Source organism: Sporosarcina sp. P7 (genome assembly GCF_002743425.1).
Classification (GTDB): domain Bacteria; phylum Bacillota; class Bacilli; order Bacillales_A; family Planococcaceae; genus Sporosarcina.
Window position 1 is genome coordinate 115343 of sequence record NZ_PDZF01000005.1, and the last position, 57671, is coordinate 173013.

54 protein-coding genes, 1 tRNA gene, 1 pseudogene and 1 other annotated feature (2 of these 57 running past the window's edge) are annotated in these 57671 nt (G+C 40.9%); of the genes and pseudogenes, 49 read left to right on the forward strand and 7 right to left on the reverse strand.

Going from position 1 to position 57671, the window contains the following annotated elements; all coding sequences use genetic code 11:
• Both CSV60_RS07000 and CSV60_RS07005 read left to right on the forward strand, forming a co-directional pair.
• Nucleotides 1-755, forward strand: partial view of a polysaccharide deacetylase family protein gene (locus tag CSV60_RS07000; RefSeq protein ID WP_099636463.1) — the 3' portion only. 622 nt of this gene lie to the left of the window's left edge; the window shows 755 of its 1377 coding nt (coding positions 623-1377); the start codon falls outside the window, past its left edge; the stop codon is at nucleotides 753-755.
• A 192-nt stretch (nucleotides 756-947) separates the two neighbouring features.
• On the forward strand, nucleotides 948-1763 hold the full coding sequence (locus tag CSV60_RS07005; protein WP_099636464.1) for a DUF368 domain-containing protein: 816 nt from the start codon (nucleotides 948-950) through the stop codon (nucleotides 1761-1763).
• A gap of 48 nt (nucleotides 1764-1811) precedes the next feature.
• Here the strand turns inward: CSV60_RS07005 and CSV60_RS07010 are convergent, their stop codons facing one another.
• Nucleotides 1812-3236 (reverse strand): catalase, encoded by a 1425-nt coding sequence (locus tag CSV60_RS07010; RefSeq protein ID WP_233189568.1) that lies wholly within the window; start codon nucleotides 3234-3236, stop codon nucleotides 1812-1814.
• A 335-nt stretch (nucleotides 3237-3571) separates the two neighbouring features.
• On the opposite strand from CSV60_RS07010, the gene CSV60_RS07015 reads away from it, so the two are divergent.
• The 5 genes from CSV60_RS07015 to cydC all read left to right on the forward strand — a co-directional run bounded on the left by CSV60_RS07015 (nucleotide 3572) and on the right by cydC (nucleotide 10313).
• Nucleotides 3572-4066, forward strand: coding sequence for a hypothetical protein (locus CSV60_RS07015; RefSeq protein WP_099636466.1), 495 nt, complete (start codon nucleotides 3572-3574; stop codon nucleotides 4064-4066).
• 395 nt (nucleotides 4067-4461) lie between these two features.
• Nucleotides 4462-5865 carry a cytochrome ubiquinol oxidase subunit I gene (locus tag CSV60_RS07020; protein WP_099630005.1) on the forward strand — a complete coding sequence of 468 codons (1404 nt, stop codon included), beginning with the start codon at nucleotides 4462-4464 and terminating at the stop codon, nucleotides 5863-5865.
• A complete protein-coding gene (gene cydB / locus CSV60_RS07025; protein WP_099629694.1) occupies nucleotides 5852-6868 on the forward strand; it encodes a cytochrome d ubiquinol oxidase subunit II in 1017 nt (338 codons plus the stop codon). The genes CSV60_RS07020 and cydB overlap by 14 nt, the downstream gene beginning before the upstream one ends.
• Nucleotides 6868-8589, forward strand: a complete 1722-nt coding sequence (cydD, locus tag CSV60_RS07030) for a thiol reductant ABC exporter subunit CydD (protein ID WP_099636467.1) — start codon at nucleotides 6868-6870, stop codon at nucleotides 8587-8589. Before cydB ends, cydD begins: the two co-directional genes overlap by 1 nt.
• Nucleotides 8586-10313 (forward strand): thiol reductant ABC exporter subunit CydC, encoded by a 1728-nt coding sequence (gene cydC / locus CSV60_RS07035; RefSeq protein ID WP_099636468.1) that lies wholly within the window; start codon nucleotides 8586-8588, stop codon nucleotides 10311-10313. Before cydD ends, cydC begins: the two co-directional genes overlap by 4 nt.
• A gap of 127 nt (nucleotides 10314-10440) precedes the next feature.
• Here the strand turns inward: cydC and CSV60_RS07040 are convergent, their stop codons facing one another.
• Both CSV60_RS07040 and asd read right to left on the reverse strand, forming a co-directional pair.
• Nucleotides 10441-10929: a DedA family protein gene (locus CSV60_RS07040; RefSeq protein ID WP_099636469.1), complete on the reverse strand. Its 489-nt coding sequence runs from the start codon at nucleotides 10927-10929 to the stop codon at nucleotides 10441-10443.
• Nucleotides 10930-10946: 17 nt separating this feature from the next.
• Nucleotides 10947-11726: an archaetidylserine decarboxylase gene (gene asd, locus CSV60_RS07045; protein WP_099636470.1), complete on the reverse strand. Its 780-nt coding sequence runs from the start codon at nucleotides 11724-11726 to the stop codon at nucleotides 10947-10949.
• A gap of 56 nt (nucleotides 11727-11782) precedes the next feature.
• Between asd and pssA the strand changes: the two genes are divergently transcribed.
• From pssA to recQ, 3 genes are all read left to right on the forward strand, one after another.
• Nucleotides 11783-12316: a CDP-diacylglycerol--serine O-phosphatidyltransferase gene (pssA, locus tag CSV60_RS07050; protein ID WP_099636471.1), complete on the forward strand. Its 534-nt coding sequence runs from the start codon at nucleotides 11783-11785 to the stop codon at nucleotides 12314-12316.
• 107 nt (nucleotides 12317-12423) lie between these two features.
• On the forward strand, nucleotides 12424-12843 hold the full coding sequence (locus CSV60_RS07055; RefSeq protein ID WP_099629700.1) for a hemerythrin domain-containing protein: 420 nt from the start codon (nucleotides 12424-12426) through the stop codon (nucleotides 12841-12843).
• A gap of 9 nt (nucleotides 12844-12852) precedes the next feature.
• Nucleotides 12853-14643 carry a DNA helicase RecQ gene (gene recQ, locus CSV60_RS07060; RefSeq protein WP_099629701.1) on the forward strand — a complete coding sequence of 597 codons (1791 nt, stop codon included), beginning with the start codon at nucleotides 12853-12855 and terminating at the stop codon, nucleotides 14641-14643.
• 185 nt (nucleotides 14644-14828) lie between these two features.
• Here the strand turns inward: recQ and CSV60_RS07065 are convergent, their stop codons facing one another.
• Complete coding sequence (locus tag CSV60_RS07065; RefSeq protein ID WP_099629702.1) at nucleotides 14829-15980, reverse strand: MFS transporter; 1152 nt, start codon at nucleotides 15978-15980, stop codon at nucleotides 14829-14831.
• A 151-nt stretch (nucleotides 15981-16131) separates the two neighbouring features.
• Between CSV60_RS07065 and CSV60_RS07070 the strand changes: the two genes are divergently transcribed.
• The 5 genes from CSV60_RS07070 (at nucleotide 16132) to CSV60_RS07090 (ending at nucleotide 21780) form a co-directional block, all read left to right on the forward strand.
• Entirely contained in the window at nucleotides 16132-17124 is a 993-nt protein-coding gene (locus tag CSV60_RS07070) for a diaminopimelate dehydrogenase (protein ID WP_199173099.1), read from the forward strand.
• A 48-nt stretch (nucleotides 17125-17172) separates the two neighbouring features.
• Nucleotides 17173-18258, forward strand: coding sequence for a M42 family metallopeptidase (locus tag CSV60_RS07075; protein WP_099629704.1), 1086 nt, complete (start codon nucleotides 17173-17175; stop codon nucleotides 18256-18258).
• A 146-nt stretch (nucleotides 18259-18404) separates the two neighbouring features.
• Entirely contained in the window at nucleotides 18405-19370 is a 966-nt protein-coding gene (gene argF / locus CSV60_RS07080; protein WP_233189561.1) for an ornithine carbamoyltransferase, read from the forward strand.
• Between the two features lie 105 nt (nucleotides 19371-19475).
• A complete protein-coding gene (locus CSV60_RS07085) occupies nucleotides 19476-19934 on the forward strand; it encodes a small multi-drug export protein (protein WP_099629706.1) in 459 nt (152 codons plus the stop codon).
• 223 nt (nucleotides 19935-20157) lie between these two features.
• The gene (locus tag CSV60_RS07090) at nucleotides 20158-21780 is read left to right on the forward strand and encodes a long-chain fatty acid--CoA ligase (RefSeq protein ID WP_099636472.1); all 1623 of its coding nucleotides are present in this window, start codon (nucleotides 20158-20160) and stop codon (nucleotides 21778-21780) included.
• Nucleotides 21781-22030: 250 nt separating this feature from the next.
• On the opposite strand, the gene sspI is transcribed toward CSV60_RS07090, so the two are convergent.
• On the reverse strand, nucleotides 22031-22246 hold the full coding sequence (gene sspI / locus CSV60_RS07095; protein WP_099629708.1) for a small acid-soluble spore protein SspI: 216 nt from the start codon (nucleotides 22244-22246) through the stop codon (nucleotides 22031-22033).
• 82 nt (nucleotides 22247-22328) lie between these two features.
• On the opposite strand from sspI, the gene CSV60_RS07100 reads away from it, so the two are divergent.
• The 3 genes from CSV60_RS07100 to pheT all read left to right on the forward strand — a co-directional run bounded on the left by CSV60_RS07100 (nucleotide 22329) and on the right by pheT (nucleotide 26923).
• Nucleotides 22329-23099: a TrmH family RNA methyltransferase gene (locus tag CSV60_RS07100; RefSeq protein WP_099629709.1), complete on the forward strand. Its 771-nt coding sequence runs from the start codon at nucleotides 22329-22331 to the stop codon at nucleotides 23097-23099.
• Between the two features lie 53 nt (nucleotides 23100-23152).
• Nucleotides 23153-23387, forward strand: a binding site (T-box leader).
• Nucleotides 23388-23461: 74 nt separating this feature from the next.
• A complete protein-coding gene (gene pheS, locus CSV60_RS07105; protein ID WP_099629710.1) occupies nucleotides 23462-24499 on the forward strand; it encodes a phenylalanine--tRNA ligase subunit alpha in 1038 nt (345 codons plus the stop codon).
• Nucleotides 24500-24511: 12 nt separating this feature from the next.
• The gene (gene pheT / locus CSV60_RS07110; RefSeq protein WP_099636473.1) at nucleotides 24512-26923 is read left to right on the forward strand and encodes a phenylalanine--tRNA ligase subunit beta; all 2412 of its coding nucleotides are present in this window, start codon (nucleotides 24512-24514) and stop codon (nucleotides 26921-26923) included.
• Between the two features lie 63 nt (nucleotides 26924-26986).
• Here the strand turns inward: pheT and rnhC are convergent, their stop codons facing one another.
• Nucleotides 26987-27907 carry a ribonuclease HIII gene (gene rnhC / locus CSV60_RS07115; RefSeq protein ID WP_099629712.1) on the reverse strand — a complete coding sequence of 307 codons (921 nt, stop codon included), beginning with the start codon at nucleotides 27905-27907 and terminating at the stop codon, nucleotides 26987-26989.
• Between the two features lie 173 nt (nucleotides 27908-28080).
• Between rnhC and zapA the strand changes: the two genes are divergently transcribed.
• From zapA to CSV60_RS07280, 31 genes and pseudogenes are all read left to right on the forward strand, one after another.
• Entirely contained in the window at nucleotides 28081-28341 is a 261-nt protein-coding gene (zapA, locus tag CSV60_RS07120; protein WP_099629713.1) for a cell division protein ZapA, read from the forward strand.
• Between the two features lie 10 nt (nucleotides 28342-28351).
• Nucleotides 28352-28891, forward strand: coding sequence for a CvpA family protein (locus CSV60_RS07125; RefSeq protein ID WP_099636474.1), 540 nt, complete (start codon nucleotides 28352-28354; stop codon nucleotides 28889-28891).
• 85 nt (nucleotides 28892-28976) lie between these two features.
• Nucleotides 28977-30683, forward strand: a complete 1707-nt coding sequence (gene polX, locus CSV60_RS07130; protein WP_099636475.1) for a DNA polymerase/3'-5' exonuclease PolX — start codon at nucleotides 28977-28979, stop codon at nucleotides 30681-30683.
• A gap of 16 nt (nucleotides 30684-30699) precedes the next feature.
• Nucleotides 30700-33057, forward strand: a complete 2358-nt coding sequence (locus tag CSV60_RS07135; protein WP_099636476.1) for an endonuclease MutS2 — start codon at nucleotides 30700-30702, stop codon at nucleotides 33055-33057.
• Between the two features lie 63 nt (nucleotides 33058-33120).
• Entirely contained in the window at nucleotides 33121-33534 is a 414-nt protein-coding gene (locus tag CSV60_RS07140) for a DUF350 domain-containing protein (RefSeq protein ID WP_099629717.1), read from the forward strand.
• A gap of 407 nt (nucleotides 33535-33941) precedes the next feature.
• Nucleotides 33942-35645: a long-chain-fatty-acid--CoA ligase gene (locus CSV60_RS07145; protein WP_099636477.1), complete on the forward strand. Its 1704-nt coding sequence runs from the start codon at nucleotides 33942-33944 to the stop codon at nucleotides 35643-35645.
• A gap of 89 nt (nucleotides 35646-35734) precedes the next feature.
• The gene (locus CSV60_RS07150; RefSeq protein ID WP_099636478.1) at nucleotides 35735-36319 is read left to right on the forward strand and encodes a fatty acid metabolism transcriptional regulator FadR; all 585 of its coding nucleotides are present in this window, start codon (nucleotides 35735-35737) and stop codon (nucleotides 36317-36319) included.
• Nucleotides 36320-36345: 26 nt separating this feature from the next.
• A complete protein-coding gene (locus CSV60_RS07155; protein WP_099636479.1) occupies nucleotides 36346-37119 on the forward strand; it encodes an enoyl-CoA hydratase in 774 nt (257 codons plus the stop codon).
• Between the two features lie 23 nt (nucleotides 37120-37142).
• Complete coding sequence (locus CSV60_RS07160) at nucleotides 37143-37916, forward strand: electron transfer flavoprotein subunit beta/FixA family protein (protein WP_099636480.1); 774 nt, start codon at nucleotides 37143-37145, stop codon at nucleotides 37914-37916.
• Nucleotides 37917-37952: 36 nt separating this feature from the next.
• Entirely contained in the window at nucleotides 37953-38927 is a 975-nt protein-coding gene (locus tag CSV60_RS07165; RefSeq protein WP_099636481.1) for an electron transfer flavoprotein subunit alpha/FixB family protein, read from the forward strand.
• Between the two features lie 85 nt (nucleotides 38928-39012).
• Nucleotides 39013-39327 (forward strand): thioredoxin, encoded by a 315-nt coding sequence (trxA, locus tag CSV60_RS07170; protein WP_099629723.1) that lies wholly within the window; start codon nucleotides 39013-39015, stop codon nucleotides 39325-39327.
• A gap of 51 nt (nucleotides 39328-39378) precedes the next feature.
• Nucleotides 39379-41178, forward strand: a complete 1800-nt coding sequence (uvrC, locus tag CSV60_RS07175; protein ID WP_099629724.1) for an excinuclease ABC subunit UvrC — start codon at nucleotides 39379-39381, stop codon at nucleotides 41176-41178.
• Nucleotides 41179-41595: 417 nt separating this feature from the next.
• On the forward strand, nucleotides 41596-42204 hold the full coding sequence (locus CSV60_RS07180; RefSeq protein WP_099629725.1) for a succinate dehydrogenase cytochrome b558 subunit: 609 nt from the start codon (nucleotides 41596-41598) through the stop codon (nucleotides 42202-42204).
• 49 nt (nucleotides 42205-42253) lie between these two features.
• Entirely contained in the window at nucleotides 42254-44008 is a 1755-nt protein-coding gene (sdhA, locus tag CSV60_RS07185; RefSeq protein WP_099629726.1) for a succinate dehydrogenase flavoprotein subunit, read from the forward strand.
• Nucleotides 44009-44013: 5 nt separating this feature from the next.
• Nucleotides 44014-44799, forward strand: coding sequence for a succinate dehydrogenase iron-sulfur subunit (gene sdhB, locus CSV60_RS07190; RefSeq protein ID WP_085131141.1), 786 nt, complete (start codon nucleotides 44014-44016; stop codon nucleotides 44797-44799).
• Nucleotides 44800-45049: 250 nt separating this feature from the next.
• Complete coding sequence (locus tag CSV60_RS07195; protein ID WP_099636482.1) at nucleotides 45050-45499, forward strand: acyl-CoA thioesterase; 450 nt, start codon at nucleotides 45050-45052, stop codon at nucleotides 45497-45499.
• Nucleotides 45500-45574: 75 nt separating this feature from the next.
• Nucleotides 45575-45787 (forward strand): helix-turn-helix domain-containing protein, encoded by a 213-nt coding sequence (locus CSV60_RS07200; RefSeq protein ID WP_085428963.1) that lies wholly within the window; start codon nucleotides 45575-45577, stop codon nucleotides 45785-45787.
• 192 nt (nucleotides 45788-45979) lie between these two features.
• The gene (locus CSV60_RS07205; RefSeq protein WP_099630006.1) at nucleotides 45980-46387 is read left to right on the forward strand and encodes a MarR family winged helix-turn-helix transcriptional regulator; all 408 of its coding nucleotides are present in this window, start codon (nucleotides 45980-45982) and stop codon (nucleotides 46385-46387) included.
• 9 nt (nucleotides 46388-46396) lie between these two features.
• Nucleotides 46397-47185, forward strand: coding sequence for a glutamate racemase (gene racE, locus CSV60_RS07210; RefSeq protein WP_099629728.1), 789 nt, complete (start codon nucleotides 46397-46399; stop codon nucleotides 47183-47185).
• A 129-nt stretch (nucleotides 47186-47314) separates the two neighbouring features.
• Nucleotides 47315-48073: a ribonuclease PH gene (gene rph, locus CSV60_RS07215; RefSeq protein ID WP_099629729.1), complete on the forward strand. Its 759-nt coding sequence runs from the start codon at nucleotides 47315-47317 to the stop codon at nucleotides 48071-48073.
• On the forward strand, nucleotides 48070-48684 hold the full coding sequence (locus CSV60_RS07220) for an XTP/dITP diphosphatase (RefSeq protein ID WP_099629730.1): 615 nt from the start codon (nucleotides 48070-48072) through the stop codon (nucleotides 48682-48684). The genes rph and CSV60_RS07220 overlap by 4 nt, the downstream gene beginning before the upstream one ends.
• Nucleotides 48681-49172 (forward strand): metallophosphoesterase, encoded by a 492-nt coding sequence (locus CSV60_RS07225; RefSeq protein WP_099636483.1) that lies wholly within the window; start codon nucleotides 48681-48683, stop codon nucleotides 49170-49172. The genes CSV60_RS07220 and CSV60_RS07225 overlap by 4 nt, the downstream gene beginning before the upstream one ends.
• 73 nt (nucleotides 49173-49245) lie before the next feature.
• Nucleotides 49246-49319, forward strand: a tRNA-Arg gene (locus CSV60_RS07230).
• 167 nt (nucleotides 49320-49486) lie between these two features.
• On the forward strand, nucleotides 49487-49729 hold the full coding sequence (locus tag CSV60_RS07235) for a hypothetical protein (RefSeq protein ID WP_199173100.1): 243 nt from the start codon (nucleotides 49487-49489) through the stop codon (nucleotides 49727-49729).
• A gap of 144 nt (nucleotides 49730-49873) precedes the next feature.
• On the forward strand, nucleotides 49874-51301 hold the full coding sequence (locus tag CSV60_RS07240; RefSeq protein WP_099636484.1) for a bifunctional metallophosphatase/5'-nucleotidase: 1428 nt from the start codon (nucleotides 49874-49876) through the stop codon (nucleotides 51299-51301).
• A 274-nt stretch (nucleotides 51302-51575) separates the two neighbouring features.
• Nucleotides 51576-52235 carry a hypothetical protein gene (locus CSV60_RS07245; RefSeq protein ID WP_099629733.1) on the forward strand — a complete coding sequence of 220 codons (660 nt, stop codon included), beginning with the start codon at nucleotides 51576-51578 and terminating at the stop codon, nucleotides 52233-52235.
• Nucleotides 52222-52980 (forward strand): cytochrome c biogenesis CcdA family protein, encoded by a 759-nt coding sequence (locus tag CSV60_RS07250; RefSeq protein ID WP_099629734.1) that lies wholly within the window; start codon nucleotides 52222-52224, stop codon nucleotides 52978-52980. Before CSV60_RS07245 ends, CSV60_RS07250 begins: the two co-directional genes overlap by 14 nt.
• Nucleotides 52981-52998: 18 nt before the next feature.
• Nucleotides 52999-53571: a TlpA disulfide reductase family protein gene (locus CSV60_RS07255; protein WP_099629735.1), complete on the forward strand. Its 573-nt coding sequence runs from the start codon at nucleotides 52999-53001 to the stop codon at nucleotides 53569-53571.
• 39 nt (nucleotides 53572-53610) lie between these two features.
• Nucleotides 53611-54297, forward strand: coding sequence for a response regulator transcription factor (locus tag CSV60_RS07260; protein ID WP_099629736.1), 687 nt, complete (start codon nucleotides 53611-53613; stop codon nucleotides 54295-54297).
• Nucleotides 54281-55369 carry a sensor histidine kinase gene (locus CSV60_RS07265; RefSeq protein WP_233189562.1) on the forward strand — a complete coding sequence of 363 codons (1089 nt, stop codon included), beginning with the start codon at nucleotides 54281-54283 and terminating at the stop codon, nucleotides 55367-55369. Before CSV60_RS07260 ends, CSV60_RS07265 begins: the two co-directional genes overlap by 17 nt.
• Nucleotides 55370-56392: 1023 nt before the next feature.
• Nucleotides 56393-57104, forward strand: a pseudogene (locus CSV60_RS07280) (HAD-IC family P-type ATPase); the annotation flags it as partial.
• Between the two features lie 65 nt (nucleotides 57105-57169).
• On the opposite strand, the gene CSV60_RS07285 reads toward CSV60_RS07280, so the two are convergent.
• Nucleotides 57170-57671 (reverse strand): IS3 family transposase gene (locus CSV60_RS07285; RefSeq protein WP_233189563.1) (it continues 829 nt past the right edge of the window). Within the gene, nucleotides 57170-57671 belong to an annotated coding region that runs on past the window's edge; the region does not span the whole gene.

A 57671-nucleotide genomic window follows, 5' to 3' on the forward strand; every position in this document is an offset into this window, starting at 1 on the left:
AAAGTGTATGGCAACCTACTGAACCTATGTGGGTAAACTATCGCAACTATGCCTTAACAGATGATTCATTATTTCTATACTTTGGGACAGGTGAATTTACAAAAAGGCAAGCTGGACCGGCAACTGTGGAAATCCCACTACGAAAATTGAATCCATTCCTAGCAAAGGAATTTCAAGTTGCAACTGATGACACTAAAAAGGAAAAGACTATTGCTTTGACGTTTGATGATGGTCCCGATCCAGTTTATACACTAAGAATTTTGGAGACACTTAAGAAATATAACGCAAAAGCTACCTTTTTTATGCTCGGCAACAGAGTTCATTCATATCCTTCAATTGCTAAGAAAGTGGCAGAAGCTGGGCATGAGATAGGTAACCACTCATGGAATCATCCTACCTTGACGGAGCTTACTGACGTGGCACTTCAAAGTGAAGTGAAAGGGACTTCCGATATCATTGAAGCGATCATCGGACACCCAGCAACTGTTTTCAGACCTCCATATGGTGCTGTAGATGATCGCGTACGGGAAAGCACGAAATTACCTGTCGTTTTATGGAATGTGGATACATTGGACTGGGATCATCATGACCCCGAACTGATATTAGAACATGTTGCACAAGATGCGCGTGCAGGCAGTATAATTTTAATGCATGATATTCATGAATCAACTGCAGATGGTCTGGATGCGGTACTTGAAAATCTGCAGTCTCAAGGCTATAAATTCGTGACAGTATCTGAAATGGATAATTATTAATGAGAAGTTGTTCCATTGTTTTTGTCTAACAATGGAACAACTTTTGTTTTGTACAGTCCTATTGATAGACAGAAATTTATATTCTGTCCAAATAGCTGTAACATATAGGGAAAATAAATAATGGTGAACTGTAATTAGTGCAGCACAGCATGATATACTATACGGAATGAAATCATTGGAGGAACAACGAGCATGGAATGGAGAAATTTATACCGCGGTTTTTTGATGGGCATCAGTGATCTGGTTCCCGGAGTAAGTGGCGGAACGATTGCATTTATATTAGGCATCTACGATCAGTTGCTTATTTCAATAAGTGGTTTTTTTAGTAAGGACTGGAAGAAGCATATTGGTTTCCTCATTCCGCTTGGTATCGGAATGGGTGCGACGATCATTCTATTCAGTAAAGTTATTTCATATTTACTAAAGCATTATCACGAACCTACTCAATACTTATTTTTAGGGTTAATTGTTGGTGTCATTCCATTTGTTTCAAAGCAAGCGGGACTGAGAACGAACTTTAAATTCCGTCATATTGTTTTGATGGTAATAGTGGCAGCGGCATTAGCTTCTACCGCTTTTATGAACCCTATTGATCCTATATCTATTACCCATCTAACAGTGAAAAATACCATCATTCTTTTCTTATCGGGATGGGCAGGTAGTATGGCGATGCTGTTGCCAGGTATTAGTGGGTCTTTCATTTTACTGTTACTAGGCGTTTATGCGACAGTCATTACGGCTATTTCAGACTTTAATATACCGATTATTATCGCGACAGGTTGTGGTATCGTCGTTGGGTTTATAATCAGCAGTAAACTAATACGCTACCTGCTTTCTAATTTCCATACCGGAATGTTTGCCGTAATTATAGGATTAATCATCGGGTCGGTCTTTGTGATTTATCCAGGCATGCCTGAAAGTGGTACGCCATTTGTCATGAGTGTTATTGCGGTTGTTCTTGGCCTTTTGATTGCTAATATATTAAATGGCGTAGGCGATAAAGCGTAGAATGCAAAAGCCGCTTGGGGAATTCCTCAAGCGGCTTTTCATATGGTTTTATTCTTCTACTATCGTTGTTGTATTTTCTATATCTACATCTGCCATGGGAATATCCAATGCTTTCGCTACACCTTCACCGTATTTCGGATCTGCCAGGTAGCAGTGACGGATATGCTTGATTTTGATCTCTCTCGGTGCGTCACCCATATTTCGTGCAGTATTCTCAAACAGACGCTGCTGCTCTTCTAGATTTAAAATATTAAATAGCTTTCCAGGCTGTGTGAAGTAGTCATCGTCATCTTCACGGAAGTCCCAGTGGTCTGCGTCGCCATGAATTTTTAGTGGCGGCTCTTTAAAGTCTGGCTGCTCTTGCCATTCACCATAGCTGTTTGGTTCATAGTGAAGAGTAGAACCTTTATTACCATCAACGCGCATTGCCCCATCACGGTGGAAGCTGTGGAACGGACATTTTGGTGCGTTGACGGGAATCTGATGATGATTGACACCTAAACGGTAACGTTGCGCATCGCCATAAGAGAACAGACGGGCTTGCAACATTTTATCAGGTGAGAACCCAATGCCTGGAACGACCGCGGCTGGTGTAAACGCGGCTTGCTCTACTTCAGCAAAGTAGTTTTCAGGGTTGCGGTTCAATTCGAATTCACCGACTTCAATTAAAGGGAAGTCCTTTTTATACCAAACTTTTGTTAAATCGAATGGATTATACGGCATTTCCATTGCTTCTTCTTCTGTCATAACTTGAATGTACATTTTCCACTTAGGGAAATTGCCATTGTCAATGTTACTCAGCAAATCGCGTTGAGAACTTTCACGATCCGTTGCAACAGTCGCTGCAGCTTCTTCATCTGTCATATTTTGGATACCTTGCTGGGAACGGAAATGGAACTTAACCCAGTGACGTTCATTGTTTTCATTGATCATACTGAATGTATGGCTACTAAATCCATGCATTTCGCGGTATGAACGGGGAATACCTCGGTCGCTCATTAAGATCGTGATCTGGTGTAGTGCTTCAGGAAGTCCAGTCCAGAAATCCCAGTTGTTTGTTGCGCTGCGCATGTTTGTACGTGGATCACGTTTGACTGCGTGATTCAAGTCTGGGAATTGCAAAGGATCGCGGAAGAAGAATACAGGTGTATTATTTCCGACCATATCCCAGTTTCCTTCTTCAGTATAGAACTTCAAAGAAAAACCGCGGATGTCGCGCTCTGCATCGGCTGCACCACGTTCGCCTGCAACTGTCGAGAAGCGTGCGAACATCTCCGTCTGTTTACCAATCTCGGAAAATAACTTTGCTTTCGTATACTTTGTAATATCATGCGTTACAGTGAAGGTGCCGTATGCTCCAGATCCTTTTGCATGCATACGACGCTCAGGAATAACTTCGCGATCAAAATGTGCTAATTTTTCAAGTAACCATACATCTTGTAATAGAACGGGACCTCTTGGACCAGCGGACATAGAGTTTTGATTATCAACTACTGGTGCTCCCGCAGCCGTTGTCAATTTTCTTTTTTGAGAATTATTATCATTATTAGTCAAAATACATTCCTCCTCAGTTGTTGGTTTGCAAACTATGAATATAATTGTATCAAAGCCTAATATTAAAAGAAAGGTTTATTTATAATTATTATAAACTAATAATCATTATTAATAGGTACAGGTTATTATGTACTGTATATTCATCATAATTTGTTGCCAACTATTTGTCTAGAAATACGATTTAGATTAAGTATTATAGTAGAATGATGTATAATAATGATAGAAAAAGTTTCACGTAGAAAGGATATCAATATATGTGCACTATGAAAAAGTGGTTTATTTATGCTATAGTACTAAGCTGTTTATCAATAGTGTTAGTCGCATGCAGCACGAAAGAACAAAGCGCAACGCCAGAAAAAACACCTGAACCTTCTCCTGTCATTCTAGAACAAGAGGAAGTGATTGTGGCGGCTGTTGAAGATGAAGAGTTATATCAGAATGTCGTAAGTCAGCTGGAGCAGGCAGGTTTCACTGTAGGCGAACCCGATGAAGCTGCGATTGATATGTTCAGAGCGGAAAGTGGCATGATCGTAACGATCAATGGGGATGCTTTACTTCCATTGCATCTCTATAAACTAGATCCATCTGACAAACGACTTGAAATAGTTGAAGAGACAGGAAATCTTCCTGTCTATATCGGCAGTAAGACAGAGCAGTTGGCCGTGATCAACGTAGATCACTTCATTATATATCTTCATAAAGGACATCCTGAGTATGATGAGGTTATGAAAGTACTAAATAACATTTAATTAAAACGACTTGCTTCCTAAAGGGGGAGTAGGTCGTTTTTTATATTCGAAGACTGCCATATTGTGTGAGGAGATATGGGTTTTCCAAAAGATCATAGTAACGGCTTAACCGCTCTATACAGTTATTTCCCCAATAATGAACTTCAATTGCAAGAAAGCCCCCTTGCAACAGAAACCCTAGTCTACTATTAGTAAATCTAGTTAGAAATACCACTGAAACCCAGTCATACCGCACTCTTTTACGCGTTGTTACAAAGCCGCCATAACTTATAGACAATTTGGTCATAAGTTTGCAGATTTGTAACAGGAATATCGTACATAGTTCACGAACTATTTTTTGTTCTGCGTTATTCTAGGTAATAGAACCACAGTTCGAAAGGAGATTAACAAAAATGATGGAAGAAGTCTTATTAGCGAGAATTCAATTCGCATCTACTACATTGTTCCATTTTATTTTCGTCCCTTTGTCCATCGGCCTGGCGCTGATTATCGCGATCATGCAAACGATGTATCTAGTGAAGAAAGATGAAATTTACTTAAAAATGACGAAGTTCTGGAGTGTTTTCTTTCTAATTAACTTCGCGATTGGTGTAGTGACCGGAATCATTCAAGAGTTTCAATTTGGAATGAACTGGTCCGCCTATTCTAGATTTGTTGGAGATATTTTTGGTGCTCCACTTGCTGTAGAAGCTCTATTGGCATTTTTCTTAGAATCTACATTTATTGGAATTTGGATTTTCGGTTGGAATAAACTCCCGAAGAAATTACATTTAGCTTGTATTTGGTTAGTTTCTATCGGAACGGTCATGTCTGCATTCTGGATATTGGCAGCCAACTCGTTCATGCAAAATCCAACAGGCTATGTATTACAAAATGGCCGTGCGGAAATGAATGATGTGGTAGCTTTGCTGACCAATGAAAAGTTATGGGTCGCGTTCCCGCATACGATTTTCGGAAGTTTCGCTACGGGTGCTTTCTTTGTAGTTGGTGTCAGCGCGTGGTATTTGATCAAGAAACGTCATGTCGACTTCTTTAAAAAGTCTTTGGCGATTTCACTGGTCATCGGTATGTTATCAGGACTTGGAATTGCATTTACGGGTCACTCACAAGCTCAGTACTTGATGCATGCACAACCAATGAAGATGGCTGCTGCAGAAGCGCTATGGGAAGATAGTGGTGATCCGGCCGCATGGACATTATTCGCAAAGATTGATGTGGAAAATCGAGAGACAACTAAACGTATTGATATACCTTATATGTTGAGTTATTTAACATACAGTGAGTTTAAAGGGAAAGTGCAAGGTATGAACGCACTTGAACAACAAATGATTGATAAGCATGGGGAAGGGGAATATCTTCCACCTGTCAAAACGACATTCTGGAGCTTCCGTATAATGGTTGTCACAGGTGGTACATTACTTGGATTAGGCGCACTTGGTTTGTTGCTGATGTTCCGAAAGAAAATTGTAGAATCCGTTTGGTTCCTACGACTTCTAGTAGTGGGGATCTTCCTACCGTTTATTGGGAATTCATTTGGTTGGATTATGTCTGAAATGGGACGACAACCTTGGGTAGTAAACGGTTTAATGAAAACGGTTGACGGGATTTCACCCAATGTCTCAGCAGGCCAGATTCTGTTTTCACTTATTTCCTTTTCCACAATCTATACGATCCTCGGAATCATCATGGTCATATTGTTCGTGAAGTTCATCCAGCGAGGTCCGGATGAACAACCGGAAGAGGATGTATCGGCAACAGATCCGTTTGAAACAGGAGGTGCAGGACATGCCATTAAGTGATATTTGGTTTATATTAATCGCTGTCTTATTCATAGGATTTATCTTCCTAGAAGGATTCGATTTCGGTGTGGGAATGAGTACAAAGTTCCTGGCGCGTAATGATTTGGAAAAACGGGTCGTCATGAATACAATCGGACCCGTTTGGGATGCTAATGAAGTATGGCTAATTACTGCGGGTGGTGCGATGTTTGCTGCATTCCCACACTGGTATGCAACCGCTTTTAGTGGATTCTATTTACCATTTGTCGTCTTATTGCTAGCCTTCATCATACGAGGGGTGGCATTCGAGTTTCGTAATAAAGTTGATTCGAAAGCTTGGGTCAAGACGTGGGACTGGGCGGTATTCATCGGTAGTATTTTACCGCCTTTCCTATTTGGGGTATTCTTCACGAGTTTAATTCGTGGATTACCAATTGATGGGGACATGAACATGTATGCGGGCTTTACCGATTTCGTAAATGTCTACACAGTGATTGGCGGCGTGACGTTTGTTTTGTTATCGTATCTGCATGGATTGCTGTTCATCGGTTTGAAAACGGTAGGCGATTTACGTGAGCGGGCAAATACAGCAGCGCGTAAAGTGTATGCATTAACGGGTGTGTTTCTAGTACTGTTTATGATCTTCACGCATTTGGAGACAGATGCTCTTACAGATCATGGGGCTATTCTAATCCCGCTGTATAGTCTGGCCATCGTATTATACGGATTACTGTTCTTCTTCTTGAAAACGAAACGAGAAGGACTAAGTTTTACGATGACTGGTTTAGTATTGATCATTATCATGGCAAGCTTTTTCATCGCGCTATTCCCGAATGTGATGATCAGTTCACTGGATCCTGCATTTAATATGTCGATTGCAGATGCGGCTTCAGGAGACTATTCATTGAAAATCATGACGATCGTAGCGTTTACTATGGTGCCAATCGTTTTGGCGTATACAATTTGGAGTTATTATGTGTTCCGTAAACGGTTGACAGGTGATAAGGAGCATCTAGAATACTAATGGATAAATACTTGCTTCAATACAAAGGAAGTAAACAAGTGATGGCATGGATTGCACTACTTACTGTAGTTCAGTCCATCGCCATTGTGGTTCAAGCGATTTATTTAGCAAAAGCCATCACACAATTGTTCCAAGGTGCAGACTGGAGTGAAGCGCTTCGGTCATTTGTGATTTTTGTCGTAGCCAACAGTTTACGTCATGTGATTCAATGGGCAAAAGAGCGTATTTCGTATCGATTTGCAGATAGGACAGCAAAGGATTATGAGCAAAAATTATTGAAGAAAATCTTTGATCTTGGCCCTCAAGTAGTTGGGAAATATGGTTCGGGACATTTGGTGACACTCGGTTTGGAAGGTGTCCCGAAGTTCAGAAAGTATTTAGAATTGCTTATACCACGGACATTAGCGATGGCTATAGTTCCGTTCGTCATTGTAGTCTATATCTTTACCCTCGATATTATGTCCGCTGTGACGCTCATTATAGTGTTACCAATTCTTATCATATTTCTGATTCTTATCGGACTCGTTTCTAAGAAGAAAATTGATGAACAGATGGATACGTACCGTTTACTATCTCGGCACTTTGTCGATTCATTACGGGGAATTGTAACACTGAAATACTTGGGGCGTAGCCGAGCGCATGAGCAATCCATTGCTATAGTCAGTAACAAGTATCGTATTGCAACGAATCGATCTTTGCGCTATGCGTTTCTGTCTTCGTTTTCATTGGATTTCTTTGCCAGTCTTTCGGTTGCGGTAGTGGCGGTTGAACTTGGACTTCGATTGATTAATGGACAGATTCTTCTTGAACCGTCACTTATTATTTTGATTCTAGCGCCAGAATTTTTCTCGCCTGTTAGAGAATTAGGAAATGACTTTCACGCGACAGCCGACGGCAAAGACGCAAGCTTACAAATCCACAGTATCTTGGAAGAGAAAACGGTTCTGCCACCAGTCATAGATTCGCCGATTGCTACTTGGAATGATGAGTCGAAGTTGGAATTACGCAATGTCGAAGTCAAAATCGATGAACAGATTATTTTTGAAGGTTTAGATTTGGAGTTAAAAGGGTTCACAAAAGTAGGCGTCATTGGCCATTCAGGTGCAGGGAAATCGACACTAGTTGATGTCTTGTCAGGTTTCACGCTACCTACTGACGGAAGTTGCGTACTGGACGGACAAGAATTGCCGCACCTAGCCACATTGGAGTGGCAAAAACAAATTGCCTATATTCCACAACATCCTACGATTTTTCCGGATACTGTAATCGGAAATATTCGCTTTTATGAACCGGATGCTACATTGCAGGAAGTACAAGACGCCGCGGAGCGTGTAGGTCTAGATCGATTGATCGCAACATTTCCTGCGGGTTATGAAGAACGGATCGGAGCGGGCGGGAGAGTGCTGAGCGGTGGGGAAGAGCAGCGGATTGCGCTAGCTCGTTCGTTACTACAACGTCGTCAAATTTTATTATTCGATGAGCCGACCGCGCATTTAGATATTGAAACAGAGCATGAATTAAAGCAAATGATTTTACCGCTTCTTGAAGATAAACTCGTAGTGTTTGCTACCCATCGGATTCATTGGATGAAGGAAATGGATACCATCGTAGTCCTTGAAAACGGTAAAGTGGTAGAATCGGGCGCCCATGAACAATTAATAAAACAAGACGGAGCTTACTGTCATTTAATTGAAGCGCGTGGAAGGGGGTATGCTATATGAACTTGTACCGACAACATATACTTCCTTACGCCCGTAAATATAATAAAACGATACTATCTACTATACTGCTCGGAACACTGACTATTCTTTCAGCTGCGATGTTGACTTTCACATCAGGATATTTAATATCTCGTACATCGGAAAGACCTGAAACGATCTTACTCGTGTATATTCCGATCGTGGCAGTCCGCACATTTGGTATTTCGCGTGCTGCCTTACGATATGTAGAGCGTCTGCTCGGACACAATGCCGTATTGAAAATTATTGCCGATATGCGCGTGCAGTTATATCACGTTCTGGAGCCGCAAGCATTATTTATTCGTTCGCGTTTTCAAACAGGCGATCTACTCGGTGCGCTAGCGGATGATATTGAACATTTACAGGATGTGTATATCCGTACGTTGTTTCCTACCGTCATCGGATTATTCCTATTCAGTTTCTCAGTGATTGTACTAGCTGTCTATGATTGGAAATTCGCGCTTATTATGGCCGTTTTATTAGCGATCGTGACGTTCGTTTATCCTATGCTTTCACTGTATATGATGAAGAAAAATCAGCTACAGTCGAAAAAACTTCACAGTCAATTATATAACACGATGACAGAAGGTATTTTTGGTTTGCGGGATTGGATCATCAGCGGTAGGAAAGAACAATTTCTTGCTTCGTTTAAAGAAGAAAGTCATGCAAGTCATGCTATTGATAAAAAATTAGTCTATTGGCAACAATCGCGTACAATGCAATTGCAAATTTTCTCTAGTTTACTGGTCTTAATCGTTGGTATTTGGGCAGGACAACAAGCGGCAGCCGGTTCGTTGGCACCCACGTATATCGCTGCATTTACATTGGTTACGTTGCCTATTTTAGAAGGGTTGATTCCCGTGTCATTTGCGATTGAACGTTTACCTGCTTATGAGGCTTCATTGCAGAGAGTCGACACTATACATCAGCAAAATACTTTATTGGAACAAATTCCAATGGAGCTAGGTAATGTAGATCAAGTGTCTATAGTCCTCGACAATGTGAGTTATCGTTATGAAAGTCAAAAAGAAAATGCAGTACAAAATATTACACTCACGATTCAACCAGGAGAAAAAGTTGCGGTACTTGGTAAGAGCGGCGCCGGAAAGTCTACTCTAATACAGCTATTACTAGGTACCGTTCAGCCGACAACTGGACACGTACATGTCAATGGACAATCTTCTTCACTCTATGGTGATTCCATATATGAAATCATGAGCGTCTTAAATCAGAAGCCATATCTTTTCGCCACCACAGTTCAAAACAATATAAAACTTGGAGATGCATCCGCTACGTTAGAAGATGTACAGCGGGTGGCTGAACAAGTCGGTTTATACGAGTATTTACAAACACTTCCTGAAGGCCTGAAAACACAAATGGAAGAAACGGGACAACGTTTCTCGGGCGGTGAACGTCAACGAATTGCACTGGCGCGGATTTTATTGAAACAAACGCCTATCGTCATTTTAGATGAGCCTACGGTTAGTTTGGATCCCGTAACAGAACACTCTCTTGTAGAAACGCTTCATCACTCTCTAGAAAATAAAACAGTCATATGGATCACACATCACTTAATGGGCATGGAAAAAATGGATCGTATTATTTTCATGGATAATGGTGAAATCATCATGAATGGGACGCATCAAGAATTATTGGCTACGAATGAAAGATATCGTCAGCTATATGTGCTGGATCAAGGTATATAAAGAATTGCATGAAAAACGACGATATCATTTCTTAGCCGAAATGACATCGTCGTTTTAGTTTCTAAACATAGTGCGGATGTGGCACTACGTCTAGAAACTATGTTTTGTGTTTTCATCTCCCGGTCATTTAGAAAAAAGGTAAATGAATGAAATAGCCGAGTAACAAGCAAACTGTTGTCGAGACAATCACACCGGGTATGGCAAACAATACATAGCGGTGAATACTCATACCACTCATCCCTGAAATATAGCAGATTAAATGGCGCATGCCTGGAACAAAATATCCGAATGTCACCGTCCAGGAGCCGTAGGTCATAAACCATCGCTCAATCTTGTGCATACGATGTGGTGTAAGGAATAAATGTTTTCCAAAACGTTGAATCAACGGTTTACCAAGTTTTCTACCAATCAAGTATGTGAACAGGGATCCGACCATTACACCGGATAGTGTGAAAATTATTGTGAATAGAAATTGGAATGTTCCCGCTGAAGTTAAATAACCAGCGAGTGCTACAAGCAATTCATCGGGCACAGGAAGCCCGAAAATACCAAGGGACAAAAAGAAAAATATCGACAGATAACCATACTGCACTACATATTCTTGAAGATGTTCCATCAGAAAACCTCATCTACTTAATATTGCCACTCTCCGATCCTATCACCAACTTGAACTTCTGTAAAAGGCATTTCTTCTGGTCGGAATGCCTCATGGTGTTCGATAAATAAAATAACAGTGGACCCAAATGCAAAATGACCAAAATTTTGCCCTTTTACACAAGTAGTTTCAGAATTGGCAATGCGGATACTGTTTACATTTAAGGCGCCCACCTTGACGATTGCAATATGTCCGAAATCAGTCGAGAGTTCCGAAATAACTCTATGGTTGGAAGAAAATACATTGTCACGCATGCGAATTCCTAGATCATTAACAGGATACGAGGTAGAACCTAATGCATAGCGATTCACAAGTGTTCCGGAAATAGGATAATGGAAATGATGGTAATGTCTCGGTGAGAGATAGAATAGATAATAATAGCCATTCGTATAGCGCTCGGCTTTTTCCGAATCGCCAAGCAATGCATGTAGACTGTATGTTTTATCTTTTACACTAAATTGTTGGTGTGGATCGATGTTGCCTGAATCGCTTAATACACCGTCGACTGGCGAGATTAAGTTCATTGGATTGCTATCGATCGGTCTTTTGCCCGCCTGTAATGAGCGAGTGAAAAAGTCATTGAGACTAGAATATTGTTCTATTCTGTATTCCGCTTCGTCTACTTGAATATGGTAGAATGATGCAAAGGGCTTAATTAGCGGCTTGCTAATTCGAGAAGTTGTCAATTTTTTTAGTAGCGCCGAACTAACTGGCGAACCTGTTAGTTCTACAAATGATTTAAAAATACGTGTTTTCATCTTTTCTTCCTTTCATTAAAAGCATATACTAAAGAAGTATACGAGGAGGTCGTAACTTGTTTTCATTCAGATATTTTGATTATACTAAACTAAAATCACAATTGGCGAATATCATCACACTTTTTAATTTAAGTTTAGGGATTATAGCGATATTACTTGTGCTTCAAGGCCATGCACATATGAGTCTAATGTTCATATTCTTCGCTGCATTATTTGATCGGTTCGACGGTATGGTAGCTAGGCATTATCATGCAGAGTCGGCATTTGGGAAAGAACTCGATTCACTTAGCGATTTAGTTTCATTTGGTGTAGCACCTGCTATTCTACTCTATGATACAGCGTTGACTGATACGATGTGGATTGGTTTGTCCGCTGTGATTTTTTATATTTTAGCAGGCGCTGTCCGTTTAGCCCGTTATAACGTAGAAGAGTTTGATGGTTCCTATTATGGCCTGCCTATAACAGCAGCGGGTGTTTTACTTACATTAAGTTACTTTGTCGTCCCTTATTTGATTGCACCTTACCTTGTGATTTATATGTGCATACTCGCATGGCTGATGGTCAGTCGTATTCGTATAGCGAAAGTGTAAAAAGTGTCTTACAGAGAATTTTTCTGTAAGGCTCTTTTCATTGTAGGAAGCTATCACTGACCTAGAAATTCTGTTATGCTTAAGAAAAACTAGAAGGAGTGGTCGGCATGTCAGGACCTGCATTAAGACAGCTTCATTCACATAAAGCGATTCATGAAGGTGGACTATCTGGTGCCATAATGAAAACAGATGAATTAATAGAATATGTAGAACAAGGTGAAACGGAAATGGTTCAGCAAGCCTGTGATCATTTACTGGATTATTGGAAGACGCGTGTCATCAGTCATGCAGATGCCGAAGAAGAAGGTTTTTATAAAAAAATAATGGAAGAAAAGCCCGAACTGGAGCGAGATATTATCCAGCTTACACGCGACCATGATTTGATGCGAATTCTCGTTGCAGACATCGAGTCGTTACGTGAGGAAGATCCAACTGTGACGCCTGAAATCCTTCAAAAATTTAATGGCTTGATCGTAGTGAATGAGCTACATAGTCGAGAAGAAGAGCGCTTATTGTTTCAATCATAAAAACTAATAATGAGGGAGGTGGTAGCGATCATTCAAAATCCGTTAGATATATTGGATAAGTATTTTGGTTATTCAGCATTTCGGGAAGGGCAACAACGAGTGATTGAACAAGTATTACAAGGTGATGACTCACTTTGCGTAATGCCGACAGGTGGCGGTAAGTCTGTCTGCTATCAAGTACCGGCATTGGCAATGGAAGGAACGGTTCTTGTCATTTCACCGTTGATCTCCTTGATGAAGGACCAAGTCGATGCATTGCATCAGTTGGGTATACCAGCGGCGTATATTAACAGTACATTATCGTCAGAGGAATATTTTGGCACGATGGATAACGCACTCGAAGGAAAGTATAAGCTGTTGTACGTAGCACCTGAGCGATTGGATTCCGAATCCTTTCTCAATCAATTGCAAAAAATGACGATTCCGCTGATTGCGATCGATGAAGCCCATTGTATTTCGCAATGGGGACATGATTTCCGTCCAAGCTACCGTAATATACACCGAGTTTTTGATTATTTACGTAATCGACCGATTATTCTTGCATTGACTGCAACAGCTACGCCTGAAGTACAGGATGATATATGCCAGCAATTACATATACCTCCTGTTAGCCGTGTTGTAACTGGTTTTGAGCGGAGTAATCTACTATTTTCGGTAGTAAAAGGTCAAAATCGGGATCAATTCGTTAAAGAGTACACACAGAAAAATAAAAATGAATCAGGTATCATTTATGCTGCAACGAGAAAAGCGGTCGAGCAAGTATATTTGTTACTTGAGAAAAGTGGTATTCCGGTTGCTAAATATCATGCAGGATTACCCGACTATGAACGTCAACATCAACAAGATCGTTTCATCATGGAAGACGCACGCGTGATGGTCGCGACGAACGCGTTTGGTATGGGGATTGATAAATCGAATATACGCTACGTCATTCATTATCAAATGCCGAAGAATATGGAAAGTTATTATCAGGAAGCTGGGAGAGCGGGGCGTGACGGGCTCGACAGCGATTGTTATTTGTTATTCTCTTCGCAAGATGTCTTAACGCAACGCTTCCTCATCGAACAATCTCCAGATCCTTCCCGTGTATCAAATGAAATCAAAAAGATGCAAGTGATGGTTGATTACTGCCATACGGAAGGCTGTCTGCAAAAACACATTATCAAGTATTTTGGCGAAGAGGATGTCGAAGAATGTGGTCGTTGCGGTAACTGCACTGACACGCGTGAACAGTTTGATGTAACTGTCGATACACAAAAAGTACTTTCCTGTGTTATTCGTATGGGGCAACGTTTCGGTAAGACGATGGTTGCGCAAGTACTTACAGGATCCAGAAACAAAAAGTTGAAAGAATTGAACTTCGATGAGCTATCGACATATGGATTGATGAAAGGGCGCAATGCTAAAGACGTAGCGGATTTCATTGAATTTTTGATTTCAAAGAATTATTTACAAGTGGAAAGTGGACCCTATCCGACTATTTTCGTCAGCGAAGACGGGAAAGATGTGTTGTTAGGAAAAGTAAAAGTCTGGCGTAAAGGCGAGATGGTAACAACTGTCGTCGCAACAGATGATCCGTTATTCAATGAACTACGGGCGGTGCGCTTAAAACTAGCACAGGAAGCTGGTGTCCCGCCTTTCGTTATTTTCTCGGACAAGACATTACGGGATATGGTAACTAAAATGCCTGCCACTAATGAAGAGTTATTGTCCGTGCAAGGGGTAGGCGAAACGAAGCTTGAACGTTATGGGGAAGTGTTCCTCGAGATTATTAATTCGTTCTCTACACAGCAAGCGTGAAAACAGGAGATGTCCGGAAAGTCGTGTAGCAACGACTTCTTGTGGCATCTCCTTTTCATTCCCAATCACTTATTCATACGCACTACATGTAGGAACTTGAACCATACAAAAAAGGTATGTCCGTTAACGTCTTTTGACCTCGATGGACATACTCTTTTACATATAATTTATTGGGGAATTCGATATTAGTTTGTAGGTTGGATATCTTTTCGCAGACCGATGAATGTAAAAATGGCCGCGATAAGCAAAATTGCACTTGCAAGCATAAAAGCATGATGGAAATCTAAATCTAATATACCGATAGTACCAGACCCCACTACAACGCCAAAGGAGAAGAATGCGTAGAAGAATCCGTACGCTTTCCCTCTTGTTTCAGGTTCTGTGGAATCAATTAGCAACGAGTTGATAGAAGGAAACAGGAATGCGAACCCAGTTCCATAGACAACCATTGCCAACATCATCCACGATAGTTCGTCAACTTGCGATAAGAATAACATACTGCCACTCATCAATAGCAAGCCGATTGCCAATGTGACCATCGGACGGGCGATATCAAAAATACGGTTGATCGGTAAAACAAAAATCAACACAGCAACTAGACCGAACACACTCAACAGCATTCCGGTCATTTTTGCATCAAAGTGAAGGTGTTCTACTTTTAGTGGAAGCACTAATGCCAATACGCCTTGTGAGAACATTAAGAAGAACGCGCCAAGGAATGCCCGGACGATACCAGGGTGGCGGAAAAAAGCTAACGGCTTTACCGCTTTTTGTTTCGCTGACTTCACTTTTCTTACGTATGTAAAGGAACGTAAAAATAGTATAGCGCCAATCGTCAATAGAATCATAAAGGCGCCATTGATGGCCATAATGGTCGCGACGCTTGTCTTAACGGAAACAATTCCACTATATGCAGGTCCGAAAATGGCCGCGAGCCCGACAAATGCACCCGATATTGCAGCATTTCTTCCACGCTTGGAACGTTCGGAGCCATTAGCGAGAAACGTGAAGGCGGCAGGAATGATCAAGCCTTCCGTCAAGCCGTGTAAAAATCGAATGCCAATTAGTGAAACAGAACCAGAAATCAATCCATATGAGAACAACGACAAAGCCGACGTGAACAAACCAAGTAATAGAATATAAAATGGTCCTCTGCGATCTGTCAAAATACCTGAAATGATATTACCGAAAACATTCGCAAACGAGTAAATACCAACAGATAATCCGACGATGAAAGCGGAAACGCCAAGACCTGTAGCAAACGGACTAATGACCGGCAACTGTGAAAATAAATCAAAAAACGAGAAGAACACAATTAGATAGACAAAAAAACGCATAAAAGATCCTCACTTTACAAAGAATTGACCTACTATCTATTTTACCATGAAACATTTCGAATTGAACCGAACTGCTCAAAAGATAAATATTCGCAATCTATCACCCTTAAAGGTAAAATGAGAAACGTAAACAGAAAGAAAAAGGGGATGAATGATCTTGACGAAAGAAATTCGAGTAGGAATCGCTGGTTACGGTAATTTGGGGCGTGGAGTAGAGTCAGCCATTAGTCAAAATAAAGATATGACATTAGTTGGTGTATTCACACGCAGAGAGCCGAAAGACGTACAATTACTCTCGGAGCAAGTAGCGGTCTATAAGCTGGATGAAATTGAATCTTTTAAAGAAGATATTGATGTATTGATTTTATGCGGTGGATCTAAAAATGACTTGCCTGAACAAGGGCCAGCACTTGCGAAACACTTTACAACAGTAGATAGCTTTGACACGCATGCAAAGATTCCCGAGTACTTCGCGGCTGTTGATGAAGCAGCTAATGAAGCAGGGACGACAGCAATCATTTCTGTTGGGTGGGACCCGGGTTTATTTTCAATCAATCGCTTAATGGGAGAATCCATTTTGCCTGAAGGGGAAACCTATACATTCTGGGGTAAAGGATTAAGCCAAGGTCACTCCGATGCAGTGCGCCGTGTTGATGGTGTCAAAGCAGGCGTTCAGTACACTTTACCCGCGGAGGATGCGATCAATCGTGTGCGTAACGGTGAGCATCCTGAGCTTTCAACTAAAGATAAACATACACGTGAATGTTATGTCGTTCTTGAAGAAGGAGCAAGTGAAGATCAAGTTCGTGAAACGATTGTCACCATGCCTGACTACTTTGCAGACTACGATACAATGGTTCATTTTATTACGGAAGAAGAACTTCGTATTGATCATGCAAAGATGCCGCATGGTGGTTTCGTCATTCGAAGCGGCAATACAGGTAAACACACGGATCAAGTCATTGAGTTTTCACTCAAACTAGACAGTAATCCCGAATTTACGTCAAGTGTCTTAGTCGCATATGCGAGAGCAGCTTATAAATTGCAGCAAAAAGGCGAGACTGGGGCGAAGACAGTCTATGACATCGCACCAGGATTGTTATCACCTAAATCACCTGCAGCTATTCGTAAAGAACTGTTGTAAGACCGGAGCCATTACGTTTGGATATAGAATGAGGAGGCAGAATGTTTTATGAAACTAGATGAAACGTTAGAGATGCTAAAAGATTTAACGGATGCACGAGGAATCCCTGGCAATGAGCGCGAAGCGCGTGACGTCATGACGAAACACATCAAACCCTATGCAGATGAAATCGATCATGACGGACTAGGTTCACTGATCGCTAGCAAAGAAGGCGATGCAAACGGACCGAAAATTATGATTGCGGGACACTTGGATGAAGTAGGCTTTATGTTGACGCGAATCGATGACAAAGGCTTCATTTACTTTCAGACAGTAGGTGGATGGTGGTCACAAGTCATGTTGGCACAACGTGTTTCCATCGTTACACGTTCTGGCGAGACGATTACAGGAGTGATTGGTTCAAAGCCGCCACATATTTTGCCTCCCGAAGCTCGTAAGAAACCTGTCGATATTAAGGACATGTTCATTGATGTAGGCGCAGAGTCAAAAGAAGAAGTTCTATCATGGGGCGTTCTTCCGGGCGACATGATTGTGCCGTACTTCGAATTCACGGTCATGAAAAACGAAAATTACTTACTTGCAAAAGCATGGGATAATCGTATTGGCTGCGCCATCGCTATTGAAGTGATGAAGCAGCTAAAAGATGAAAAGCACCCGAATCGTTTGTATAGTGTAGGTGCTATTCAAGAAGAAGTTGGTTTGCGTGGAGCCAAAACAGCGACGAATAAAATTCAACCGGATATCGGTTTCGCAGTAGACGTAGGAATTGCTGGGGATACACCAGGTATTACAGCAAAAGAATCTGTTGGTACAATGGGTGAAGGTCCGCAGATCTTGTTGTATGACGCTTCGATGGTATCCCATAGAGGATTACGCAATTTCGTGGTCGATACAGCAGAAGAGCTGAATATTCCGTATCAATTTGCGACAATGGCCGGTGGTGGAACGGATGGCGGATCAATCCACTTAAGCGGAACAGGAATCCCTACATTGGCTATATGCATTCCGACTCGCTACATCCATAGTCATGCGGCCATGCTTCACCGTAAAGATTTTGAGAATACAGTTAAACTGTTAGTTGAAATTGTTAAACGCCTTGATGCAAATACAGTGAAAAACATCACATTTGAATAATTTATACACTTACACAGCGGTGCCCAAAAAGCATCGCTGTTTTTAATGAAATACTATGAAAATTTATAAAGATTCATTTGACTTCATAAATATACAATTGTATACTAGTTTATACATACTTCAAATGGATGGTAGGGGATCAACAAATGGTAAAAACAAATCAAACAACAACAAGCATAGATAAGGATAGCTTAAAAGGACGCGACTTTTTAACACTACTCGATTATTCCAGTGAGGAAATCGCGTATCTCATACAACTGGCATATGACATGAAGCAAGATACATTGGCTGGTAAAACACCGGACATTTTAGCAGGTAAAACATTAGGTATGATTTTTGAGAAGAACTCTACTCGTACACGTATTTCATTCGAAGTAGGCATGATTCAATTGGGTGGACATGGTCTATTCATGAATGCACGAGATTTACAGATTGGACGTGGAGAATCGGTTTCAGATACAGGTAAAGTATTATCCGAATTTTTAGATGGTGTGATGATTCGTGCAAAATCTCATAAAATGGTCGAGGAATTGGCAGAACATACTTCAGTTCCCGTCATTAACGGTTTAACTGATCTATTTCACCCGTGCCAAGCAATGGCGGATTTACTGACTATCAAGGAAGTAAAAGGTGATTTGAAAGGCTTAAAACTTTCCTATATTGGAGACGGCAACAATGTGGCGCATTCATTAGTGATTGCGGGTGCGCATATGGGTATGCATGTTTCTGTGGCGACACCTAAAGGTTATGAATACCACTCAGGTTTACTTGAAAAAGCGAAGAAAATTGCTGAGTCAAATGGTGGAAGCGTGACGTCGACGTACGATCCGATTGAATCCTCCACAGATGCAGATGCAATTTATACGGATGTTTGGACAAGTATGGGGCAGGAAGAAGAAGCGGCGAAGCGTCTAGTCGATTTCAAAGATTTCCAAATCAATGATCAATTGGTCAGTCATGCGAAAAAAGATTATGTGTTCTTGCATTGTCTACCAGCACACCGTGAAGAAGAGGTATCGACTTCCGTAATCGATGGTTCTAACTCGTATGTATTCCAGCAAGCAGGAAATCGTCTGCATGCACAAAAAGCGATCCTCGCATCTTTATTATAATAAATCATTCAACTGCTTTCCTGTGAATTCGGAAAGCAGTTTTTTTATGTTTTGCACTCTTTCATTTGATATACTGAATGGAATCGAAATGGGGGAGGAAACTAGTTGATTACGTATTTACTTGTATTTCTTGCGGGTGCAACTCCGGGGTTTGAAGTATTAGTGGCGGTTCCTTTGGGGATTTTACGTGGTATGTCTCTGCCGGCTGCTATTGTGATTGGCTTTGCAGGGAATGCTTTAACTATAACGCTTGAAATTTTGGTTTTTCAGAAATTAAAAAACTGGTGGGATAGCAAAAAGAAAACCGATGTAAAACCTCCGTCAAAGCGTACAGCTCGTGCAGAGAAAATTTGGCAGCGCTACGGTGTTCCAGGTCTAGCATTGCTAGGTCCAATTCTGATTGGCTCCCATTTGGCAGCGTTCTTGGCACTTGCTCTAGGCTCTTCCAAATCAAAGACTGCTAGTTGGTTGCTAATTAGCCTTGCTATATGGTCAATCGTATTCGGTGCACTAACCGTTCTTGGTGTGGATGCATTCTTTTGGACGCGTCAAAAATTGGTGTAAACTACATTCTACCGATTTGTGTAGACAGAATAGTCAGTCAATGTATATACTATATTTAGAAAGTAACAGTAGTGAATATTCATAGAGTTAGTTGTTTGCGCGTAGAGTACATCCTAGGAATCATTCCATCTGCGCATCGATTTCATTGAAATGATAGTACATGCTTTGGATCGTGTTAAACGGATCGATAACTTGATTTCTGACGAAAGAGGAGCGGATGAATATGATGCAAACACCATTGATTCTATCTACATTTATCACACGTGCAGAACGTTTTTTTCCAAACAAAATGATTATTTCACGAACTGGTGAACAGAGTATACAGCGTTTTACGTATCGTGAATGGGCAAAGAGAACACGTAAACTGTCAAATGCACTGACACAGTTAGGAATGGAGCATGGAACAAAAGTCGGTACGTTCGCTTGGAACCATCACCGTCATCTAGAAGCGTATTTCGCAGTGCCTTGTACGGGTGCAATCTTGCATATGATTAATATACGACTATCGCCTGAGCATATTATGTATATTATCAATCACGCGGAAGACGAAATTTTGCTAGTGGATGAAGAATTTTTCCCTCATCTTGAAAAAATGGCACCCATGCTGAAGACGGTAAAACATTTTGTAGTCATGGGCGATAGTAAAGATATTCCCGAGACTACGTTAGAAAATGTCCATTCTTACGAAGCGTTAGTGGAAAACGCCTCAGATGAATATGAATACCCGGAAGATTTGGATGAGAATACTCCAGCAGGCTTATGCTATACATCTGCTACTACGGGGCAACCGAAAGGAGTTATTTATACACATCGTGGATTGGTGTTGCATAGCTACGCACTCGGACTGGCGGATTCTATGGCACTGTGTGAACGCGATATTGCAATGTCTGTTGTGCCGATGTTCCATGCTAATGCATGGGGAGTGCCATTTGCCGCAGTTTTCTTTGGGACAACCCAAGTTTTACCGGGGCCAGGATTTAATCCGACAGTCTTACTCGACTTGATTGAAAGTGAAAAAGTGACCATTACGGCCGGTGTTCCGACGATTTGGCTAGCTGTATTAAGAGTGCTTGAGCAAAAACCACGTAATATTTCATCGTTACGTGTCATTGTGTGTGGCGGATCTGCGTCTCCTAAAGGCTTAATTAAGACATTTGAAGAAAAATACAAAATACCATTTGTCATCGGCTATGGCATGACGGAAACCTCACCGCTTGTCAGTTTATCTGTGCTAACTTCTTCTATGGATAATTTGACAATAGATGAGAGAATTGATATTCGGTCTTTGCAAGGCTTGGTCATGCCGGGGCTGGATATTCGTGTAGTCAATGAAGACGGAGAAGTACCGTGGGACGGCCAGACGATGGGTGAGTTGATCGTCAGAGGTCCATGGATTGCAAGTGAATATTATAAAGATGAGCGTACCGAAGAAGCGTTTAAAGATGGTTGGCTGTATACGGGAGATATTGCGGTGATGACAGAGGACGGCTATCTGAAGTTGACGGATCGTACGAAGGATCTGATCAAGAGTGGTGGAGAATGGATTTCTTCTGTTGATTTGGAGAATGCATTGATGTCACATAATGATGTGTATGAGGCTGCAGTGATTGCGGTTCCGCATGAGAAGTGGATGGAGCGTCCGCTAGCTTGTGTAGTGTTGAATGAGAATGTGGCGGAGAGTGACGCGAAAGTGCAAGAGTTGAAGGATTCGCTGAAGGGGCAGTTTGCGAGTTGGTGGATTCCGGATGAGGTTTTGTTTGTCAAGGAGATTCCTAAGACGTCTGTTGGGAAGTTTTTAAAGGCGGCTTTGCGTGATCAGTTGAAGGATCACTATACGAAGAAGTAAAGACACGCGCGTGCACCGTTTCCCTGCGTTCCAGGCGGACGCGTTCGGGAGGGCCCGCGGTTAGCCAACTAGGTCGCATGCTCCCTTTAGTTGTCTAACCTGTCGGGCTGATCCTCCCCGAGTCGCCGCCTTACACTTCGGTCCACTAACATATTTTTCTGAAAGGTGTGACTATAAAAAATATAGTTCAAAAGATAAACCCTTCACACTTTAATCAATGTGAAGGGTTTATCTCTTCTTTACTGGTCTTTTATTGTGCTTGGGCGAATGCTTGAGATAGTTCATTGGTGATTTCTGTTTTTTCTTTTTCATCGGAACGTTTCCATAGTTGCTCGAAAAACACACCTAATCCCGGCAATAAATGTTCTTCGCCTCGTTGGATGGCATCGTCGATCACGCTTCGTACGTCAGTGGAGCTATTGTTTGTCATGTTTGCTGAAATTGCATCGCGTATTTGGAAATTCATATTCTTCAGCCTCCTTTATTCTCATCTTTTCCACAAAAGTCGCTAAATATACGCTGGTTTGATACACTAAAAAGAAAAAAGGATGTTCAGCCTCTTGAATAAACGAATTGAATCAACTCAGAACTCATTAGTGAAACATTGGAAGAAACTGGTTACGACTAGAAAGGAACGAGATCAGACGAAAGAGTTCCTTGTGGAAGGTGTCCATCTTGTCGAAGAAGCCATTAAACAGCCAGATGTAGTTCTTCAATTACTTGTACGCGAGGATATTGAAATTCCGGCACATTGGACAGCGCCAATTATTGAACTGACAGCTGCAGTTGCTAAGGAGATTTCCGAAACAGAGCAGACACAAGGTGTTTTTGCCTATTGTAGACAGCCTCAATATGAAGAAACAGATCAACATCAGTGGAAGCGGGTGTTGTTAATTGATGCTGTACAAGATCCAGGAAATATCGGCACAATGATTCGTACTGCAGACGCGGCGGGTTTGGATGCGGTCATTTTAGGTAAAGGATGTGCAGATCCATTCAATCCGAAAACGGTTCGTTCTGCGCAAGGTTCTCATTTCCATATTCCAGTAGTACGCGAAGAGTTGTCCGTTTGGATCGATCGTTTGAAAAGCCATCATGTCCCGATTATCGGTACAGGTTTGCAGCAAGCTGTTTCCCTCGATGAACTGCAAACACACACCTCATTTGCACTACTTGTAGGAAATGAAGGAAGTGGCGTTGATAGCGAATTACTATCTCAGGCCGATCATGTAGTGAAAATTCCGTTATACGGCCAAGCTGAATCACTGAATGTGGCAGTTGCAACAGGTATCTTGTTGTACACGCTTCGTCAGCCATGACATCTCTATTGAAGGCGTAATCGATTTACGGTATACTAGAAGTCGAATCAAAGAAAATAGCAATGACCGGGAAAAGTAAATGGGTAGATGCGTTATCAGGGATTTCACACCTTGACTGAAAGTGTGAAAAACGATGCTCCATTGAAGTTCACCCCGCGAGCTGCACGCTTGGACCAGACATGTAAAGGCGTGCCGGCATAGGACCGTTATTCCAATTCAAGTGATTTTGCATCGTTTTTTGATGCAAACTAATCAGGGTGGTACCGCGAAATCGACCTCGTCCCTTTTATAGGGGCGAGTTTTTTGTTTTCCGGAAGTTTGGCTAGACAATACTACCGAAATAGAGAGAGGAGCAAGTACACATGAAAGAACAGTTGCATGAACTGAAAGAACAAGTAATACTGAAAATCAAAGAATCCAATACTGTCAAAGATTTGAACGATGTGCGCGTAGCGTATCTAGGTAAAAAAGGACCGATTACTGACCTGTTAAAAGGGATGGGTAAACTGCCTGCTGAAGAACGCCCAAAGATGGGTGCACTCGTCAACGAAATTCGTGAAAGTGTTACAGAAATTCTTGAGGAACGGAAAGAAACCCTTGAACAGCAAGCGATCCAGGAGCAATTGGAAAATGAATCAATTGATGTCACATTACCAGGCCGTCCAGTAGAACTAGGTAATCATCACCCTTTAACACGTGTAGTAGAGGAAATTGAAGACTTTTTCATTAGTATGGGCTATGAAATCGCAGAAGGTCCCGAAGTGGAAAAAGATTATTACAACTTTGAAGCGTTGAATTTGCCAAAAGGTCACCCAGCCCGTGATATGCAAGATTCTTTCTATATTACAGAGGACATTTTATTGCGCACACACACTTCTCCTGTTCAAGCTCGTACGATGGAAGCGAAAGATGGGGCCGCAATCAAAATCATTTGTCCAGGTAAAGTATACCGCCGAGACTCAGATGATGCGACGCATTCTCATCAATTCACACAGATTGAAGGACTTGTTGTAGGTGAAAACATCCGCATGAGCGACTTGAAAGGCACGCTTGATTTATTGGCAAAGAAATTATTTGGTGCTGAGCGTGAAATTCGTTTGCGTCCAAGCTTCTTCCCATTCACTGAGCCTTCAGTTGAAATGGATATTTCTTGTTTTAAGTGTGGTGGAACAGGCTGTAACGTTTGTAAGAAAACAGGCTGGATCGAAATTTTAGGAGCGGGAATGGTTCATCCAAACGTTTTAGAAATGGCCGGCTATAACCCGGAAGAAGTTACAGGATTTGCATTCGGCATGGGCCCGGAAAGAATTGCGATGTTAAAATACGGAGTGGAAGATATTCGTCATTTCTATACAAATGACATTCGGTTTATTTCACAATTCCACCGTTCAGAGGCATAAGGAGGAATATTGATGTTAGTATCAACAAATTGGTTAAGTAATTATGTAGATTGGAACGAACTGTCTGTAGAAGAACTGGCAGAAAAAATTACTCGTGCTGGTATTGAAGTAGACGGCATCATAGATCGTTCATTCGGTATGGATAATATCGTCATTGGATACGTGAATAACTGTGTAAAACATCCTGAAGCGGATAAATTACATATATGTCAAGTCGATGTAGGTGGAGAAATTTCGCAAATTATTTGTGGAGCTCCAAATATCGCAGAGGGGCAACATGTCATTGTCGCACGTCCAGGGGCTATCTTGCCTGGCGGAATGAAAATCAAGAAAGCGAAACTTCGTGGTGAAGAATCCAACGGTATGATTTGTTCACTGCAAGAACTCGGTATAGAAGGAAAATTAGTTCCAAAAGCGTATGCTGAAGGAATCTATGTGTTACCGAATGACGTCCGTGCTGGAGATAGCGCATTGACGCATCTTGGTTTGTACGATCGTATTTTAGAATTTGATTTAACGCCAAACCGTTCTGATGCATTGAGTATGCTTGGTGTTGCGTATGAAGTAGGAGCGATTTTATCTAAAGATATTAAACTGCCGGAAATTTCTTATTCAGCGTCTGCAGAAAAAGCTCAAAGCGTTTTGAAACTTTCCGTAGAAGCAACTGAAGACAATCCCATGTACGTAGCAAAAGTAGTGAAGAACGTGAAAGTTGCGGAATCACCTCAGTGGTTGCAAAACACGTTAATGTCAGCGGGTATTCGACCGCATAATAACGTGGTGGATATCACGAACTATGTATTGATGGAATACGGACAGCCTCTACACGCATTTGACTATGACCGTCTTGAAACGAAAGAGATCGTCGTGCGTCATGCTCGTGAAGGTGAAAAAATGGTGACGCTTGATCAAGTGGAGCGTACATTGAATGACCAGCAACTAGTAATAACGAATGGTAAAGAGCCGGTCGCGCTTGCGGGTGTAATGGGCGGTGCGAATTCAGAAGTGCACGAAGGTACCACAACGGTCGTTATCGAATCCGCTTATTTTGCACCAAGTTCTGTTCGACAAACATCCAAAGAAGTGGGCTTGCGCAGTGATGCAAGCACACGTTTTGAAAAAGGCGTTGACCCGAATCGTGTAGCAGAAGCAGCAGAACGAGCGGCACAAATGATGGCGGAACTTGCAGGTGGAGAAGTTCTTGAAGGATCCGTTACCTTTGACGAACTCGACAAAACACCCCAAAGAATCATTCTTTCGCCGGACTACGTGAATAATCGTCTAGGTATGAAGATTGCTATGGATGAGATGAAAACGATTATGGATCGTTTGCAGATCCCGACGGACTTAATCAATGGCCAACTCGTGATGGATATTCCGACACGACGTCAAGATTTGAAAATCAAAGAAGATATGATTGAAGAAATCGCGCGCCTATATGGTTATGATGAAATACCGAAAACATTACCGATCGTGGAAAGTACACCAGGCGGATTGACACCGTATCAGGCGAAGCGTCGCATTGTTCGCAGATACCTTGAAGCGGCAGGTCTATCGCAAGCTTTGACGTATTCATTGGCTTCACCAAAAGATGCGCAAGCTTTCGCGTTGGAGACCGCTCCTGTGACGAAATTGCTTATGCCGATGAGTGAAGAGCGCAGTATTCTTCGCCAAAGCATCATTCCGCACCTTCTTGATGCAACAACATATAACGTAGCTCGTCGAAATGAGTCGATTGCACTTTACGAAACAGGATCTGTTTTTCTTGGTATCGAAGAGGATGGTTTACCGAAAGAAGTGGAACATGTTGCAGCAGCCTTGACTGGCAAATGGGTTCACCATGCATGGCAAGGCGAAACGAAGAAAGTCGACTTCTTCGTTATGAAGGGAATTGTAGAAGGATTGTTTGAGCAGTTAGGTTTGCATGAACGACTGCAGTTTACAAAAGCGACAGTGGATCAAATGCACCCAGGTCGTACAGCGACAGTATGGTTAGACGATCAGTCAGTGGGTATTATCGGTCAAGTACACCCAACCGTTCAAAAACAACGTGACTTGCAGGAAACGTATGTCATGGAAATGAACTTGCAGGCTATTATGCAAACTGCAATAGAAGAGCTGTTGTATGAAGCTGTTCCACGCTATCCTTCCATCTCCCGTGATATTGCCTTAGTTGTCGATCGAGACACAACTGCAGCGAACTTGGAGAAAATAATCCAGCAAGCAGGCGGTAAATTACTGAAGAAGGTTCAGCTGTTTGATTTATATGAAGGGAAGAACGTAGATGAAGGAACAAAATCCGTGGCGTTCTCTCTGACATACTTCGATCCTGAACGTACGTTGACGGATGAAGACGTCGTTAAGGCGCACAGTAAAGTACTGGATGCGTTAACTGTACAAGCAAACGCACAACTTCGATCATAAAAAATAAGCAGGCTACCTATCAGTTTTCTGACAGGTAGCCTACTTTATTTAACCGCAATCATATTATTTTTTATATGCGAGATTCAATGCCTTTTGTGTATTGGCGAAATGTACTTTCGTGATGCTGTGTAGGAATGGTTCTCCTTTTTTACGGATGATTTGACAAGCTATTTGATCAACTTTGGGTCCAGCCCCTTTAGGTAATGTGACACCAGCTTTTGTACTTAATTGATCCATTGCTTCAAGGAATGCGACTCGTGCCAGTATAGAGGCAATAGCTACTGAGACGTGGAGGTTTTCAGCTTTTGTCGAGAAAAATACTTTGTCTCGAATAATAGAAGATTCATCTTTTAAATAATTATAGTAAACACGTCGTTCCGCGAACTGATCAATAAGAATATGTTCTGGTAAAACAGGATGCATCTGATCCAGTACTTGCTGAAGTGCTTGGTTATGAAGAATAGCTTTGATCTTACCTTGCGACCATCCTCTACTTTGGATTTCATTATATTTGATAGTATCGAGCGTCAGTACGGAGTAAGTTACAACTCGTTTCAAATCTTCCGCGATGTGTTGCATATACGCATCTGTAAGTTGTTTGGAATCTTTTACGCCTAGTTCTTTTACCAATTCAATTTGGTCACTACGAACAAAACAAGCAGCTACAGTAACCGGACCGAAGAAATCGCCTGTACCTGTCTCATCTGAGCCGAGAACGGATAGCGATGCAAAATTTGCAGGTAATGTATCTCCTTTTGCTCCAGATGGTGTCACTTTCGTTACAGTCCCCCAGCGTGCAGCTTCTCTGTCTGCACCTGCACCTTGAAACAACACTTTTCCGGACCGGTAAGCAGTAATGGACGTATCGGCAATCTTAGCTGCAAAAATGACACCTGGTGCATTACGGGTAACTTTATTTGTTTCATAGAAGCGAAGTACTTTCGGTATTTCTTTTTCAGACAGGACAATGACCTGATTACTCATTTATTTATCCACCTCTCGAAGTAGTCTATTCCTTAGTATACCTGAAATTAGAGTCCCTTATGAAAGTTCATGTCTGAATTTCGAACCTCGTGTCAATATGAGGCGTAATTGATTCACAAGTAATTGATTTTCATGGTATGATTATGTGAGGGTTTTTAGGGGGAGGGCATAAAATGGCGGACAATAAAAAAGCAAGAGTGACAGTTGAAATCTACGGACAAACATATACGGTTGTTGGTACGGAACCTTCTTCACATGTGCGTTATGTAGCCTCGCTCGTTGACGAAAAAATGCGCGAAATCAGTAAGCATAATCGACATCTCGACAGTAAAAGGATTGCTGTCCTGACGGCGGTAAATAATGTGCATGAATTTCTAAAATTACAAGAAAGAGTAAAAGAATTAGAAGATGAAGTGAAAAAAATGAAGGGTTGAGGTTCAAAACATGGTAGATTTACTCATTATTTTACTGCTTATAGGGGGCTTAATAGCGGGCTTTAGACGCGGGTTCATCGTACAGCTCATCCATATGTTAGGATTGATTGTATCGGTAATCGTAGCGTATAAGTTTTACAAGCCATTTGCAGAAAAATTAATATTATGGATACCCTATCCCGGGGCGACTGCAGCAGATACGCTGAGCTGGACATTCGAAAATTTGGATATGGATATGACGTTTTATCGGTTGATCGCATTTATTTTAATTTTTGTCGGAATGAAGCTGGTTTTGCAATTAGTTGGTTCCATGTTGGACTTTATAAAGCATATTCCGATTCTAGGTTTCGGTGCGCGTCTCGTTGGCGCAGGACTGGGCTTCATTGAATTCTACGTAATCATCTTTTTTGTATTATCTTTACTTGCGATGCTTCCCGTTGAAGTCATTCAAAACTCAGTAGGTCATTCATTGCTGGCAAAAGCGATATTTGAACATACGCCAATTATTTCCTCGGCAATAAAAAATTGGTGGTTCGTTTATATAGGTTAACGCTCGTAAATAATGTACTGTACATATGAACCAAAAGCTTCCCGAACGCGTGGAAGCTTTTTTAACAGAGTGGGAGGATACGAACTTGAATAAAAAGACTATAATTCGTACGTTTGAAAAAATTGCATTATATATGGAGTTACTTGGAGAAAACCATTTTAAGGTAGCAGCATTCAGGAAAGCCGCTTCAATTCTGGAATTGGACACGAGAAGTCTCGCTGAGATGGATGATATCCTATCGTTGAAAGGAATCGGTAAAGGAACCGGTGCGGTCATAACTGATTTGATGGAAAAAGGAACTTCCGATGTATTAATGGAGCTTGAGGAGAAGGTGCCAAAAGGTTTGATTCCTCTCTTGAATATTCCTGGATTGGGTGGGAAGAAAATAGCCAAACTACGGGAAGCATTGGATATAGATTCGGTTGAATCACTTCAAGCAGCTTGCGAAAGACAAGAGGTAAGCAAAGTTCCGGGATTCGGCAAAAAGACAGAGGAGAACTTATTGCGTGAAATAGAAATACTTGCAAATCGTTCCGGCAAGACCCCAATTTGGCAAGTGGCTAAAATCGTTGATATTGTTCAGGCTGAATTACAGTTGATTGAGGAAATTCAGAAGTATCAAGTGGCTGGGAGTTATCGTAGGCGCGAAGAAGAAAGTTCAGATGTAGACTGGATTCTCGTAACTGACGAACCCCAAATTGTTCGTGAAAAAATATTGGCTGCGTTACCGATCGAAAAAGTGATTGCAGCAGGCGATGCTAAACTGTCAATTACGCTTGATACAGTAAGTCCAATCGATGCGGATTTTCGCTTTGTAACTGAAGAGCAATTTGCGACGGCACTTCATCACTTTACCGGCTCTGCCGCGCATAATATACGGATGCGCCAGTTGGCTAAAAAACGTAAAGAGAAAATCAGTGAATACGGCGTGGAAGATGAAGCAGGACATGTGCAGACGTTTGCTAGTGAAAAAGAATTTTTTGCTCATTTTGATTTGCCATTCATTCCGCCAAGCATTCGCAAGGACGGAACGGAGCTTGATCGTGTAAAGGAGATTTCTACACTTGTCACACCTGAACTAATCCGTTCCGATCTTCATATGCACACCACTTGGTCAGATGGTGGACATTCTATAGAAGAGATGGTGGAGGCTTGCCGTGCAAAAGGCTATTCACATCTGGTCATTACCGATCATTCGCATTATTTAAAAGTAGCAAATGGTTTAACACCTGAGCGTTTATTGAAGCAAATTGAGGAAATTCGTGAAGTGAATGCGTTGTATGATGACATTAAGGTATTCTGTGGAACCGAGATGGATATTCTTCCGGACGGGACATTAGATTTTGATGATGAGATCCTAAAGCAACTGGATTTTGTCATTGCGTCTATTCACTCTAGTTTTAATCAACCGCAGGAGCAGATTATGGAGCGTCTGCATGCTGCATGTAAAAATCCACACGTGCACATGATCGCCCATCCAACAGGTCGTATTATTGGTCAACGTGAAGGATATAATCCGGATATCGAGCAGCTCATCAAGTGGGCGAGTGAATATGGTAAAATTCTTGAAGTGAACGCAAGTCCATATCGTTTAGATTTGCGCACAGCACACGTAATACAAGCAATGGAAGCGGGCGTCAATATTGCAATCAATACAGATGCGCACGCGATAGAACAACTTGATATTATGCCGATTGGCGTGGAATATGCACAAAAAGCTTGGCTTCCTGCTGAGCAGGTAGTTAACACATGGCCGCTTGAAACATTTATTGAGAAAGTGATTCGTAAATGAAAGGGAGTGTAAGACATTGGAAAAACGTGTCTTAAAAACACTTGAATTTGATAAAATTATACAACAAGTAGCGGCACAATGTACGTCCATTGCAGGCCGTGCACATATAGAGCAATTGGTACCTTCAAAAAATCTCGAAGATGTCACTCGGTTACTTGAGGAAACAGATGAAGGGTTGGCACTTTTACGTATCCGAGGGAATGTCCCAATGGGTGGAATCCATGATATTCGATCCCATGCTAAACGCGCACAAATTGGTGGAATGTTAAGCGCAATGGAGCTAGTGGAAATTGCAGATACGATCCGTGCTAGCAGAATTCTTCGTCAGATTTTAGAAGCTGTTGCGACTGAAGGCGAGATCTCTATTCCTCATTTAATCGCGCGTAAAGAAGCGATGCCGATCTTGACAGAGATTGAACATGAAATCAATGCAGCAATCGATGATAATGGTCGAGTGATGGACAGTGCTTCATCCGCGTTACGTTCGACTCGTCAAGGCTTACGAATCCAAGAAAGTCGCGTACGTGAACGTCTTGAAAGTTATACAAGAGGGAAGAACGCGTCGAAAATGCTGTCTGACGCAATCGTTACGATGCGTAATGATCGTTACTGTATTCCTGTTAAAGCAGAATATCGATCCCATTATGGCGGTGTAATTCACGATATGTCATCATCTGGTCAAACACTATTCATCGAGCCAGATGCAGTCGTTCAGGCAAATAACGAGATTCGTGAACTGAAAATTAAAGAGCGGGAAGAAATCGAAAAGATTTTACTTGCCTTATCGGCCAGTGTGCAAGAAATCGCTCATGAGCTATTCACATTAGTGCAGCTATTGGCAGAAGTGGATGTTATTTTAGCGAAAGCTAAGTACGGTACTGCCAATAAATGCACAAAACCAGCAGTTAACGCAGATGGCTATATGCGCCTCTCTAAAGCGCGTCACCCGCTTCTGCCAATTAATGAAGCGGTAGCGAATACGATTGAATTTGGCAACGACATTACAACGATTGTGATCACCGGTCCGAATACAGGTGGTAAGACAGTAACGCTGAAAACAGTGGGACTTTGCACGTTAATGGCACAATCAGGCCTGCCAATACCTGTTCTTGATGGTTCTGAAATTGCCGTCTTTGATTCGATTTATGCGGATATCGGGGATGAGCAATCGATTGAACAGAGTTTGAGTACATTTTCCTCTCATATGGTCAACATCGTGAATATATTAAAGAAGTTCGATGATCGTTCTCTATTGTTATTCGATGAATTAGGCTCAGGGACGGATCCTCAAGAAGGTGCTGCTCTTGCCATATCCATTCTGGATGAAGTGCATGGGACTGGCGCACGTGTGATGGCGACAACTCATTATCCGGAATTAAAAGCGTATAGCTTTAACCGGACGGGTGTAGCGAATGCGAGTGTTGAATTCGACATTGATACGTTGAGTCCGACGTATCGTTTACTAATCGGTGTACCGGGACGAAGTAATGCGTTTGAAATTTCCAAACGATTAGGTTTACAAAGTCATGTAATAGATCGTGCAAAGAGTTTCACAGGAGAAGATCGTGGAGAAGTAGATTCGATGATCGCCTCTCTTGAAACGAGCCGCGTACAATCCGAAAAAGATGCTGAACGTACACATGACGTACTTTTGGAAACAGAGAAGTTGAAAAAAGAATTACACGATAAACTCCAAGAATTCGAGGAGCAAAAAGACCGTTTAACAGAAGCAGCCAAAGAAAAAGCGAAAAAAATTGTGGATCAAGCCAAAACGGAGTCCGAAGCGGTTATTTCAGACTTACGTGCTCTACGGTTGAATGCAGGAGCCAGTGTTAAGGAGCATGAGTTAATTGAAGCTCGTAAACGATTGGAAGACGCTAGGCCTGAAGAAAAGAAAAAGAAAGCTATTAAAGCGCAAGCAGGACCACGTCCGTTACAACAAGGGGACGAAGTAAAAGTACTCGCGTATGGACAAAAAGGGACACTTGTTGAAAAAGTATCAGATAATGAGTGGATTGTTCAAATTGGTATTTTGAAGATGAAATTACCTGAGTCCGGATTGCAATATACGAAGCCTGAAAAAGAAAAGAAACATGTCACAGTGTCAGCAGTAAAAGGCCGTTCTGAGCATGTGAAAATGGAGCTCGATTTACGTGGTGAACGATATGAAGATGCTCTTGCACGCACAGAGAAGTATATTGATGATGCATTATTGTCCAACTACCATCAAGTGAATATTATTCACGGTAAAGGAACGGGAGCACTTCGGCAAGGCGTTCAACAATATTTGAAAAAACATTCACGCGTGAAATCCTATCGCTTTGGTGAGGCAGGCGAAGGCGGGAGCGGCGTTACTGTAGTAGAATTAAAATAAATGAAACCTTTCAGCTGTTTGAATCGTATGACAAGCTATAGAACATAAGGAAGGTGTAGCGTTATGAATCATACGGGTTTTTGGAGTCATCCATTAGTTGAGACGGCCGGGTATTTCAGTGTCGTTACACTGTGCTTGATCGTATCAATGGTGCTATTTGAAATTGTAACAAAATATAAAAACTGGGAAGAGATCCGTAAAGGAAACTTGTCAGTGGCGATGGCGACAGGCGGAAAGATATTTGGTGTCGCAAATATTTTCCGCTATTCTATCGAGCAACACAATAGTCTGCCGCAGATGATGGGCTGGGGCTTATTCGGCTTCCTGCTTCTCGTCTTTGCCTATTTGCTGTTCGAATTCCTGACACCGAAGTTTAAGGTTGACGAGGAGATCCAAGCGGACAACCGCTCCGTCGGCTTCATCTCGCTCTGCATTTCGGTCGGACTGTCATTCGTCATCGGCGCCAGTATTTCATAGGAGACCGCATATTATGGAAAGATTAATTAAAATATTATTAGTAGTCTGTGTACTCTTCGTCCTAATCGGAGTATACTGGCTCGTCACCAACACACCCTGACCTCGGTCTTGGTGTGTTTTTTAGTAGTTGAATTGTAGAAGATCAAAACCAAGCGGAGGATAGTTATGTAGTGTTTACGAAAGGATTGAAGCGTTCCCTCCGAAGCGCAAATCCCCTCCCGTATTCCATGTCCAGCCTCTCCATTTCTTGAAAATGTATAATAGCAATCACACTCACATAGACTAAGAGGCATGTATATAGATAAATAAAGCGCTTTCATATTTATCTTGTAAACTAATTAGTTTATCGATATACTAATGAACAAGGAATATTCAAACAATTATATCACGATAAAGGAGTTGTAAAGATGACGAAAAAACCTTGGCTTTCTGTATATCCAAAAGAAATTCCGACTACTTTAGCATATGAAAATATTCCATTGCAAGACTATCTAACCAGATCCAGTAAAAAATATTCAAATAACACAGCGATGCATTTTATGGGGAAAGACATCACGTTCAAAGAATTTCATGAGTCCGCTCTAAAATTTGCTACCTATTTGCAAAAATTAGGAGTCGTAAAAGGTGATCGCGTAGCCATTATGTTACCAAACTGTCCGCAGGGCGCTATCGCTTACTATGGAATTCTATATGCAGGAGCCATTGTGGTTCAGACAAATCCACTGTATACAGAGCGCGAATTGCACTATCAACTCTCTGATTCGGGTGCAAAAGTGATTATATCACTTGATATTTTGTTCCCTCGTGTCACGAAAGCTATGAACGGAACTGCGCTTGAAAATATTATTATTACGGGGATCAAAGATTATCTCCCGTTCCCAAAAAATCTAGTCTATCCATTCATTCAGAAAAAAGAACATAAGTTAACGGTAAAAGTAGAGCATCGTGGTATGCATCATGTATATACCGAAATCATGAAAACAACAAAACCCGATCCGATTCATGTTGCGTATGAGAACGGTGATATTGCATTATTGCAGTATACCGGAGGAACTACGGGACCGCCAAAAGGTGTAGAATTGACCCATTCCAATTTAATTAGCAATACGGAAATGTGTAGTGCATGGTTATACAAAACGACTGATGGCGAAGAAACGATTATGGGCATTCTACCGTTTTTCCATGTGTATGGTATGACGACTGTTTTGATTTTCGCTGTAATGAAAGGTCATAAAATGGTGTTGATACCTAAATTTGATTTCAAGACCGCGTTGAAAGATATTGACAAACAAAAACCAACCATATTTCCTGGGGCACCCACAATCTATATTGGTCTGTTAAATCATCCCGATTTGGAAAAATATGATCTATCTTCTATAAAAGCTTGTCTCAGTGGATCTGCTGCATTACCGGTTGAAGTGAAAGAAAAATTTGAAGCGGTAACCGGTGGAAAACTTGTGGAAGGATATGGCTTAACAGAGACGTCTCCAGTCGCTATGGCTAACTTTATTTGGGATGGATTGGAAAAGCGTGGCTCGGTTGGTGTTCCGTGGCCTGATACGGATGGATGTGTGCTTGGTCCCGGCTCATCAGAACCATTACCAGTAGGAGAAATAGGGGAGATTGCGGTAAAAGGGCCACAAGTAATGAAAGGTTATTGGAATAGACCTGAAGACACACAGGAATCATTCCGCGATGGATGGTTTTTGACAGGAGATTTAGGGTATATGGATGAGGATGGATACTTCTATGTGGTCGACCGTAAAAAAGATATGATTATCGCAAGCGGATTCAATGTTTACCCACGCGAGGTTGAAGAAGTCCTATATGAACATCCAGCTATTCAAGAATGTATCGTAGCAGGTGTACCGGATCCATATCGTGGTGAAACAGTTAAAGCGTATATTGTTTTAAAAGAAGGATATTCCATAACGGAAACAGAATTAGATACGTATTGCAGAAAACAGCTTGCTGCATTTAAAGTTCCAAAACATTATGATTTCCGCGAAGATCTACCTAAAACAGCAGTAGGTAAAATACTGCGCAGAACATTAGTGGAAGAAGAACGAAAGAAATTAACGGAAGTTCAGAATTCATTAAAAAGTTCGTAACAAAATGCTTGACTATAAACCAAAAGAATATTAACATGAAAATATGAATGAATAGTCATTCATATTTTCTTTTTGGTGGTGAATCATTAATGAAGCGAACTAAACCTAAATATAAACAAATAGTAGACGCTGCGGTAATTGTTATTGCGGAGAACGGTTACCATCAAGCGCAAGTCTCAAAAATAGCTAAAGAAGCGGGAGTGGCGGATGGGACCATTTATTTGTACTTTAAAAATAAAGAAGACATCCTAATATCTGTATTCAGAGAAAAAATGGCGATTTTCGTAGAAAATATCAAAGAAATATTAAAAACAGATCTTCCAATTGCAGAAAAACTGGAATTAGTTGTGGAAAATCACTTCAAAGTATTGCAAGAAGATCCTCATTTAGCGATCGTCACACAATTGGAACTCAGACAGTCAAATAAAGAACTGCGATTCCAAATCAATAATGTGTTGAAAGAATATATGGTTTTGTTGGATGCTTTGCTTGAAGAAGGGGTAGAGAATGGAGAATTATCTCCCAATCTAGACCTTAGACTAGCAAGGCAGATGCTATTTGGCACTATGGACGAAACGATTACCTCTTGGGTGATGAACGAACAGAAGTTTAATTTAGTTAGCCTAGCACCTAAAGTTAGCGATATGCTATTGCATGGCTACGAACAACAGTAAGCATTGTATTAAAGGAGAGATAGTAGATGACATTGATTAACTTGGAAAAAGATGGACATGTCGCATTAGCAAAAATTGATCACCCGCCGGCGAATGCCTTATCTTCAAAATTGATTGAGGAAGTGGATCAGTTGTTAACTAGCGTAGAGCACGACGACGATGTTCGTGTTGTAGTTCTATATGGTGAAGGCCGATTCTTCTCAGCAGGTGCAGATATTAAAGAATTCACAACAATCGACACTGGGGCAGCGTTCTCGAAGCTTTCTAGTAAAGGACAAGAAGTTTTCGAGCGTCTTGAAAATTTCCCTAAACCTGTAATCGCTTCCATTCATGGAGCCGCACTTGGAGGCGGTTTAGAGCTTGCTATGGCCTGCCACATTCGTTTAGTTACGAAGAGTGCAAAACTAGGCTTGCCTGAATTGCAATTAGGTCTCATTCCTGGATTTGCAGGAACGCAACGTTTGCCACGTTTGGTTGGTGTAGCCAAAGCAGCAGAAATGATGTTGACGAGTGATCCGATCTCAGGGGAAGACGCAGTACAGTGGGGACTTGCAAATCATGCATATTCAGAAGAAGAACTTTCAGCTGAAACATTGAAGATTGCGAAGAAGATTTCAGATAAGAGCCCGATTGCAGTGAAACATGCATTACGCATGCTTTCCTACTCAAAAGATCCTTCATTCTATGAAGGTGTGGAAGAAGAAGCTAAGTCATTCGGAGCGGTATTCGTCTCTGAAGATGCAAAAGAAGGTATTCAAGCATTTATTGAAAAGCGTCAACCTACATTTACTGGGAAGTAATTATCAAAAAGGAGGTTCTATTAATGAACATTTATGCATTAGTAAAAAGAACATTTGATACGGAGGAAAAAATTTCAATCTCAAACGGTGCCATTGCTGAAGATGGCGCAGAATTCATCATAAATCCATACGATGAGTACGCAGTGGAAGAAGCTATTAAACTACGTGACGAACACGGTGGAGAGGTAACTGTACTATCAATTGGTAACGAAGATTCCGAGAAACAATTGCGAACTGCATTGGCAATGGGTGCAGATAAAGCAGTACTCATCAATATTGAGGACGATATTGATGATATCGACGAATATACTTCTGCGAGAGTCATTGCGGATTACCTAAAAGATAAAGATGCTGATCTAATTCTGGCAGGTAACGTAGCAATCGATGGCGGTTCAGGACAAGTGGGACCACGTGTTGCAGAATTACTAGGCATTAACTATGTCACGACAATTACTGAATTAAAGATAGACGGAACGAACGCAACAGTTGTACGAGACGTAGAAGGGGATTCAGAAACTATTGAAACATCCTTGCCGATTCTCGTAACAGCACAACAAGGTTTAAACGAACCACGCTATCCTTCATTGCCTGGTATTATGAAAGCCAAGAAAAAACCTCTTGAAGACCTAGAGTTCGATGATCTGGACCTAGAGGAAGATGATGTAGAAGCTAAGACGGAAACAAAAGAAGTCTTTTTACCACCTGCGAAATCAGCGGGGCGTGTACTTGAGGGAGAGCCAGCAGATCAAGCGGCTGAACTTATAAAATTATTGCGTAACGAAGCGAAAGTAATTTAATTCATATAGAGAACCGTAATTAGGAGGGACTACATTATGTCAAAGAAAATGTTGGTTTTAGGTGAAGCACGTGATGGAGAACTACGTAACGTATCATTTGAAACAATTGCAGCGGCAAAGAATATTTCAGGCGGCGGAGAAGTTGTCGCTGTTCTTATAGGGGATCAAGTTCAGTCGCTTGGCGAAGAAATGATTCATTATGGGGCGGACCGTGTGGTAACGGTTGAGCATCCGCATTTGAAGCACTATACACCAGACGGCTTTGGCCAAGCGTTCCTTGCAGTGTATGAAGAAGAATCCCCGGACGGTGTCGTATTTGGACATACAGCCATGGGGAAAGACTTATCACCGAAAATTGCAAGTAAGCTTGGAACGGGATTAATTTCAGATGTTACAAAAATTGAAGGAGAAGGCGATGATGCAGAGTTCATCCGCCCAATCTATTCTGGTAAAGCATTTGAACGAGTGGAAATTAAAGAAGGGTTGCAATTTATCACAATCCGACCGAACAACATCGAGCCATTAGCGCATGATGCAAGCCGCTCAGGTGACGTAACAGCGAAAAGCGTGGAAATTACGAATCTTCGCTCTGTCATCAAAGACGTAGTACGTAAATCAACAGAAGGCGTTGATTTATCTGAAGCGAAAGTAATCGTAGCAGGCGGCCGTGGCGTCAAAGGACCTGAAGGGTTTGAGCCTTTAAAAGAATTGGCAAATCTTCTAGGCGGTGCAGTCGGTGCTTCACGTGGAGCATGTGACGCAGACTACTGCGATTATTCACTGCAGATTGGGCAAACGGGTAAAGTCGTTACACCGGACTTGTATATTGCAGCTGGAATTTCCGGAGCGATCCAGCACGTAGCAGGTATGTCCAACTCGAAAGTCATTGTGGCAATCAATAAAGATCCAGAAGCGAACATCTTTAAGATTGCGGACTACGGTATCGTAGGTGACATCTTCGAGATTATCCCCATCATGATCGAAGAAATTAAAAAGATTAAAGTAAGCTAATGAATGGGTACAGGCATTTTTTTAGCCCCTTCTATACCTCCATGATATAATACGAATATAGTTAAAGACTAAGGAGGAAATAAGAATGGCAATTATTAATGCAACTGATTCGAACTTTGCTGAAAACGTAAAAGAAGGCGTAGTACTAGTGGACTTTTGGGCACCTTGGTGTGGTCCTTGTAAAATGATCGCTCCTGTACTAGAAGAACTTTCAGGTGAACTAGAAGGAAAAGCGAACATTGTAAAAGTAAACGTGGATGATAATCAAGAAACTGCTAGCCAGTTCGGTATCATGTCGATCCCAACACTTCTTCTCTTTAAAGACGGGGAAGTAGCTGAGAAGGTAGTAGGCTTCCAACCGAAAGAAGCACTTGCACAACTAGTTGAAAAACACGCATAAATACAAGAGACCGGGCCGCAGAGCAGCCCGGTTTTTTAGTAGGTGAAAATAATGAATGAAATCATTGAACATAAACTTTCGATCCTCCCCGAATTGCCGGGTTGCTATTTAATGAAGGATCGTCAAGGTACAGTCATTTATGTAGGGAAAGCAAAAGTATTGAAAAACCGTGTGCGTAGCTATTTCACGGGTTCCCATGATGGCAAGACACAACGATTGGTCGGAGAAATAGAGGATTTTGAATATATAGTTACCAATTCCGAAATTGAAGCATTAATTTTGGAATTAAACATGATAAAGAAATACGATCCAAAATACAATATCATGCTAAAAGATGACAAAACATATCCTTACTTGAAAATCACGAACGAACGTCATCCGAAATTGATCATTACACGAAAAGTCAATAAAAAATCAGGTAAATATTTTGGACCATATCCAAATGCTAGCGCAGCCCATGAAACGAAAAAGTTACTGGATCGCTTATATCCGTACCGTAAGTGTCAAAGTATTCCTACACGCGCGTGTTTGTATTATCATATCGGTCAATGTCTTGCGCCTTGTATTAAAGAGGTACCTGCTGATGCGTATACTGAAATGATTGCAGACATTACACGATTCCTTAATGGCGGCTATAAAGAAGTCAAAAAGGAACTTCAGCAAAAAATGAATAAAGCTGCGGAAGAATTGGAATTTGAACGTGCGAAGGAATATCGTGATCAAATTACCAATATTGAAACCGTTATGGAAAAGCAGAATATGAATGCGAATGATTTTACAGATCGTGATATTTTTGGCTATGCAGTGGATAAAGGTTGGATGTGTGTGCAGGTGTTCTTCGTTAGACAAGGTAAGATGATAGAACGAGATGTCTCCATTTTTCCGGCCTATCGAGATCCAGAAGAGGAATTACTAACATATCTGGGTCGTTTCTATGGAGAAGCTCAACATTTGTTGCCAAAAGAAGTACTTCTGCCGGAAACCGTTGATTTTACATTAGCAGATCAATTACTCGATACGAATGTGTTGATACCACAACGTGGAAAGAAAAAAGAACTTGTCAAACTGGCCGTCAAGAATGCGTCTATTGCATTGAATGCTAAATTCCAAATTATTGAACGCCAAGAAGAACGTACAATTGGTGCTTGTGAAGAACTTGGAGAAGCGATGAACATCAGTACCCCTCTTCGCATCGAAGCTTTCGATAACTCGCATACACATGGAGTGGAACCAGTATCCGCAATGATATCATTTGTAGATGGAAGACCTAATCGAAAAGATTACAGAAAATATAAAACTAAAACTGCTGCAGCGCATGATGATTATGGTGCGATGCGTGAAGTGGTTAGGCGACGCTATGCACGTGTTTTAAAAGATCAGTTGCCTTTACCCGATTTAATTGTCATTGACGGTGGGAAAGGACAGATGGAAATCGCACGTGAAGTGCTAGAAGATGAACTCGGACTTTCCATCCCGATAGCCGGACTGGCAAAAGATGATAAACATAATACAGCGCAGTTGCTGTACGGTCATCCGCCGCAGATTGTCCCGTTGAAGAAAACGAGTGAAGCTTTTTACTTGCTTCAACGCGTTCAAGACGAAGTTCACCGATTTGCTATTACGTTCCATAGACAGAGGCGGGGGGCATCTTCACTGACTTCATCACTTGATGGAATTGAAGGTGTTGGACCCAAACGTAAACAGCAATTACTGAAACATTTTAAAACAGTGAAAGCCATACGCGAGGCAACACCTGAACAATTAAAAGAAGCAGGGATGCCAAAGAAAGTAGCGGAAGAGTTGCTCGCTCATTTCCAACAACCTGAGGAGTCTGAAAAAGCCCCTGACTGAAGTCAAGGGGCTTTTATTAGTATGTAGTGTTAAGTTATCAGATTACTAATAGATGTTTGATTTTTGCCACAATTTATCCGAATAGTCAGTAATTTTTGTGAGGACGGAAAATGCACAAATAAATGAGTGGTGTAATGGAGACAAAAGATAGGAAAAACTCTCAAACCCTAACTCCTGTAGGATTCATGCAATGTCAAGCGTTGTCGGATCATAGGGGAAAGTGAGGGGTTATTCGACGTTTTTAGAAAAATCATAATCTACTATGAAAAGTACACAGCGTCTTGACCTGTCCAATACAGAGGAGTACAATATACATGTTATCATATTGTACCATGAAGAGAGGTACTGGTGAATGTGAACTAGATAGAGAAACGCATCACTACAGTATAATCTCAGAAATAAGGGAGGGTAAAAGACTTGTCGAAAGAAACAGATTTTTTCTTACGCCGTCTACATTCGTTGCTTGGTGTAATTCCAGTTGGACTTTTTGTTGCTCAACACTTAGTAATTAACCATTTTGCAACGCGCGGTGAGGAAGCATTCAACACAGCATCTAATTTTATGGGGAACTTGCCGTTTGTATTTTTCCTGGAATGGTTTATTATTTACATTCCACTCATGTTCCACGCGTTTTACGGAGTGTACATAGCTTTCTCAGCGAAATACAACGTGGGCCATTACAGTACATTCCGTAACTGGATGTTCACGCTCCAACGGTTCACGGGCGTATTCCTTGTCATCTTCATTGCATGGCATGTATACGAAACTCGTATTCAAAAAGCTCTTGGAGCCGAAGTAGACTTCAACATGATGGTCGATATTTTGTCGAATCCACTTATGCTTGTATTCTATATCCTAGGTGTTGTATCTGCTACTTTCCATTTAGCAAACGGACTTTGGTCTTTCTGTGTTACGTGGGGAATTGCACAATCACCAGAATCACAAAAAATCGTGTCTTACATCACAATCGTTATATTCTTAATACTTTCTGTAATTGGAATTCAAGCACTTCTAGCTTTTGTGTAAAAAACTAACTAACTAATGAAATTATGTATAATTGAGGAGTGACACAATAATGGCAAAAGGCAGATTGATTGTCGTCGGTGGAGGACTAGCTGGACTAATGGCTACCATCAAATCAGCGGAAGCTGGTGTACCGGTTGACTTGTTCTCGCTAGTACCAGTAAAACGTTCCCACTCCGTATGTGCCCAAGGCGGCATTAACGGTGCTGTAAATACGAAAGGTGAAGGCGACTCCGTCGACATTCACTTTGATGATACAGTTTACGGTGGGGACTTCCTAGCGAATCAAAAACCAGTACAAGCAATGACGGCAGCAGCTCCTGGAATTATCCACTTATTGGACCGTATGGGTGTTATGTTTAACCGCACGCCAGAAGGTCTATTGGATTTCCGTCGTTTCGGTGGTACACTTCACCACCGTACAGCGTATGCAGGTGCAACAACTGGACAACAGTTACTTTATGCTCTTGATGAACAAGTGCGTTCTCACGAGGTATCAGGACTTGTACAAAAATACGAGCACTGGGAATTCCTTGGAATTATTAAAGATGAAGAAGGTACGTGCCGTGGGATCAAAGCTCAAAACTTGAAGACGATGGAAATTCAAGCGTTCAAAGCGGATGCTGTCATCATGGCAACAGGCGGCCCTGGTATTATTTTCGGTAAGTCCACAAACTCTGTGATCAATACAGGTTCTGCGGCTTCCATCGTATACCAACAAGGTGCAAAATATGCAAACGGAGAATTTATTCAAATTCACCCAACAGCGATTCCAGGAGACGACAAGCTTCGTCTAATGAGTGAATCTGCACGTGGTGAAGGTGGACGAGTTTGGACGTATAAAGATGGAAAGCCATGGTACTTCTTGGAAGAAAAATATCCGGACTATGGTAACCTAGTTCCACGGGATATTGCGACACGTGAAATCTTTGACGTGTGTGTAAACCAAAAACTAGGTATCAACGGTGAAAACATGGTGTACTTGGATCTATCCCATAAGGACCCGAAAGAACTTGACATTAAACTTGGTGGAATCATCGAGATTTATGAAAAGTTCACGGGAGACGATCCACGTAAATTACCGATGAAAATCTTCCCGGCTGTTCACTACTCAATGGGTGGACTATGGGTTGACGATCACCAGCAAACAAGCATCCCAGGCCTATTCGCAGCAGGCGAATGTGATTACTCACAGCATGGTGCAAACCGTCTAGGTGCTAACTCTTTGCTGTCTGCTATCTACGGCGGAATGGTCGCAGGACCAAACGCAATCGATTATATGAAACATCTAAAGCGTACAGCTGATGAACTTCCTGCAACGATCTTCGAAGATGCAGTGAAAGAAGAGCAACAAAAATGGGAAGACACTCTGAAAATGGATGGCACGGAGAACGCGTACATTCTTCACAGAGAGCTTGGCGAATGGATGACTGACAACGTAACGGTTGTTCGTTTCAATGATAAATTGAAGCAGACAGACGAGAAAATTGTCGAGTTACTTGAGCGTTATGAAAATATTAATATTACGGATACACAGCAATGGTCTAACCAAGGAGCTATTTTCACACGTCAGTTGAAAAACATGCTATATCTAGCACGTGTAATCACTTTAGGTGCATTGAATCGTGATGAGAGTCGTGGCGCGCATTACAAGCCGGACTTCCCAAATCGTGACGATGAGAACTTCTTGAAAACAACAATTGCGGAATTCGATGGAGTCTCTGCACCAATTATTTCATATGAAGATGTAGATACATCTATCATTCCTCCACGTATCCGCGATTACTCAGCGAAGAAAGGAGATTAACAAAAGTGAGCGAACAACAAACAGCAACTGCTACAAAAACTGTCGTGTTTGACATTCATCGTCAAGATACTGCTACTTCAAGCCCATATGTGGAAAGATTTGAAGTTCCATATCGCCCGAATATGAACGTAATTTCGGCTCTAATGGAAATCAGACGTAACCCAGTAAATGCCAAAGGTGAAAAAACGACGCCTATTAACTGGGATATGAACTGTTTGGAAGAAGTCTGTGGTGCATGTTCAATGGTTATAAACGGTCGCCCTCGTCAGTCATGTACTGCGCTGGTTGATCAGTTAACACAACCTATTAAACTTGAGCCTATGCGTACATTCCCAGTCGTTCGTGACTTAGTTGTTGACCGTGAATTCATGTTCGATTCGTTAAAGCGTATTAAAGCATGGGTTCCGATCGATGGTACGTATGATCTTGGTGAAGGTCCTCGTATGCCTGAGCGCAAGCGTCAATGGGCATATGAATTGTCTAAATGTATGACTTGTGGGGTATGTCTAGAAGCTTGTCCGAACGTAAACGACAAGACGAACTTCATGGGTCCTGCATTAATGTCACAAGTACGTCTATTCAATGCCCATCCGACGGGTGCAATGAACAAAGATGAGCGTTTGGCTACTGTTATGGGAGACGGAGGAATCACTGAGTGCGGTAACTCACAAAACTGTGTAGTTGCTTGCCCTAAAGGAATTCCATTGACGACTTCAATCGGTGCAATTGGTAGAGCAACGACGATCCAAATGTTCAAAAACTTCTTCGGAAGTGACCACCAAGTAGATTAATTTCCATAAACGAAACTGTCCAAGAAGTCTATGACTTCCTGGACAGTTTTTTTGATGTTTAGAGCTTCTAGACTATGTTAGAAAGCTTCAGATTTCTTCTTTGGAAAATGTCCGTCACCTATCTTCAATCCTTAGTAGTCATAAATTGAATCTGCGCCGTCAGGAAAATACTAAATATTATTTGACGTAAATATATATTTTGATATACTGAAGAAATGAATAATCATTCATTATGAAGGGGTGTATGTAAATGAGAGAGAGTTATATTGATGATTTAGAGGAATGGATAGAAGGATTTCATTTTCATGCGGAAGTTACAGTCCGTTTTTCTGAGACGGATATGTATGGACATTTGAACAACACAAAAGTCTTTGCATATTTTGAGTATGCTAGAATTGAATTTTTGAAGCATCTACACCATATGGACAAGTGGGTGGATCCAAAGGGCAAAACTATTCCAATAGTGGCGGATTTACAATGTGATTTTGCGAAGCAAGTGTACTTTGACGAAAAGCTACAGATCTATGTAAAGGCTAATTCCATGGGCACGAGTTCAGTTGATTTGCATTATATGGCTAAGAATGAACGCAATGAAGTGGTCTTCACAGGTAGAGGTGCTATCGTTCAAGTTGGAAAAGGTGATGGAATGCCTGTTGCATGGACAGAAGAAGAAAAACAGATGTTTCTCGAAAACTCGTAAAAGCCTACACAGCCGCCCCTATCCTTACATATCCTAAGGGGAAAGCGTAAAGAGGAGGGGCGCATCTTGGATGAAATGCAAAACCGTTCTTTATTAACAAATCGGGAACGACAAATTTTCACTTTGCTGGTAGACGATTTTACAACAAAAGAAATTGCTGGACAGCTGACCATTAGTGAGAAAACCGTACGAAATCATATTTCGAATACGATTCAAAAATTGGGCGTGTCAGGCAGAGCACAGGCTATCGTTGAATTATTGCGATTGGGAGAATTACAGCTAAACTAAAAATGATAGCTTGCTTACGATAGTAGATTAATTTTGTGCAATCGGTGTCAATTACTTCTTCTCTAGCCTATAACCGAAGGAAAAAATGTTGCGTTCATCAATGAAAACGGTACAATGAAAAGATAGGACTCATTTCAGGGAGCTGATTTTTTGTTGAATGAACAGAAAAACGTACCAACTGATATCGTAACGATGGAAAAAGACTTGCGATACATTGCGTCCATCATTAAAGAACAGGGTCGGAAAATATTAAAGAACTCTACTATTACACCTCCTCAATTCAGCGCTCTTCAATGGTTGTTGGAACATGGTGATATGACCATCGGTGATCTATCCAATAGAATGTTCCTAGCTTTCAGCACCACGACGGATTTAGTAGACCGAATGGAAAATAGTCAACTAGTGAAGCGAGTGCGGGATGAAAAGGATCGTCGGGTTGTTCGTGTCCATTTATTACCTGAAGGGATACGGATTATTGAAGAGGTCATACAGAAGAGACAAGAGTATTTACAAGACGTTCTTGCCGATTCAAATGAGCAAGAAATTCAGCGGTTTTCAGAATTGCTGGCTACATTACATGAACAGATGACAAGAGATTGAGGGATTACATTGAATGCACCTATTGGAGTAATTGATTCGGGGGTCGGTGGACTGACAGTTGTAAGAGAGTTACGCCACCACTTACCGAATGAACCTATTATTTATATTGGCGATGATGCACGTTGTCCGTATGGTCCTCGACCTGCGGAAGAAGTGTTGCAATTTACGATGGATATGGTCAACAGTCTGGCGCAAATGGGTATAAAATTGCTGGTGATTGCGTGTAACACTGCGACTGCCATAGCGCTAGAAGACATACGGAAGAAATTTGATTTTCCTATTGTCGGTGTGATTAAGCCAGGGGCCAGAGCAGCTGTCAACGCGTCGCAAACAGGTGAAATTGCCGTGCTTGGTACAGAAGGCACCGTGAACAGTAAAGCATATGATCAGGCGATACAAGCTCTAAAAAAGGAAGCGAAAGTCTATTCACTTGCGTGTCCGGAATTCGTGCCAATCGTTGAAAGTGGAGAATATCGCGCACAGGCGGCAAGGGATATAGTTGATAAGACATTACAGCCTTTGCATAACTACTCGTTTGATTCTGTAATACTTGGCTGTACGCATTATCCATTATTGCTAGAACATATTGAAGCGCATTTCTCCAATCAAAAGAATGTTATATCTTCAGCGGCGGAGACTGTGATTGACGTTGAAGGGATTCTTAAAGCTAAGCAATTACAATCTGTTTTAGCTAAAGAGCCCATATTTTACACAACAGGCTCGTTGGAAAAGTTTCAAGCCATCGTTGAAGATTGGCTTGCTATTCCTCAGCCAGACGTACGTAAGTTGACTTTTTGAAGTATATGGCAGTACCCGAAAACTGTACATCGTTTTCGGGTTTTTTGCTGCGAATATGGTAAGATGGATTGATTGTAGACTTGATGAGCAGGTCACACCAAATAAATGAACCAAAATGGAGGATATTATATGCGACACGATGGAAGAACAACAGAAGATATTCGTACAGTAACGATAGAGAAAGATTATTTGATACATCCAGAGGGTTCCGTACTGATTTCAGTAGGCAATACTAAAGTAATTTGTACAGCGACGATTGAAGATCGAGTACCGCCGTTTATGCGTAATAGTGGAAAAGGGTGGATATCCGCTGAGTACTCCATGTTGCCACGCGCCACAGGACAACGGACAATCCGTGAATCATCCCGCGGTAAAGTAGGTGGTCGTACAATGGAAATCCAGCGTTTAATCGGACGGGCTTTGCGTGCAGTCGTTGATTTGGATGCTATTGGAGAACGTACGATTTGGATTGACTGTGATGTTATTCAGGCAGACGGTGGAACGCGAACGTCTTCCATTACAGGCGCGTTCGTTGCGTTGGTTATCGCTGTGAATAAATTGCAAATCGAAAAGCAACTGCCCGTTTTTCCAGTTCGTGATTTCCTAGCAGCTACAAGTGTGGGGAAATTGGCTGACGGTCAATTGATCACAGATCTCGATTATGTAGAAGATTCTTCGGCAGATGTGGATATGAATGTTGTGATGACGGGACAAGGCCAATTCGTTGAACTCCAAGGGACAGGCGAAGAAGCTACTTTTTCTCGTGCGGAAATGAATGATTTATTGACATTAGCTGAATCGGGAATCGAACAATTGATTACCATTCAAAGAGAAGTATTAGGCGAGTTGGCAGATAAGATTGGACAACAGGCAGGCGAAGCACAATGAAAGAAGTGTTAATCGCAACGAATAATAAAGGAAAAGCGAAAGACTTTGAAGTTCTCTTTCGTCCTTTAGGTATTACCGTGCTGACGTTGCAAGATATCGAAGAATCAATTGATGTAGAAGAAACCGGTACCACTTTCGTTGACAATGCCATACTAAAAGCTGAGACCGTTGCAAATTTACTGGGGAAAATAGTAATTGCGGATGACAGCGGGCTAGAGGTTGATGCATTAGATGGCGAGCCGGGTGTTTACTCTGCGCGCTATGCAGGCGAGCCTTCAGACGATGAAGAGAATATCGATAAGTTGCTAGCTAAACTTTCAGGAGTACCTAAAACAGCACGTCAGGCACGTTTTCGATGCGTTCTGGCAATTGCAGGACCAGGTGTCGAGACAACTACCTATTCTGGTAGCTGTGAAGGTGTCATTACAGAACAACGACAAGGAACGAATGGGTTCGGCTATGATCCGATATTTTATGTGCCTTGTAAAGAAAAAACAATGGCGGAATTATCTGCAGAAGAGAAAAGTGCGATCTCTCATCGAGGGGCAGCTTTAGCTGAGTTAAAAGAACAGCTACCGGAATTTATTACGCGGATTGGTGAGATAAAATGAAGCTAATTGTTTTAAGTGATTCACATGGCGACGTAAATACAGTGAAGCAAATTACATCATTGCAAGCGGACGCAATATTCCATTGTGGAGACAGCGAATTATCGGCAAAAGATCCAATGCTCAATGGAATCTATATTGTTCGTGGTAACTGTGATCGAGATGATCTATTCCCAGCGTCCATTGTTCAGAAAGTGGACGATGAGACTGTATTTGTCGTCCACGGCCATGAACATGACGTTAAGCGCTCTATGCTGACTCTTTCCTACGCAGCAGCTGAACAGCAAGCCAACATTGTATTATTCGGACATTCCCATTTGTATGGGGCGGAAATGATCAACGATGTACTTTTTGTTAATCCGGGAAGCACGACGCAACCACGTGGCGATAGGAAAGCTACCTACGCAGTCATCGAAATAGCCGATGCTTATACTGTGAGTTTTCACAGTATGAATCACGACTTACTAGACCAAATCATTTTAAATAAATAGTTTTAAGAAATAGTGTTGACTTTTGTCTAGGTTATGCATATAATAGTTCTTGTGCCTGTGGTTGCAGGTGTTTGTCTCAGTAGCTCAGCTGGATAGAGCAATGCCCTTCTAAGGCATCGGTCGGGGGTTCGAATCCCTCCTGGGACGTAATAAGATCAGTCACAAACCATTGATGCAATTTGGTTTGTAAGAAACTAGGGATTCGGTCAGGGCTTCGGTCACTGGTGCAGAATCCCTTTTTTGTACCCTAACATTTTACGTATAATGAGACATGAAATTATCTTCCAATTCAACTGAATGGAGGATTTTTTATTATGACGAAAAAGACCGGATTATTTGATGTGGATTTTATACTGACAACCAAAGAGCTTACCGCTTCTATTCAAGGAGAGAAGGCGACTACCGCTCACTACAAGCCCTTTTCGGAAGCTTTAGGAACTATTATGAACCAAATGCAGGTGAGCGGCTATCGCCCTCGTACTCTGAAGGATTACGATACGATCGTGCATAACTTTGCAAAGAGTACAGGGGTTACCTATTTAGAAGAGCCATATTAACAAATAAGGTTACTACTAAGCTTTCGCTATGAATAGATTCCCGGCTATAGGTGAGTATGATTTAAGGGTTTGTGCAGAGAAGGTTTTCCGAATTGATTAACGTAGATGACTATAGGGTATTTATATATAGAGAGGTGATAGTAAATGAAGTTCACGTTAATCCAACAAAATGATACACATGGGTGTTTAGAATTACACGAAGAGCTTTTTTGGGATTCAAAAGGTCCGATTTTAAAGAAAGTTGGCGGATATTCGAGAATTTGCAAGTACGTAAAAGATGTAAAAAAAGAAAATAATAATGTGCTCTTTTTTGACGGCGGGGATTTGTTTCATGGAACATTGCCGCTTTTAGCAAGTAGAGGAAATGCCATTATACCTCTACTCGAGAAAATGCCGTTGGACGGTTTTGTACCGGGTAATTGGGATTTCGCATATGGCAAAGAACAGCTACAAAGTTTGACGAATAATCTTTCTTTTCCTTCGATCGCCTGTAATTTAAAGGATCAGGATACAGGAAGGCCTTTATTGAAACCGTACATCGTAAAAGAAATGCAAGGGGTGAAGGTAGGTGTCATTGGTCTAACGTATCCTTATGTCGATATTACGATGCCGCCAAGCTTTTCTAAAGGAATGATTTTTTCAACTGGTGTTGACGAAGTACAAGATTATGTCGAGAAGTTAAAGGCTGAAGTCGATATCATTGTGCTTCTGAGTCATATGGGACTTCCCCTCGACGCCAAATTAGTTAATTTGGTAAATGGAATTGATATCGTTCTTTCTGGTCATAGCCACGATCGTGTGGTAAAACCGATTATCCTTAATAATACTTATATTGTACAGGCTGGTTCAAGCGCATCATTTTTAGGCCGTTTAGATATTACATTTGAAGATGATAAAGTAACGGAAGTGAAATACGAGTTAGTAACCGTGGATGAGACATTCGAAGAAGATGAAGAAGTTAAGGAAATGGTAAACTCAATTTTAGCACAATATGAAACAGAACGAAGCACTATTGTAGGAGAAACAAAAGTTATTTTACATCGTTCAACTTTAGAAGAGGCGCCGATGGATAAGCTTATAACGGATGCATATTTGTCTTCATTTGATTGTGATGTTGCTTTTTCACACGGTTGGCGATATGGTCCTCCAATGGCCGTTGGTCCGCTTACTTTGTATGATTTACATACAATTATTCCAGCAAATCCAGAGTTATTTACACTTGAGCTTGATGGAGTAGCTCTTTTGGAGGCATTAGAAAATAATTTGGAACAAGTGTTTTCTTCCGAGCCATTTGATCAAAAAGGTGGTTATATTTTGCGTTCCAGCAACTTAATGATGACTTACAAACCGAATAATCCAAAAGGGAATCGTATTCAGAGCTTGCAAATAGCAGGCGAAAACATTGACTTGAAAAAAGTATATAAAATTGTTGGTGGCGGGGGTCAACTATTCAAAATGCATGAAAAAAAGAAGGTTTATCAAGACATTCACGCCATTGATCTCATTTGCTCATACCTTAAGGAAAAAAAACCGTACGATGTGAAGGTAGGAATGGACATTCTTAGCGTCTGAGACGAACATTAAATACTCGTTGAAAAGATTGGGAAGAACTAATCTCCAGTGAAAGAATCATAGTTATTCAAAAAAATGGCCTTTCGTGAATTTATACGATAGGCCATTTTTTCGTCTACTCATTACGTGTGTTGAAAAAAGTGAAACATGATTGGAAAAATCTTTTAGTATTTAATACCGAAAAATATATCGAATAAATTTCGATTTTCATCAAACCTTCATATAGCTTTAGTAATATGGAATCTACGTGCTAATGAGCAGGAGGTGAACATCTATGGGAACAGCAAGTGTACAAACTTCAATTGCTATTATCTTTATAAGTTTGTGTGTGGGATTTCTCTCTTTTTATTTTATAGGCGATTTATCAAAAAAGAAAAAGAAAATCTATATAGGTGAATTAGTATCGCAAATTACGAATTTTGTCCTTTTTATGTGGCTTGGTAAAATTCTGTTAAATCTTTCTGTCTTTTTAAAAGATCCATTGGCAATTTTAGCATACCCAAGTAATTCGAATGCGGTTTATATTGCTGTTCTCTTTAGTTTTTTTGCAATTGCTATTAAATCCAAACGACAAAAGATTGATATCATTCCATTTCTAAATGCTTTTATACATGTGTTTTTAATAACGTCATTTTTGTATGAATTCATTCAAATTGTATGGAATAACAATACATATTCAATTAGATACCTTGGCTTACTTGCCGTGTTGATTATTACGTTCGTTGTCATGCATGCACGTGTAACAATCTATAGGCTAAATATAATCATGGCAATTGGTTGGACTTTAGGTACTTTTGGATTGACATTTGTGATGCCGTTTATGATGGTATTCGGCTATACAATGGCTCCGTGGTTTTTGGGTTTAATTTTTGTGATTTGTTTGATAGTAATCATTTTAAAAAAGGAAGAAGGTGTCGTAAATGGGCGGAATTGAAGCAGATACGATGTTAGTGGTGGGAATGTTTTTAGCAGTAGGGGCAGGTGCATTATCTTTTTTATCGCCTTGTGTGTTACCGATTTTTCCGGCGTATTTATCGTATATCACCGGAATTAGTGTTAAAGAACTGCAAGGAAATCATGACGTTAAAATACGTAGTAAACTATTAAGCCATTCTGTGTTCTTTTTGTTAGGCGTTTCACTTGTCTTTATTAGTTTGGGTGTCGGGGCATCATTTTTAGGACAATGGATTCAAACGTTATTAGTAGGTGATTCTGGATTACTAATACAGCGATTAGCCGGAGTGTTCATTATATTTATGGGGCTTTTTGTTGGAGGTTGGATCACTATTCCAACTTTAATGAAAGAAAAGCGTTTCCAATCTTCAAAAAGGCCAGTTGGCTATTTTGGAACTTTTTTCGTTGGTATGGGATTTGCTGCTGGATGGACACCGTGCATTGGCCCGATCTTCGGATCCATTTTATTTTTGGCGGCAAGTAACCCGGGTCAAGGTATTTTGTATACAGTGATGTATGTCATTGGTTTTGCCTTGCCATTTCTGATCCTGACCTTCTTCCTCGGATCAACCAAATGGATTGTTCGCCATAGTCAAGTGATTATGAAAACAGGAGCCATTATTATGATTCTTATGGGCTTGATTTTATTTACTGGTCAAATGCCACGCATCACCGAATTTCTTCTTAAATTAGTGCAAGATACATGGTTTGAAAAGTTAGGATAAAAATGGAGGTAATAAGAAATGAAAAAGGCAATAATTATTTTTATTGTAGTGGGAATGCTTGGGTGGGCTGTATATGAGTTCATACTTTCAGCTGATGAGGGAGGCAATATAAAAACATCTGAGTATGAAGATGCTAACATCAAAGAAGAATCCGTTGAATCCAATGAAGTGGGGATTCGTAAGGGGCAAATAGCTCCAGATTTTGAACTTAAGACATTGGATGGTGAGACAGTAAGGTTGTCTGATTACAAAGGGAAACGGGTCATGCTAAACTTCTGGGCAACATGGTGTCCGCCATGCCGTGCAGAAATGCCTGATATGGAAAAATTTAAGAGGGATAAGGATGTACAAATTTTAGCTGTAAATTTACTTGGTACGGAATCAAGTCTAGAAAACGTTCAAAATTTTGTCGACGAACTGAAGTTGACTTTGACTATTCCTTTGGATGAAAAATCTGCTATATCAAATCAGTATCAAATTGTAGCTTATCCTACCTCATTTATGATTGATTCAAATGGTCGTATCCAATCCGTTGTAATGGGTGCCATGAATTATGACTTTATGGTCCAGGGATTTGAAATGATGCAATAGGTTCCTTCTGTCGTGTAAACTAGTAGTGGGGTGATTCGTGTGAAACAAACTATTATGGTTGTCGAAGATGATAAAATGATTCGGGAATTAATTGCGATTTATTTGAAGAAGAATGGTTATGAAGTTGTGGAGTCAAGTGATGGAGAAGATGCGAAATCAGTTTTTCTGGAACATCAGCCATGCCTATTAATATTGGATTTAATGCTCCCCAAAATAAGTGGCGAGGAATTTTATGAATGGATTCTTAAGCAAGAACAAAATAATGTATCAGTTATTATGCTGTCAGCTAAAGCAAGAATTGACGATAAAATTTCAGGGTTAAATTTAGGAGCAGATGCATATATGACAAAACCATTTGACCCAAACGAGCTTATCGCGCAAGTAGAAGCAGTTTTACGCCGCACAAGTCATTTTTGTCAAAAGATTGTAGCTGAAGGGCTATGTATAATGCCGAAAAAAGGTCAAGTTTTGCTTTACGGTAAAGACATTAAATTGACGAAGTATGAGTTTAGTCTTCTTCATTACTTTATGCAAAATCCGAATATAGTTTTGTCACGAGAACAGCTCATTACGATGATTTATCCAAATGAGGAGCATACTGTAATGGATCGAACCATCGATGCGCATATAAAGAAGCTTCGTGAAAAGATTGAAGATTTTCCAGCGGAACCGAAACGAGTACAAACCATCAGGGGAATGGGGTATAAATTTGTCGCGAATAAATAACTATTTTTCCACATTAATCCCTTCTGGATTCCTTTGGCGTTTAACGTTTTTAAACATTTTAGTTATAGTGACCGCGACGGCCATCAGTGGATGGGCTATCTATAATACAGCCTGTTCTCTGGTAGCTGGAGTGGGAGATCTAGATGGCAGGACCCAACAGCGATTTAACAGTACACTTCTAAATTACTTATGGATATTCATGATTGCTGCTGCTTTTGTGGGAAGTTTACTACATTTTTATTTAATAAAACGCTTAATCAAACCAATCCGAAGCTTGATTCAATCTACAGAAAAGCTGAAGCTCGGAGATTACCCGGAACCCGTGCAAGTTAATAAACAAGATGAAATTGGTCAATTGGTTACACAATATAATGGGCTTATTGCACAGTTACAAACGAATGAACAACAACGAAAAAAACTAGTCTCCGATCTATCCCACGAAATAAGAACTCCTTTGTCAAACTTAAATGGTTATCTGCAAGCATTGAAGGATGGAGATATAGTCGGCGATAAAGTTCTGTTTGCATCCCTCCATCAGGAATCAAACCGATTATCACAAATGATTGAGCAACTTGAACAATTAAAGGAATGGGATTACTTATCCACCCAATCGGTTGTAAAAAAAGAAATGTATGAAATAGAAAGCCAATTAACTCAATGTGTTGCAATGTTTGATAGGGCTTTGATGCAGAAAAATATACCGATACAAGTAGAAGTTGAATCATGTAAACTATATATTAATATTGAAGGTATACAACAAGTCATCAGCAACTTGCTGGAAAATGCTATGCGATATTATGAAGGAATCGGGCCAATTTTAGTAACAGGGAAAAAACAAGGAAAAGGTTATTGTATTTCCATAACAGGACCCAGTAATCCTATACCAGTTAACGAAAGGGAAAAGGTATTCATGCGGTTCTACCGACTTGATTCTTCTCGTAGCCGATTGACTGGTGGTTCAGGATTAGGACTTGCGATTTCAAAGGAAATCGTAGAACGCCATCATCAAGGCGAGATAGGAATTGAAACGACTGATAATAGTAATACATTTTGGATTGTTTTACCGAGATGATAAAGTGAAATAGAAGGAATAGAACAAATCAATAGAGGTGGCGAACATCGCGATAATAATTCCATCCAAAACGAAACACCAATTGGAAACAGAAATGGCAGGAAGAGTTATGCGCGAGTGGAAATCCTACTTAGAATGGGAAGAAGCAAATAGGCACCACATAATAGAAAGAGAAACAGAAGAACAGAGCTTGTCACGGGGCGAATTCGAATGGCTGAATGAATGGATGAGCGAAGAAAAATGATTAACATAGAAGTTGATCAAAAAAAGCTAAAAGAGCTTTACTTTCAGAAAATAGATGATATTGAAGAAGAAGGGTGGAAGTAGTCATACTTTCCTCTCTTCTTTTTGATTAAAAATAGGTAACTAAATATGATGAATGATAAAAGAACAATTGAAATGTTACTACAAGTACTTTCAGTTTTTTGAAAAAGTAGTGAATAAAGAAATTGATTATATCTACTTCAAAGATGGTTCTTACCATGAACTTGTTTTTAAATCGCAAATGTTTAATATTATGCACTTGTGTGGCATGGAATACCAAGATCCAAAGAGTAAGAATATGGTGAAGCCATCGCAGATTTATGTAGCTCTCAAAGCAAATTAGATATCATCGGAAGGAATTTTATGGAAATCATTCACTGTTCAGAAGTTGCAGATTATCAATTGTCTAGAGGATCTTACAAAATACACTGTTAGTATAAGCGATGGGAGTACTGTTTATTTGAATCTGTCATTCGAAAAAAGTAAGTCATTATAACAATGCTCGTCAAGAAAAGACTTTACACATATTATACACATTGAATAGAAGAAACGCAGGTGTTTTAGGGTTTAAAGACTCGTAAAAACGTCCTCCTGGGACGTTGGCAAGAATATGTTAATGGAATAAGAAATAAAAAAAGACCGTAAACATTGAAATATAATGTTTACGGTCTTTTTTTAGTATTGAAGCAAAAATTATTCACAGCGAATATATGTATTTGGCTTTGTCTAGGTTTCATTGAACTGGAGAGGCCCTTAAATCTTCAGGCGGTTGTCAGTGGAAGAGTAGTGTTAGTTGGAACGAGAAAACCGATGAACGAACATAAGGTTTCGATTTTGGATTCAGTATCTTCGTTGGAAAGTCTAGAAAGAGATGGAAAAATCAGCAATGCTAATTGCTGTAGATCAAAAGCTTGCTGGTGTCGTCGCAATAGCCGATATGGTGAAAGAAACTTCCAAAGAAGCGATTGCCAGAATGCGAGATTTGGGTCTTGAAGTGATTATGCTGACAGGTGATAACCAACGCACTGCGGAGGCCATTGTTCGTCAAGTCGGTTTATCTTATGTCATTATGGAAGTGGTACTAGAACAAAAAAGCGATGAAATTAAAAAATACAAGACCAAGGTAAGAAATTCGCTATGGTCAGGGACGGGATCAATGATGCACCCGCCCTTGCAATGGAAAACATTGGATGGCGGTTGGAACAGGTATGGATATCGCTATTGAAGTGGCAGATATTACATTGATGAGTGGAGACTTAAATAGCGTTGCTGATGCCATTTTATAAGCCGTGAAACGATGTGCAATATTAAACAAAACTTGTCTTTTGCTTTCTTCTACAACACGGTCGGAATTCCAATTGCGACAATCGGTCTATTAGCCCCTTAGGTTGCCGGTGCAGCAATGGCGTTCAGTTCGGTATCGCTCGTATTGAATGCATTGCGCCTCCAAAAAATAAATTTAAAAAATTAATGAGAAAAGCCTGTGGCAACTCCTTTTAAAATGTACCCTTTGTAAAGGACAATTATAAAAAAAGCCTAAGCTGCTTGTTGAAGCTGTCGTCTGTATTCTGCAGGCGGCAGCTTTTTCAAGTTCCACTGCCCGCGATAATGGTTATAGTACGTCATATAACTCTTGATTTCCCGCCTAACTTCTTCCATTGTCTCACAATCTTTTATATTGGTTTCATCCTTGAAGTGACCGAAGAATGATTCCTGTGGAGCATTATCCCAACAGTTCCCTCTGCGCGACATCGATTGTCCTAACCCCATTTTCTTCACTGCTGCCTGATACTTTGGGTTTGTATAATGAAATCCTTGATCTGAATGTATAAAGGCATCTGTCATTAAATGACGATGTTTCTTTAGTTTGCGAAGCGTATTCATTGCGATCTCCAAACCTAACGAAGAAGAAACTTCATAGGCTAAAATTTCATTCGTTTGGGCGTCTTTAATCGTTGACAAGTAAGCACGTTTGCCATTTCCATATGTCAAATAGGTGATGTCGGTCAATAATACCTTTCCAGCCACCCCTTGCTTA

Excerpts from the sequence above, each read along its gene's own strand:
- CSV60_RS07155 (WP_099636479.1), top strand. The coding sequence starts at position 36,346 with ATGACATTGATTAACTTGGAAAAAGATGGACATGTCGCATTAGCAAAA.
- trxA (WP_099629723.1), top strand. The coding sequence starts at position 39,013 with ATGGCAATTATTAATGCAACTGATTCGAACTTTGCTGAAAACGTAAAA.
- rnhC (WP_099629712.1), bottom strand. The coding sequence starts at position 27,907 with ATGAGTAATCAGGTCATTGTCCTGTCTGAAAAAGAAATACCGAAAGTA.
- CSV60_RS07220 (WP_099629730.1), top strand. The coding sequence starts at position 48,070 with ATGAAAGAAGTGTTAATCGCAACGAATAATAAAGGAAAAGCGAAAGAC.
- CSV60_RS07070 (WP_199173099.1), top strand. The coding sequence starts at position 16,132 with ATGATCTTGACGAAAGAAATTCGAGTAGGAATCGCTGGTTACGGTAAT.
- CSV60_RS07005 (WP_099636464.1), top strand. The coding sequence starts at position 948 with ATGGAATGGAGAAATTTATACCGCGGTTTTTTGATGGGCATCAGTGAT.
- CSV60_RS07100 (WP_099629709.1), top strand. The coding sequence starts at position 22,329 with ATGTTCAGCCTCTTGAATAAACGAATTGAATCAACTCAGAACTCATTA.
- CSV60_RS07040 (WP_099636469.1), bottom strand. The coding sequence starts at position 10,929 with ATGGAACATCTTCAAGAATATGTAGTGCAGTATGGTTATCTGTCGATA.
- CSV60_RS07205 (WP_099630006.1), top strand. The coding sequence starts at position 45,980 with ATGGAAAAAGACTTGCGATACATTGCGTCCATCATTAAAGAACAGGGT.
- CSV60_RS07195 (WP_099636482.1), top strand. The coding sequence starts at position 45,050 with ATGAGAGAGAGTTATATTGATGATTTAGAGGAATGGATAGAAGGATTT.
- CSV60_RS07150 (WP_099636478.1), top strand. The coding sequence starts at position 35,735 with ATGAAGCGAACTAAACCTAAATATAAACAAATAGTAGACGCTGCGGTA.
- argF (WP_233189561.1), top strand. The coding sequence starts at position 18,405 with ATGGTAAAAACAAATCAAACAACAACAAGCATAGATAAGGATAGCTTA.
- asd (WP_099636470.1), bottom strand. The coding sequence starts at position 11,726 with ATGAAAACACGTATTTTTAAATCATTTGTAGAACTAACAGGTTCGCCA.
- CSV60_RS07015 (WP_099636466.1), top strand. The coding sequence starts at position 3,572 with ATGTGCACTATGAAAAAGTGGTTTATTTATGCTATAGTACTAAGCTGT.
- sspI (WP_099629708.1), bottom strand. The coding sequence starts at position 22,246 with ATGAATTTCCAAATACGCGATGCAATTTCAGCAAACATGACAAACAAT.
- CSV60_RS07160 (WP_099636480.1), top strand. The coding sequence starts at position 37,143 with ATGAACATTTATGCATTAGTAAAAAGAACATTTGATACGGAGGAAAAA.
- cydB (WP_099629694.1), top strand. The coding sequence starts at position 5,852 with ATGCCATTAAGTGATATTTGGTTTATATTAATCGCTGTCTTATTCATA.
- CSV60_RS07065 (WP_099629702.1), bottom strand. The coding sequence starts at position 15,980 with ATGCGTTTTTTTGTCTATCTAATTGTGTTCTTCTCGTTTTTTGATTTA.
- CSV60_RS07250 (WP_099629734.1), top strand. The coding sequence starts at position 52,222 with ATGGGCGGAATTGAAGCAGATACGATGTTAGTGGTGGGAATGTTTTTA.
- CSV60_RS07055 (WP_099629700.1), top strand. The coding sequence starts at position 12,424 with ATGTCAGGACCTGCATTAAGACAGCTTCATTCACATAAAGCGATTCAT.
- CSV60_RS07140 (WP_099629717.1), top strand. The coding sequence starts at position 33,121 with ATGAATCATACGGGTTTTTGGAGTCATCCATTAGTTGAGACGGCCGGG.
- CSV60_RS07090 (WP_099636472.1), top strand. The coding sequence starts at position 20,158 with ATGATGCAAACACCATTGATTCTATCTACATTTATCACACGTGCAGAA.
- cydC (WP_099636468.1), top strand. The coding sequence starts at position 8,586 with ATGAACTTGTACCGACAACATATACTTCCTTACGCCCGTAAATATAAT.
- pheT (WP_099636473.1), top strand. The coding sequence starts at position 24,512 with ATGTTAGTATCAACAAATTGGTTAAGTAATTATGTAGATTGGAACGAA.
- CSV60_RS07245 (WP_099629733.1), top strand. The coding sequence starts at position 51,576 with ATGGGAACAGCAAGTGTACAAACTTCAATTGCTATTATCTTTATAAGT.
- CSV60_RS07255 (WP_099629735.1), top strand. The coding sequence starts at position 52,999 with ATGAAAAAGGCAATAATTATTTTTATTGTAGTGGGAATGCTTGGGTGG.
- CSV60_RS07075 (WP_099629704.1), top strand. The coding sequence starts at position 17,173 with ATGAAACTAGATGAAACGTTAGAGATGCTAAAAGATTTAACGGATGCA.
- CSV60_RS07200 (WP_085428963.1), top strand. The coding sequence starts at position 45,575 with ATGCAAAACCGTTCTTTATTAACAAATCGGGAACGACAAATTTTCACT.
- cydD (WP_099636467.1), top strand. The coding sequence starts at position 6,868 with ATGGATAAATACTTGCTTCAATACAAAGGAAGTAAACAAGTGATGGCA.
- CSV60_RS07125 (WP_099636474.1), top strand. The coding sequence starts at position 28,352 with ATGGTAGATTTACTCATTATTTTACTGCTTATAGGGGGCTTAATAGCG.
- recQ (WP_099629701.1), top strand. The coding sequence starts at position 12,853 with ATGAGGGAGGTGGTAGCGATCATTCAAAATCCGTTAGATATATTGGAT.
- CSV60_RS07235 (WP_199173100.1), top strand. The coding sequence starts at position 49,487 with ATGACGAAAAAGACCGGATTATTTGATGTGGATTTTATACTGACAACC.
- pheS (WP_099629710.1), top strand. The coding sequence starts at position 23,462 with ATGAAAGAACAGTTGCATGAACTGAAAGAACAAGTAATACTGAAAATC.
- uvrC (WP_099629724.1), top strand. The coding sequence starts at position 39,379 with ATGAATGAAATCATTGAACATAAACTTTCGATCCTCCCCGAATTGCCG.
- zapA (WP_099629713.1), top strand. The coding sequence starts at position 28,081 with ATGGCGGACAATAAAAAAGCAAGAGTGACAGTTGAAATCTACGGACAA.
- CSV60_RS07240 (WP_099636484.1), top strand. The coding sequence starts at position 49,874 with ATGAAGTTCACGTTAATCCAACAAAATGATACACATGGGTGTTTAGAA.
- sdhA (WP_099629726.1), top strand. The coding sequence starts at position 42,254 with ATGGCAAAAGGCAGATTGATTGTCGTCGGTGGAGGACTAGCTGGACTA.
- CSV60_RS07145 (WP_099636477.1), top strand. The coding sequence starts at position 33,942 with ATGACGAAAAAACCTTGGCTTTCTGTATATCCAAAAGAAATTCCGACT.
- rph (WP_099629729.1), top strand. The coding sequence starts at position 47,315 with ATGCGACACGATGGAAGAACAACAGAAGATATTCGTACAGTAACGATA.
- CSV60_RS07165 (WP_099636481.1), top strand. The coding sequence starts at position 37,953 with ATGTCAAAGAAAATGTTGGTTTTAGGTGAAGCACGTGATGGAGAACTA.
- CSV60_RS07225 (WP_099636483.1), top strand. The coding sequence starts at position 48,681 with ATGAAGCTAATTGTTTTAAGTGATTCACATGGCGACGTAAATACAGTG.
- CSV60_RS07020 (WP_099630005.1), top strand. The coding sequence starts at position 4,462 with ATGGAAGAAGTCTTATTAGCGAGAATTCAATTCGCATCTACTACATTG.
- CSV60_RS07010 (WP_233189568.1), bottom strand. The coding sequence starts at position 3,236 with ATGTCCGCTGGTCCAAGAGGTCCCGTTCTATTACAAGATGTATGGTTA.